This window comes from Geomonas sp. (assembly GCF_056994735.1).
In genome coordinates this window covers 1-54,444 of the sequence record NZ_JBXKJL010000418.1, presented here as the reverse complement: position 1 = coordinate 54,444, position 54,444 = coordinate 1, and the positions used below count along the sequence as shown (strand labels likewise).

The 54,444-nt window shown below is 61.8% G+C and carries 40 protein-coding genes; 7 read left to right on the top strand and 33 right to left on the bottom strand.

The features are described 5' to 3' along the window. Positions 1–459: 459 nt before the first annotated feature. Positions 460–1,869 carry a sigma-54-dependent transcriptional regulator gene (locus AC11W3_RS17840; RefSeq protein WP_484091568.1) on the bottom strand — a complete coding sequence of 470 codons (1,410 nt, stop codon included), beginning with the start codon at positions 1,867–1,869 and terminating at the stop codon, positions 460–462. Between the two features lie 237 nt (positions 1,870–2,106). After that, positions 2,107–3,888 carry a transporter substrate-binding domain-containing protein gene (locus AC11W3_RS17835; protein WP_484091567.1) on the bottom strand — a complete coding sequence of 594 codons (1,782 nt, stop codon included), beginning with the start codon at positions 3,886–3,888 and terminating at the stop codon, positions 2,107–2,109. Between the two features lie 615 nt (positions 3,889–4,503). Here AC11W3_RS17835 and AC11W3_RS17830 point away from each other — a divergent pair. Continuing rightward, positions 4,504–4,998 (top strand): hypothetical protein, encoded by a 495-nt coding sequence (locus AC11W3_RS17830; RefSeq protein WP_484091566.1) that lies wholly within the window; start codon positions 4,504–4,506, stop codon positions 4,996–4,998. A gap of 75 nt (positions 4,999–5,073) precedes the next feature. Here the strand turns inward: AC11W3_RS17830 and AC11W3_RS17825 are convergent, their stop codons facing one another. From AC11W3_RS17825 to AC11W3_RS17815, 3 genes are all read right to left on the bottom strand, one after another. Next, positions 5,074–6,687 (bottom strand): methyl-accepting chemotaxis protein, encoded by a 1,614-nt coding sequence (locus AC11W3_RS17825; protein WP_484091565.1) that lies wholly within the window; start codon positions 6,685–6,687, stop codon positions 5,074–5,076. A gap of 122 nt (positions 6,688–6,809) precedes the next feature. After that, positions 6,810–9,770 (bottom strand): ATP-binding protein, encoded by a 2,961-nt coding sequence (locus AC11W3_RS17820; protein WP_484093478.1) that lies wholly within the window; start codon positions 9,768–9,770, stop codon positions 6,810–6,812. 316 nt (positions 9,771–10,086) lie between these two features. Next, positions 10,087–11,451: a sigma-54-dependent transcriptional regulator gene (locus AC11W3_RS17815; protein WP_484091563.1), complete on the bottom strand. Its 1,365-nt coding sequence runs from the start codon at positions 11,449–11,451 to the stop codon at positions 10,087–10,089. 315 nt (positions 11,452–11,766) lie between these two features. Here AC11W3_RS17815 and AC11W3_RS17810 point away from each other — a divergent pair, with 315 nt between their 5' ends. Continuing rightward, complete coding sequence (locus AC11W3_RS17810; protein WP_484091562.1) at positions 11,767–13,491, top strand: methyl-accepting chemotaxis protein; 1,725 nt, start codon at positions 11,767–11,769, stop codon at positions 13,489–13,491. Between the two features lie 8 nt (positions 13,492–13,499). Here the strand turns inward: AC11W3_RS17810 and AC11W3_RS17805 are convergent, their stop codons facing one another. Both AC11W3_RS17805 and AC11W3_RS17800 read right to left on the bottom strand, forming a co-directional pair. After that, positions 13,500–14,261: a PP2C family protein-serine/threonine phosphatase gene (locus tag AC11W3_RS17805; RefSeq protein ID WP_484091561.1), complete on the bottom strand. Its 762-nt coding sequence runs from the start codon at positions 14,259–14,261 to the stop codon at positions 13,500–13,502. A 26-nt stretch (positions 14,262–14,287) separates the two neighbouring features. Then, positions 14,288–15,130 (bottom strand): Clp1/GlmU family protein, encoded by an 843-nt coding sequence (locus AC11W3_RS17800; protein WP_484091560.1) that lies wholly within the window; start codon positions 15,128–15,130, stop codon positions 14,288–14,290. 419 nt (positions 15,131–15,549) lie between these two features. Here AC11W3_RS17800 and AC11W3_RS17795 point away from each other — a divergent pair, with 419 nt between their 5' ends. Both AC11W3_RS17795 and AC11W3_RS17790 read left to right on the top strand, forming a co-directional pair. Beyond that, on the top strand, positions 15,550–16,389 hold the full coding sequence (locus AC11W3_RS17795; protein ID WP_484091559.1) for an aldo/keto reductase: 840 nt from the start codon (positions 15,550–15,552) through the stop codon (positions 16,387–16,389). Positions 16,390–16,401: 12 nt separating this feature from the next. Continuing rightward, a complete protein-coding gene (locus AC11W3_RS17790; protein WP_484091558.1) occupies positions 16,402–18,099 on the top strand; it encodes an adenosylcobalamin-dependent ribonucleoside-diphosphate reductase in 1,698 nt (565 codons plus the stop codon). A gap of 130 nt (positions 18,100–18,229) precedes the next feature. On the opposite strand, the gene AC11W3_RS17785 is transcribed toward AC11W3_RS17790, so the two are convergent. Both AC11W3_RS17785 and AC11W3_RS17780 read right to left on the bottom strand, forming a co-directional pair. Continuing rightward, positions 18,230–19,504, bottom strand: a complete 1,275-nt coding sequence (locus tag AC11W3_RS17785) for an NfeD family protein (protein ID WP_484093477.1) — start codon at positions 19,502–19,504, stop codon at positions 18,230–18,232. Positions 19,505–19,527: 23 nt separating this feature from the next. Next, positions 19,528–20,268, bottom strand: coding sequence for a hypothetical protein (locus AC11W3_RS17780; RefSeq protein WP_484091556.1), 741 nt, complete (start codon positions 20,266–20,268; stop codon positions 19,528–19,530). A 229-nt stretch (positions 20,269–20,497) separates the two neighbouring features. Here AC11W3_RS17780 and AC11W3_RS17775 point away from each other — a divergent pair, with 229 nt between their 5' ends. Both AC11W3_RS17775 and AC11W3_RS17770 read left to right on the top strand, forming a co-directional pair. Beyond that, positions 20,498–21,010, top strand: a complete 513-nt coding sequence (locus AC11W3_RS17775) for a hypothetical protein (protein WP_484091555.1) — start codon at positions 20,498–20,500, stop codon at positions 21,008–21,010. Between the two features lie 124 nt (positions 21,011–21,134). Continuing rightward, a complete protein-coding gene (locus AC11W3_RS17770; protein ID WP_484093476.1) occupies positions 21,135–21,677 on the top strand; it encodes a hypothetical protein in 543 nt (180 codons plus the stop codon). Positions 21,678–21,785: 108 nt separating this feature from the next. Here the strand turns inward: AC11W3_RS17770 and AC11W3_RS17765 are convergent, their stop codons facing one another. The 21 genes from AC11W3_RS17765 to scpC form a co-directional block, all read right to left on the bottom strand. After that, entirely contained in the window at positions 21,786–23,771 is a 1,986-nt protein-coding gene (locus AC11W3_RS17765; RefSeq protein ID WP_484093475.1) for a (Fe-S)-binding protein, read from the bottom strand. A 262-nt stretch (positions 23,772–24,033) separates the two neighbouring features. Beyond that, complete coding sequence (locus tag AC11W3_RS17760) at positions 24,034–25,389, bottom strand: electron transfer flavoprotein subunit alpha (protein WP_484091552.1); 1,356 nt, start codon at positions 25,387–25,389, stop codon at positions 24,034–24,036. A 12-nt stretch (positions 25,390–25,401) separates the two neighbouring features. After that, positions 25,402–26,214: an electron transfer flavoprotein subunit beta/FixA family protein gene (locus AC11W3_RS17755; RefSeq protein ID WP_484093474.1), complete on the bottom strand. Its 813-nt coding sequence runs from the start codon at positions 26,212–26,214 to the stop codon at positions 25,402–25,404. A gap of 95 nt (positions 26,215–26,309) precedes the next feature. Further along, positions 26,310–27,131, bottom strand: a complete 822-nt coding sequence (locus AC11W3_RS17750; protein ID WP_484091550.1) for a CoA-transferase subunit beta — start codon at positions 27,129–27,131, stop codon at positions 26,310–26,312. A 1-nt stretch (position 27,132) separates the two neighbouring features. After that, positions 27,133–28,098: a CoA transferase subunit A gene (locus AC11W3_RS17745; RefSeq protein WP_484091549.1), complete on the bottom strand. Its 966-nt coding sequence runs from the start codon at positions 28,096–28,098 to the stop codon at positions 27,133–27,135. Between the two features lie 260 nt (positions 28,099–28,358). Then, positions 28,359–29,516, bottom strand: a complete 1,158-nt coding sequence (locus AC11W3_RS17740) for an acyl-CoA dehydrogenase family protein (protein WP_484091548.1) — start codon at positions 29,514–29,516, stop codon at positions 28,359–28,361. Between the two features lie 312 nt (positions 29,517–29,828). Continuing rightward, on the bottom strand, positions 29,829–30,650 hold the full coding sequence (locus AC11W3_RS17735) for a CoA transferase (protein ID WP_484091547.1): 822 nt from the start codon (positions 30,648–30,650) through the stop codon (positions 29,829–29,831). Positions 30,651–30,663: 13 nt separating this feature from the next. Next, positions 30,664–31,194: a cob(I)yrinic acid a,c-diamide adenosyltransferase gene (cobO, locus tag AC11W3_RS17730; protein WP_484091546.1), complete on the bottom strand. Its 531-nt coding sequence runs from the start codon at positions 31,192–31,194 to the stop codon at positions 30,664–30,666. Further along, entirely contained in the window at positions 31,191–32,108 is a 918-nt protein-coding gene (locus AC11W3_RS17725; protein ID WP_484093473.1) for an electron transfer flavoprotein subunit alpha/FixB family protein, read from the bottom strand. The genes cobO and AC11W3_RS17725 overlap by 4 nt, the downstream gene beginning before the upstream one ends. Before the next feature lie 113 nt (positions 32,109–32,221). Further along, on the bottom strand, positions 32,222–32,998 hold the full coding sequence (locus tag AC11W3_RS17720; protein ID WP_484093472.1) for an electron transfer flavoprotein subunit beta/FixA family protein: 777 nt from the start codon (positions 32,996–32,998) through the stop codon (positions 32,222–32,224). A 175-nt stretch (positions 32,999–33,173) separates the two neighbouring features. After that, on the bottom strand, positions 33,174–35,300 hold the full coding sequence (locus tag AC11W3_RS17715) for a heterodisulfide reductase-related iron-sulfur binding cluster (protein ID WP_484091543.1): 2,127 nt from the start codon (positions 35,298–35,300) through the stop codon (positions 33,174–33,176). Positions 35,301–35,473: 173 nt separating this feature from the next. Beyond that, positions 35,474–36,613 (bottom strand): acyl-CoA dehydrogenase, encoded by a 1,140-nt coding sequence (locus AC11W3_RS17710; RefSeq protein WP_484091542.1) that lies wholly within the window; start codon positions 36,611–36,613, stop codon positions 35,474–35,476. Positions 36,614–36,765: 152 nt separating this feature from the next. Next, positions 36,766–37,545 (bottom strand): enoyl-CoA hydratase/isomerase family protein, encoded by a 780-nt coding sequence (locus AC11W3_RS17705; protein WP_484093471.1) that lies wholly within the window; start codon positions 37,543–37,545, stop codon positions 36,766–36,768. 30 nt (positions 37,546–37,575) lie between these two features. After that, positions 37,576–38,421, bottom strand: a complete 846-nt coding sequence (locus AC11W3_RS17700) for a 3-hydroxybutyryl-CoA dehydrogenase (RefSeq protein WP_484091540.1) — start codon at positions 38,419–38,421, stop codon at positions 37,576–37,578. 179 nt (positions 38,422–38,600) lie between these two features. Beyond that, positions 38,601–39,776, bottom strand: a complete 1,176-nt coding sequence (locus AC11W3_RS17695; RefSeq protein WP_484091539.1) for a thiolase family protein — start codon at positions 39,774–39,776, stop codon at positions 38,601–38,603. A gap of 487 nt (positions 39,777–40,263) precedes the next feature. Further along, on the bottom strand, positions 40,264–43,512 hold the full coding sequence (icmF, locus tag AC11W3_RS17690) for a fused isobutyryl-CoA mutase/GTPase IcmF (protein WP_484091538.1): 3,249 nt from the start codon (positions 43,510–43,512) through the stop codon (positions 40,264–40,266). 123 nt (positions 43,513–43,635) lie between these two features. Next, entirely contained in the window at positions 43,636–44,214 is a 579-nt protein-coding gene (locus AC11W3_RS17685) for a DUF6125 family protein (protein WP_484091537.1), read from the bottom strand. 157 nt (positions 44,215–44,371) lie between these two features. Then, a complete protein-coding gene (locus tag AC11W3_RS17680; protein WP_484091536.1) occupies positions 44,372–46,348 on the bottom strand; it encodes a solute symporter family protein in 1,977 nt (658 codons plus the stop codon). A gap of 36 nt (positions 46,349–46,384) precedes the next feature. After that, positions 46,385–46,690 carry a DUF485 domain-containing protein gene (locus AC11W3_RS17675; RefSeq protein ID WP_484091535.1) on the bottom strand — a complete coding sequence of 102 codons (306 nt, stop codon included), beginning with the start codon at positions 46,688–46,690 and terminating at the stop codon, positions 46,385–46,387. 86 nt (positions 46,691–46,776) lie between these two features. Further along, positions 46,777–47,613 carry an IclR family transcriptional regulator gene (locus AC11W3_RS17670; RefSeq protein WP_484091534.1) on the bottom strand — a complete coding sequence of 279 codons (837 nt, stop codon included), beginning with the start codon at positions 47,611–47,613 and terminating at the stop codon, positions 46,777–46,779. A gap of 25 nt (positions 47,614–47,638) precedes the next feature. Then, positions 47,639–49,198 carry a succinyl-CoA:acetate CoA-transferase ScpC gene (scpC, locus tag AC11W3_RS17665; protein WP_484093470.1) on the bottom strand — a complete coding sequence of 520 codons (1,560 nt, stop codon included), beginning with the start codon at positions 49,196–49,198 and terminating at the stop codon, positions 47,639–47,641. 516 nt (positions 49,199–49,714) lie between these two features. On the opposite strand from scpC, the gene AC11W3_RS17660 reads away from it, so the two are divergent. Beyond that, positions 49,715–50,131, top strand: a complete 417-nt coding sequence (locus tag AC11W3_RS17660; RefSeq protein ID WP_484091689.1) for a helix-turn-helix domain-containing protein — start codon at positions 49,715–49,717, stop codon at positions 50,129–50,131. Between the two features lie 238 nt (positions 50,132–50,369). On the opposite strand, the gene pal is transcribed toward AC11W3_RS17660, so the two are convergent. The 3 genes from pal to AC11W3_RS17645 form a co-directional block, all read right to left on the bottom strand. Next, the gene (gene pal / locus AC11W3_RS17655) at positions 50,370–50,966 is read right to left on the bottom strand and encodes a peptidoglycan-associated lipoprotein Pal (RefSeq protein ID WP_484091532.1); all 597 of its coding nucleotides are present in this window, start codon (positions 50,964–50,966) and stop codon (positions 50,370–50,372) included. A 206-nt stretch (positions 50,967–51,172) separates the two neighbouring features. Continuing rightward, complete coding sequence (locus AC11W3_RS17650) at positions 51,173–51,511, bottom strand: hypothetical protein (protein ID WP_484091531.1); 339 nt, start codon at positions 51,509–51,511, stop codon at positions 51,173–51,175. A gap of 299 nt (positions 51,512–51,810) precedes the next feature. After that, positions 51,811–54,444 (bottom strand): RCC1 domain-containing protein (locus AC11W3_RS17645; RefSeq protein WP_484093469.1); only part of this gene is annotated, 2,634 nt, incomplete at its 5' end.

Sequence of the window (54,444 nt, the reverse complement as noted above, 5' to 3'; positions counted from 1 at the left end):
GGGAATTCTCTCCCCCGGATGGCATCGCCTCCTCCCGGTGTTCAGGGGCGCGACGAAACAGGCTGTTATAGCAATGGCGGTGCCAACTGGTGAAACGGGAGCTTAAATCTTCGATTTCATTAGAAGGAAAGATCAGGCGGAGACGACGAAGGGGTATAACATCTGTCGCTGCGGGGTCTGGGGCTGTCAGGATAATGTTTACACAACGGGGATTATGGAGGGGGTATAACTTTTGTCGTCAAAATAATGAAAGTTATACCCCATTGAGGCCGGGAACGCGCCCCGCTTGAGGAGGTTCTATCTCTCCCCAGTTGGAGATCCATTTATCTCCCCCTCGCTTGAGGAGGTTCTATCCACTTCCCCCCTTGATAAAGGGGGGCGGGGGGGATTGCTTTGGAGGTGAGATGCGGGTGAAGCCATGAAGATGAAAGGTCAAAGGGGGGGAACGAAGCGGCATCTTCACCCCCGGCGCTGGAGGCGCTTGCTCAACGCGGGCTGGGAGATGCCCAGAAGCCTCGATGCTATGGACTGGTTGTTGTCCGCGCGGCGCATGGCTTCGTCCACCAACTGCTCCACGGTTTCGGAAAGGGTCGGGATCTCCTCCCATCCGGCGAAGAGGCTCTCATGGTTCGCTTTGGGATGCACGGTCGCCCGTTCTCCCCTCTGCTCCATGGCCAACTGAAAGGTGTTCATCGACAACATCCGGGAGTTATGCACGCTCATGGCATCAAAGACCATGGCTCTGAGCTCGCGGAGGTTCCCCGGGAAAGTGTAGTTGCTGAGCAGGGTTATCAGTTCCTTCGGGTAGCTCGGGACTTTCTTCTCAAAGATGGCGGCCGTCTCTGCGAGAAAGTGGTCGAGGAGGAGCGGGATATCGTCCTTGCGCTCGCGAAGGGGCGGGATGTGCACGTGGTGGGCGCGCAGACGATAGTAGAGGTCCTTCCGGAAGGCGCCGCTGTCGCGCTTTTCGGAAAGATCCTGATGGGTGGCCACCACGATCCTCGCCTTCAGCTGCTTGGCCATGTCGCTTCCCAACGGGTAGTATTCCCCCTCCTGCAGCAAGCGCAAAAGCTTCACTTGGCAGGACAGGGAGAGGTCACCGATCTCGTCCAGAAAGAGCGTCCCTTCGGCGGCCTGCTCCACCATCCCGCTGCGGTTCTCGTCGGCACCGGTGAAGGCGCCCTTGCGGTGGCCGAACAGGGTGTCGGTGAAGACGCTGTCCTCCAACCCCGCCACGTTCACTGAAACCAGGGGGCCGTTTCCGCGGCTGAGGGTATGCACTGCACGGGCGACCAGTTCCTTGCCGACGCCGCTTTCCCCGGTGATCAGGATGGGCTGGGTGCTCTTGGCCACGGCCTCGATGTACTGGAAGATGGAGCGCATCGTCTTGTTGTTGGTGATTATCGAAGAGAAGGCTTGAGGACACTCGAGCCGGTCATTGAGGAAGCGCTGCCGCATCTCCTTGTTTTCCCGCTGCAGTTCCTGCATGCGGATGGCCCGGCGCACCGAGTCCAGTATCCGCTCCTCCTCGTCGGTCTTGACCAGGTAGTCGAAGGCACCCAGTCTCATGCAGCGGACGGCGGTTTCGATCTGGTTCATCCCGGAAAGCATGATCACGGAGATCTCCGGATGCTCCTCGGCAATGGCGGCCAGAAGTTCTTCACCGGAAATGTGCGGCATGGTGATATCGAGGAGCAGGAGACCGACGTCCTGTTGCGAAAGGAAGTCGAGTACCTTCCTGGGGTCGCTCAACTGCGAGATGTTGCTGATGACGCCGGGGCCTTCCAGCATCATACTCAGGCTGCGCAGCCATGGCGGCTCGTCGTCCACGAGGAGAACTCGAAAAGCAGGGTAGAGAGCTTCGGGCATAACAATTGATCCTTTAGCAGCAATAAATCCCCTCGCCCGGCGGGTGGAGGGGCCTTCGGATTCAGCGTCATCCCCGAGTGCCTCTATCGGGGATCCAGCCCTGGATTCCCGCTTAAACCCGCGGGAATGACGGCCATTGCTCCCTCTCCGCGCCTGCGGGCTGAAGCGCCCTTCGGCGCGCAAGCCCGACCCTGCCGGACGTTAGAGGGAGTCTGTTAAACGTTAGAGGAAGGTTAGTTAAACTGTGACGGCCGGGAGCGACAGGGTGACGGTGGTGCCTTCCCCAACGACCGAGTCGAAGGTCAGGCTCCCCCCGTGCTCCTTCACTATCCGATCGGACACCGACAAGCCCAGACCGGTCCCGCCATCCTCTCGCTTGGTGGTGAAGAAGGGATCGGTCAGCCGCGGCAGATGCTCCGCCGAGATCCCCCTCCCCTCATCGTGCACCATGCAGAGGACCCGCCCATCCTCGCATGAGGTGACGATGGAAACCTTCTGCCCCTTCCCTTCCAGGGACTGGTAGGCGTTGAGGAGGAGATTGACTATCACCTGCTCGATGCGCTGGACGCTCCCCATCACCGGCGGCAGGTCGTCGGCAAAGCTCGCCTGCAGCTCATGGCCGTTCTTGGCCACCGCTTTCTCGACCAGTCGCACGGCGGCCTGGGCCACGACGTTAATTTCCACACTCTCGGTCAGGTCGGAGTTGTCCCGGCGGGCGAAGTCCTTCAGCTCGGAGACGATCCTCTTGATCCTCTTGGCAGCGTCCTGGGTCTCGGCCAGCATCAGCGGGAGCTCGTCGCGCAGCCGGGAATAGCGGTGCCGCCCCAGGGTGAAATCCCCGTTCTCCCGGTACCACTCATCCAGGATCGGCAGCGAAAAGCGGTACGCCTCGTCGAAAAGCGGCAGGTTCAGCAGGATCAGCGCATTGGGATTGTTGATCTCGTGAGCCACCCCCGCCACCAGGATCCCCAGCGAGGCCATCTTGTCCGCCTGGACCAGTTGGTCCTGCTGCAGCCGCAACTCTTCAAGGGCCCTTTGCTTCTCCGCCACCTCCCGCGCCAGTTCGCGCGTGCGCTGAGTGACCTCCTTCTGCAGCATGCGGGACCAGAGAAGGGTTCCGAAAAGGATCAGCAGCAGCGGCACCGCCACCAGCGCCACGTAGCGCGCCACCCGCTCCCAGGACACGGGCTGTGACTCCAGTACGCCCAGCCACTTCCCGTGGATCTCCTGGAACTGGCCCGAGCGCTTCAGGACCGCCAGCCCCTCGTTGAACTTCCCGAGGAGCTCGACGTTCCCCTTCCTCACGGCGTAGCCATACTGCTGGATGATGAAGGGCTTGGCCACCGGGACGATCCGCTTGAGCCCCAGTTCCTTCTCGAGGTACTTCCCGGCCAGCTTCGAAACAAGGGCGCAGTCGTGCTTGCCGCTGTTCAAAAGTCGCAGCGCTTCGGCCAGGGTATCGGTCAGGATCACCTTGGCCTTCGGGTCGTAGCTGCGCATGAAGTCTTCCATGATGCTGTTACGCATCACGATGACCTCCTTGCCGTGCAGATCCTCGACCGACCTGATCCGCCTGTCGTCCCTCCGGGTCCAGATCGACTGGTAAAGCATGGCGTGCGGCGTGGAGAAATCGACCTCGCGGGTGCGCTCGTTGGAGTAAGCCATGCCCTGGACGATGTCGACCTCCCCGCCGTCGAGGGCCCGGCGCATGCCGTCCCACGAGCCCAGGCGGATCTCCACGTTGAGACCCATCACCTCGGCGATTGCGCGGGTGAGCTCCACGTTGAATCCGGCGGGCTTGCCGTCCTTATCCAGGAATTCGTAGGGGGGATAGTTCCAGTCCCCGCCGACCACGATCGTGGCGGGCTGCCCCCTCTCCGCCCCGGCACCGGTCGCGAGGACATTGAGCAGCACCAGCACGGCGAAAAGGACCAGCGGCAGGCGGCGGAGCGAAACTGCACAGGCGGATGCATACCAGGCCGGGCGCAGGGAGTCGGATCGGTTGTTGGTGAGGCGCACAGGCAATACCTTAAGGGGTGGGTGATGACGCAGGGGACAGCAAATAATTCCACATAAGTGGCGAGGAAGTCAACAAAGGTTACGACCCCCCAGGCGGAACGGTGGACTCTCCATCTTTCGTCCCCCTCAGGTGTTGCCGCTGCCACGGGAAGGGCGAAGGCTGGCAATGCTGCCGACGGCGGCATGGAAGGCGCAGAAAATGCGCCCTTCGACAGGCTCAGGGCGAACGGTTGCATAACGAGACGCCGGTGCCAACGGTTGCATTGCGAGACGCCCCTCGACAGGCTCAGGGCGAACGGTTGCATGACGAGACGCCGGTGCCAACGGTTGCAAGGCATCATTATAAAGCTGATGCTTATTTAAGAGCGCCGGCCTCATGGACACGCGGAGCTGCGGCTTTTCACACTACATCACCACGTGCGATCACGAACTTGGGGGGCATCCGATTTAGGGCTCGACGCCGCCGATATCACTCTTGTTTTTTGCCTAAGGTCTGGTAGATTTACGTCCATGAGCACTGAGACCGCCGGGCTCTCGGGGCGATGATTCAAACCGGCTCCTTCAATGAGAGGAGAACCGGCCCGGCTGGCAACAACAACACGGACAGGTGGTCATATGCAGCTCGCCCTTTATCTCGAACATGGCGAAAGATTCGCTCGCGCGGCCAAGAAACTCCCTCCCCACACTCCGGTCGACATCGATTCCACCCTCCTCGATTGCGGCATAGAAATTCTGCCGATAGCGGCCTCCCATTTCCTGGGCCCCGAACACCTTCCCGGCATCGAGTTTCCCTACCCCGAGATCAGGGTGGTCTTCAGGCTCAAGGAGCGTCCCGCGGTGGCGGCCATCTACGGCATCGACGTTTTCGTCACCGACGCCACCCTTAGCCTGGTGAACCACGCGCTCGGGCACAACCACATCGAGATCAACCGCAGGTATGCCCAGATAGAGCGCTACATCTCCACTAAGCAAAACGGCCTGCTGGAGCTGGTGGGGTGCAGCCACAAGGCCCTGATCGACCGCCTCTCGCACGCCTTCGTGGACCTGCGGAGCGCCTACCTGCGTGCCCTGGAGGAAGAGGGGTGTCTCCCGGTGCCGCGACTCATCTGATCGGGACAACGGCACCACCAAAGAAAAAGGCGACCGCTGGGCCGCCTTTTTCTTTTTCTGCTTCCCCCCTGCCGGTCAGGCCAGCTTGAACCTGTGCACCAGGGTCTGCAGCATCTGCGCGTCCGCGGCCAGTTGTGCCGAGGCCGTCGCGGTCTGGCTGGCGCCCTGCGAGGTTTCGTGGACCACTTCGGTCACCTGCTGGACGTTCATGGTGATCTGCCCCGTGGTGGCGGTCTGCTCTTCCGCGGCGGTGGCGATCTGGTTTATCTGCATGGTCACTTCGTTGATCTGATGGAGTATCTCCCTCAATGCTTCCCCCGATTTCTCGGAACTGGCCGCTCCCCTCTCGACCTCGCTGACCCCCTCCTCCATGGCGGAGACAGCCACCTTGGTGTCCTTCTGGATGGCACGGATCATGTCGGAGATCTCCTTGGTGGCCTTGGTGGTCCTCTCCGCCAGCGCCCTGACCTCGTCGGCTACCACGGCGAACCCTCTCCCCTGCTCGCCGGCGCGGGCGGCTTCGATGGCGGCATTGAGCGCCAGGAGGTTCGTCTGGTCGGCGATGTCCTCGATGGTCCCCACGATCTCCCCGATCTGCTCGGAGCGCGCCCCCAGGTTCTCCACGGTCTTGGCCGACTCCTTGACCTGCTCGGCGATCCTGCTCATGCCGGAGATCGTTTCCTGCACCACCGCCTCTCCCCTGGTCGCGGAAGCGCTGCTGTGCCTGGACCTTTCCGCGGCCAGGTTGCAGTTGTGGGCTATGTCACCGCTGGTGGCGGCCATCTGCTCGCTGGCCGTGGCCACCGAGGTGGTCTGGGCTGCCACTTCCTCCGCCCCGGCAGCGATCTGCTCGGCTGTAGACTGGAGCTGCTGGGAGGCGGCGGCGACCTCGCCCGAGGTGGCGGCGACCTTCTTCAGGATCTCGTTCATGCTGGCCACCACCTTGCGGGACGACTCCGCCAGCAGCCCGATCTCGTCGTTGCCGGAGAGGTCGATCTTCACGGTGAGGTCCCCTTCCGCCAGACGCGAGTTCATCTTGACCAGCTCGGAAACGGGACGGGTGATGCTTCTGGTGACAAGGTAGCCGAAAATACCACCCAGCAGCATCGCTATGGCCGAAAGAACGATGCTCAGGTTGCGGGTCGAATCGGTCGCCTGCTTCACGTCCTTCCCCGCCTGCAGCAGGTGGTTGGACTGAAGGTCGATCATGTCCTTCACAGCCTTGATGTAGACCATCTGCGCGTCGCGGTATTTTCCGTTGATGAGGGCGATGGCTTCCTTCTTTTGGCCCGAGAGGATGTCGTCGATGACCTCCTTCTGCAGCGCCTTGTACCCCGGCCTGCAGGCGCTGATCGCCTTGAGGGCGGCCTTGGCATCATCGCTTTCCACGGTTTTTTCCAGGACTTCGAAGTTATGCACCGTTGTCTTGCTCAGTTCGGGGATACGGTCCAGCTCCTTTTTCATCTCGACCGGGTCCTCACTGATGATCGCGTTGCGTATGCAGCGCGCGATCACGTTTATGTTGTCGTTCACCTCGGTGAGCATGACCACCTTGGGCCACTTGTCACCGGTTATGACATCGACCTTCTTGTTGATGTAGGAGAGCCTGTTTACCGAGAAGACGCAGACCGCAAGCATGATGATGAGAATGGCGGCAAAGCAGCCTGCCAGACGGATACCTATTTTCATGAAACCTCCTGATTTCCCCTGAACCTTGATTAGCAAGCGGGTCTCCCCGCAGCTTTGGAATGTCCTATCTTCGAGATCGCACCGATCCCGCTCCGAGACGGTGCCGGCGCCAGCCACCCCGGTTACCCGCTTCTGCAGTCACCGACCTTGCCACTCGCGAAACCGGTCCAGAGCTCGATGGCGCGGTAGAGTGCAATCGGGTCGTACGGCTTGGTGATGTGGCCGTTCATCCCCGCCTCCAGGCTCTCCTTCACGTCCTGCTCGGCGGCGTTGGCCGAAACAGCCAGAATGGGGAGAGCGGCCACGCCGCCCCGGGGAAGTTGCCTGATATGGCGGGTAGCGGTCAGCCCGTCCATGACCGGCATCTGGATATCCATCAGCACCAGGTCGAAATCGAGCCGGCTGACCAGATCCACCGCCTCGACGCCGTTGCTGGCCACCGTGACCTCCAGACCCCGGTTTTGCAGCAGCGCCACCGCAACCTGCTGATTGAAGACGTTATCCTCCACCAGCAGGATACGCTGCCCTTCGAAACGGCTCCCGGCCGAAGCCTTGCTGCCGGAGTCTGGCGTCTTTCCTTCCTCGCCGGCGATGAAGGGGACCCTGAAGAAAAAGGTGCTCCCCACGCCGGCAGTGCTGTCACACCAGATCCGCCCCCCCATCAGGGAGGTGAGCCTCCTGCTGATGGCGAGCCCCAGTCCCGTTCCGCCATAGGTGCGGGTATTGGACCCGTCGACCTGGGTGAAAGGCTGGAAGAGCTGGGCCTGGTCCTGGGCGCTGATCCCGATTCCGGTATCCCTCACCGAGAATTCCAGTTCCACCTCGCGCCCCCTGCGGCTGGCCACCGCCACCTGCAGGGAGATCGATCCCTCCATGGTGAACTTGAGGGCATTTCCGAGGAGGTTGTTGAGTACCTGAGTCAGGCGCAGCCGGTCGCCCAGCAGCCATTCCGGCATTTCCGGCGCCACCTCCACGGCCAGCTCGATCCCCTTCTGCCGGGCCCTCATGCGGAAGACCGTCACCACCTCCTCGACCAGCTGCCGGGTGGCGAAGTTCACCTTCTCGATCTCGAGTCTGCCCGCCTCGATCTTGGAGAAGTCCAGGATGTCGTCGATGATCCCCAAAAGCGACTCGGCCGAGATGGTCAGGGTCTGCAGGTACTCGTTTTGCCGGGAGGTCAGCTCGGTCTCCCCCAGCAGATGGCCCGCCACGATGATGGCGTTCATCGGGGTGCGAATCTCGTGGCTCATGTTGGCCAGGAATTCGCTCTTGGCCTTGCTGGCCCGCTCCGCCTTCACGGTCAGCTCGTGGGCCCGGTCCATGGCCTCGGTCAGCCGGCGGTTGGCCCCCTCCAGTGCCCGCTTGCCCTGCAGGAGCGCCTCCTCGGAGCGCTTTCTCTCGGTGACGTCCGGCATGATCCCGATGAAGTGGGTGATCTCCCCCTGCTCGTCCAGAAGGGGGGTGATGCTGACGTCCTCGTCGTAGAGTGTCCCGTCCTTGCGGCGGCTGGACATGACCCCGTGCCAGGGGCGCTTTTCGCCCAGGGTCAGCACCAGATCCTCGACGAAGTTCGAGGCCTCTTCGGCAGAGAGCAGAGAGACCGGGTTCCGGCCCAGGGCTTCTTCAGCCGAGTAACCGGTCTGCCGGGTGAAGGCGCGGTTGACCCAGATGATCCTGGAGTCGTGATCGGCGATCAGGATGCTGCTGGCCGCGGCTTCCAGGGCGGCGGACTGCAGTCTCAGGCGCGCCCCGGTCTCCCTGGCTTCCCATGTGTCCCTGAAGGTCATGACCGCCCCGCGCAGCTTCTCGCCGCTCCATACCGGGATGGCGCTGAAGTCGGCGAGGAAACAGGAGCCGTCCTTCCTGGAGAGGCGCTCGTCGTCCGAGTAGTGCGAAGTGCCGGCGGCGAAGGCGGGATAGATGCGGCACTCGCCCTCCTTGCAGTTGAGGCACCGGGGATGGGTGCGGTGCAGCACCTCCCGGGCGTCCCGGCCCAGGAGTTCCCCGGCGGATTGGTAGTCGAGCAGAGCCATGGCGCCCCGGTTCACGAAGCTGATCGTTCCCGAACTGGTGATCCCCAGCACCCCTTCATCGACCGAATCGAGGATCAGCCTCGCGTAGTCCTCCGCCTCGGCCCGCAGCGACACCTCCCCCTTGAGGCGGCGGGCGACCAGGTAGAGGGCGACGCCGGAGCCGGCCACGGTGAAGGAAAGGGCCAGCAGCAGGTTCCTTACCGCCTTCCTCAGCGGGCGGTATGCCTCCTCGACGGGGAAGTTTGCCGCCAGGATCCAGGGTGCTCCCTGCAGGGCCTTGAAGGAAGTGACCGCTTTCACCCCGCCGGAGGTCACGGTCTCGCCGCTTCCCTCGAAGCCGGAGAGGGCGCGGTCGTACAGGAGGTTCACGCCGGGAGCCGGATCGGCCTTGAGAATCCTGCGCTGATCCGGATGGACGATCATGGTCCGGTCCGGGCCGAAGAGGTACAGGTACCCTCCGCTCCCGATCCTGGCCTGGGCGATGTTGCTGAGGAAGTTGTCGTGGAGGAGGTTGAGCGCCCCGCCCAGCACCCCCACCAGCCGTCCCCCCTTCACCACGGGGGCGGCGAACATCACCACCGCGTCACCGTTGACGCTGCAGATGTAGGGCTCCGACACGACGGCGCGCCGCTTGCCGATTACCTCCTTGAGGTAGCTCCGGCCGGAGAAATCGTCACCGAGCGGCGTCCCCCTGCGATGGCTATGGGCTGCCAGCAGCTTCCCCTCGGCGTCGAAAAGGAAGATGCCGTGGTCAAAGGAGCTGACCTTGCCATGCCGCTCCACGAACTCGCGGGCTTCCCCCAGGTTCCCGAAGTGATCGACCCCCAGTTCCATGGCCAGGCTGGAGATCAGGCGCAGGTGGTCCCTGATCTTGTCGTCAACGTCATGGGCCAGCGTGTTGACCAGGGCCAGTTGCTGCTTCTCCACATTCTCCATGATCGCGGTGCGGAAGCTGTTGACGATGATCCAGGACAAGGCGCCCTGCATAAGGATCAGCGCGAGGCCGATCCCCATGGTCATCCTGAGGCTGTGGTTTAGCTTTAGTGACATCTGCAGGTATCCTTACCTTCTACCTCTTCGATCAGGCCAGCCTGAACCGCCCCACCATTATTCCGACTAATCAGGGGCTAGGGGCTGGGGACTAGGGACTAGTAAAGACAAAGCCCTAGCCCCTGACTTACTAGCCCCTAGCCCCTAGCCCCAGCCACTGTCCCGCTGCGGTACAGCGTGAACTGCGCCTACCCTGTATTCAGCAGGAGGGGTGCCAAAACTCCCCCCCATATATTTCCGGTGAGTTAGCAGCGGACCAGGCGGAGGAATTGTCCCACTGAGGGACAGGTGGGACAGTTGGGGACAGATCGGTGGGTCAGGCGCGGTAGAAAGCCTTGCGGTTAATCTTCAACAGCTGAGAGGCCTTCGACTTGTTGCCGCCGCAGCGCTCCAGGGTGATGGAGAGTATCCGCTCCGTAAGCGCATCGAGCGAGAGCTGGTCCGCCGGGAGGGCGAGCGTGTAGCTCACGGTGCCGGCTGCTGCCTCGCTCACCCCCTGGTCGGGGTTGACGGCTCCGATTCCGAGGTGCGAGGGGCGGATAAGTTCCCCGTCGGTCAGGATCGCCGCCCGCTCGAGGCAGTTGCGCAGTTCCCGGACGTTTCCGGGCCAGCGGTAGGAAAGCATAGACTCCATGGCCTTTTGCGAGATCCCCGGCAGCGGCTTTCCCAGGTGCTGACGCAGCTGCTCGAGGATGTGCTCGCACAGGATGGGGATGTCGTCCTGACGCTGGCAGAGCGGTGGTATGGTCAGCGGGAAGACGTTGATGCGGTGGTAGAGGTCCTCGCGGAACCTCCCTGCCGCCACCAGCTCGGCCAGGTTTCTGTTGGTGGCCACGATGACCCGGCACTGGAGCTCGACCGGGGTATTGCTGCCGATCTTCTCGAAGACCCGCTCCTGCAGGACCCGCAGCAGCTTGGCCTGGAGCGGCAGGGGCATGTCGCCGATCTCGTCCAGGAGGATGGTCCCTCCGCGGGCCGCACTGAACTTTCCTTCCCGGTCCCGGTCTGCCCCGGTGAAGGCCCCGCGGACGTGGCCGAAGAGCTCGCTTTCCAGAAGGTGCTCCGGGATGGCGGCGCAGTTGACGGCCACGAAGCCGGCCGGAAGCCCCTTGGCCGCGAAGTGGATGGCCCGGGCCAGAACTTCCTTACCCGAACCGCTCTCGCCGTAAATGGCCACCGTGGTCTGGCGGGCCGTGGCCACCTTGGAGGCCAGCTCCAGCATCGCCTTCATGGCGCCATTGGCCGTCACGATGCTCTGGAAGGTGAAGCGCTCCCGCAAAAGCCCCTTGATCTGCTCGTTTTCCTGTACCACCCGCCGGTACTCGAGGGCCCGCTGGACGGTGATCCGCAGGTCGTCGGGGTTGTAGGGCTTCACCAGGTAGTCGTAGGCCCCAAGCCGCATGGCCTCGACGGCCCCCTCGACGCTGCCGTGGGCGGTGACCATAATGATCGGTGTCCCGGGGTGCCTTTTCTGCACCTCCGCCAGGAGCTGGAGTCCGTCCATGCCGGGCATGAACAGGTCCGAGATGATGAGATCCACGTGCCGCTCCTGGGCGATGGCCAGGGCTTCGGCTCCGTTTGAGGCAGTGATGGCGTGAAAGCCGCCCAGAGAAAGGTGCGTCTCAAGCATGAAGCGAGAGACGGCTTCGTCATCGACGGCGACTATGGTCGGACCTATCATGAGGTCGCTGCTCCTTCTGGCTTAATGGTCGCGTAGCATGTCCTCTCCTTATCGACTGGCAGCCCGTCAAGTTGAGGCACTTTCCGCGGCAGAAATGTACATTCAAGCACAGCGTTGGCTGGGACTTATAAACATCGTTTAACAATAGTCACGGTCAGGTTGGAAGGGGGGGCGGAAGGGGGCGGAGACTGGGCCGGAAAAGGCCGAAAATGGCAATAATGATGGTAATTTAAGTTGTGCGGCGTGACATTTTTGCGTAATATCCCTCTTTCGAATGAGCAAGGTGCATAGAAACATCACTGAGAGAACGGAATCATGGCAATAAACCTGCGTGTTAGTTTCAACTTCGTCCGTCTCGCCCTGGTGGGCGGCCTGGTGCTCTCCCTCGCCGGGATCTACTCCGTCTTCCGCCTCCTCTCGGTGACCCCCGCCGAAGCGGCGTCGCGTTCCTACGCCTATGCCGCCCTGATGATCCTGCTGGTGCAAGGGATCCTGATAGCGGCGGTGCTGGGGATGCTGGCGGCCAGAAAGCTGGCCCAACGGGTGAAGGTGCTGGGAGCCGCCCTCAACGAGGTAGCCGAGGGGGACCTCACCTCCCGGCTGCAGGCGACCTTCCAGGACGAATTCGCCAGCCTCAATGACGATTTCAACGAGATGATGGACAAGCTCTCCGGCGTGGTCACCAAGGTCAGCCACTCGATCGCGGAGCTGCAGAAGATAGGGCTGGACATAGACGAGGTTGCCAAAAACGGCATGATGGCGGCCGAGATGCAATCGGAGGGGGTCGCTTCCGCCTCCGATGCGGTCCAGCAGATCAACACGGCGGTGCTCCAGATAGCGCGCTGGGTGGAGGGGCTCTCCGCCTCGGCCACCGACAACGCCTCCTCGATCCTGGAGATGTCGGCCAGCATCGAAGAGGTCAACCAGCACGTGGAGGCCCTCTCCGCCGCGGTCGACGAGGTCAGCGCCTCCATCATCGAGATGACCGCCGCGGAGAAGCAGATCGGCGAGAGCGCCAACAGCCTCATGAACGAATCGACCACCGCCTCCTCGCTGGTGGCCGACCTCGACGTATCCATCAAGCAGGTCGGCGAGAACGCCCTCAAGACCGCGGCCATCTCCCAGACGGTGCGCAACGACGCCGAAGAGGGACGCCAGGCGGTCGAGGCGACCATCACCGGCATCAGCGAGATCCGCCGCTCCTCGAGTTTCACCCTCGAGGCCATAGAGAACCTGGCGGTCAGGGCCGTCGACATCGGCAAGATCCTGCGGGTCATCGACGAGGTGGCCGAGCAGACCAAGCTGCTGGCGCTCAACGCCTCCATCATCGCCGCCCAGGCCGGCGAGCACGGCAAGGGGTTTGCCGTGGTGGCTGAGGAAATCAAGGAGCTGGCGCGCCGCACCAGCAGTTCGACCCAGGAAATCGCGGAGATCACCGAGGGGGTGCAGGAAGAGACCAAGCGGGTGGTGGCGGCGATGAGATCTTCGGAGCAGCGGATCGAGGAAGGGGAAAAGCTTTCGCAGCGCTCGGGCGAGGCCCTGCACAAGATCGTGGGGGGGGTGCAGCAGGCGACCCGCCAGGTGAACGAGATCGCGGATTTCACCGAGGCCCAGTCGCGGCTGAGCCAGAACATGAGCATGGCCATGCAGCGGGTGGCCGACATGGTGCGGCAGATAGCGAGGGCTACCAGGGAGCAGGGGCGCGGCAGCGAGCAGATCATCTCCGCCGTGCAGCGGATGAAGGACCTGACCGGACAGGTTCACATCTCGACCCGGGCCCAGAGCGAGTCGAGCAACCATATCGTGCGGGCCACCGAGGCCATCACCGCCACTATCGTAGACGTCAAGCAGGCCTGCGAGGACGAGGCCCGGAGCAGCAAGCTCATCGTGCAGGCCATGGACAACATCGGCGCCTCCTCGAGAAGCAACGTCGAGGCCACCAAGGTCATCAACGGCGCCGTGACCGGCCTCACCCGCCAGGTCGCCGCCCTGCGCAAGGAGATGGCCGGGTTCAAGTACCAGCAGGACGCGGAAAAGTAGCAGTGGATCTATCCTGACGGCGATGGCACGGGGAGGCTTTCCGCGGCAATGACCGGAACGGCCTCCACGATGACCACGGAGACGTTGTCAGCCCCTCCCCTCTCATTGGCCGCCGCCACCAGCGCTTCCGTTATCGCCTCAGGTTCCCTCCCCTTCTCCTCTATCACCGCCTTTATCTCCGCATCCTCCATGGCGCCGGTCAGGCCGTCGCTGCAGATCAAGAGGAGATCCCCCGGCTTCAGCTCCAGGGTATGAAGCTCCGGCACCAGTTGCTCGGATACCCCCACCGCCTGGGTCAGCATGTGCCGATAGGCCGAGGGGATTTCCTCAACCGGAATGTCTCCCACCTCCACCAGCATGGCCGCGTAGTTATCATCTTTTGTCACCTGCCGCAAGATCCCCTGCCGGAATTTATAGATCCTGCTGTCCCCGATATGGCAGGTCACCGCCTCCGCGCCTCGCAGCAGCACCATCTCCAGGGTGGTCCCCATGCCCTGGAGCGCCGGCTCGGCCAGCGCGCGCTTGGCCACCGCGGAGTGAGCCGCCGCCAGGGCCTCGGCCAAAAGCCGCCTGGGATCGGTATACTGCGACAGTTGCTGCAGAAGCACCTGGTGGGCGGCGCAGACGGCAAGTTCGCTCGCTACCTCCCCCGCCGGCCCTCCCCCCATGCCGTCAGCCAGCATGAAGATGCCCCTATCCTGATCGGCCAGCACGTAGTCCTCGTTGTTCTCCCGCACCAGCCCCTGATCGGTTTTCCACGCTGAACGCATATCAAGCCCCCTGCTGTTTACCGGCATCAAGAAAACGTGAAGTCTCCAAGGACCACCCGGTCTATCCCCCGTATCGATGAAAGCGGGGTCAGGACAACCAGGGAATCCGCCTCGGCTTCGGTGATGACACCGAGGGCGCGGGTTTCATTCTGATGATTGAGGCCTACCACCGTCCCCACCTCCGGTTCGGTGAACAGGGGGTGAACCGGGGCGCCGTGGTGGATGAAGACCAGCCGCCTCGTGGGGAGGAGCTTTTCGGTCGCGCCGTGGAAATAGGCTGCCAGCCGGGCGTGGCGGTAACGAAATCGCACCTGCGCCGTACGGCGTTTCACCAGCGGCGAGGGACGCAGACGGACGACCCTTTCCTCGGGGAGCGAGCCCAGGATCGGCTCCAGTTCGTCTGCGGAGGTTACGGCGACCACCAGTCGAGGGGCAACGGCACCGAGTTTGGCAAGTTTCAGGGATCTCCCGAAGGGCCCTTCGACCAGGCCCGTGGTATCCACCAGAGTCACCACGGCATCCTGCCGGGTGCGCAGCACGAAGCGCCCGGTCTCCGCCGCGAGCAGCGACATGATCCTGACCGGAGAGACGGCGCCGAGAAAGGAGAGTTCCTCCCAGCGGAGATCCTGGTGAGCCGGGCGAGCGAGGAAGGTGCGCCGGCTTACCGTGCCGGGGAGGCCCAGGAAGGACTGCCCGACATCGGCGTCGACCAGTGCCACCGGCACCCCGGCTGCCGCGACTTCACCGAGGACGTACCTAACCAGGGTCGACTTCCCGGAGTCACTCCTGCCGAGGAACATGACCGTCCCGTTCAGGGCCAAGACCCGCTGCAGCAGTTCCTCCCATCCCTCGCCCGGGACGATAGTCATCTCTCGCGCTCCGTCCATAGCTGCCGGGCTACCGACCTGTCCCTTCACTTCTTCCGAGACCGCCCTCTCACCGCCGGCTCATCCAAAGGGAAATCCCCCTAAATCCCAGCGGTATGCGGTTAGATGGGAGGGCGAGGGGGAGCTTGAAATGTGGAGAAATGGGCAGGTGCAAGTAGCTTAACCGGACACCGCTGCCTGAGTATCACACTGCCGTCCGTGCGGGGGAATAGGTCCCGGGGCACGGAATTGATTAGGATGTATAATAGGTGAATTCAACACGCCATTTCGTGCATTGTCAATAAAGCGGCGACAGTTGTGGCTGTGACGGCTGCACCGGCACCATAGATACGAGTAGCGGCTCCCCGGGAGGTTGATCCTCCTGATCGGCCTGATCGGTGTGCCGTCCTCCAGGAGGTCAAATGGAGATCCCGAAAAGAAAGCTGGGCAAGACCGGAGTCGAAGTCACCATCCTCGGCCTCGGCGGAGAAGGGATCCTCCGCACCCAGGGCTATGACCACGAGGCCTACTCTCTCATCAACCGCGCGCTCGATCTCGGCATAACCTACTGCGAATCCGCGCGGGCCTACGACGGCAGTGAATCGTATTATGGCAAGGCCCTGAAGGAGCGGCGGAAGGAAATCTTCCTGACCAGCAAATCGCACGCGCGAGACAAGAGAGGGGCTCTGGCCCACCTCCACAGCACCCTCCGCAACATGGATACCGACCATCTCGATCTGTGGCAGGTGCACGACGTCAGGACCGGCGACGACATAGCACAGATCTTCGGCCCCGGCGGCGCCATCGAGGCCTTTACCGAGGCGCGGGAGAAGGGGCTGGCCCGCTTCATCGGCGTTACCGGCCACCACGATCCCGAGATCATCGCCGCCTGCATCAAGCGCTTCCCCTTCGACACCGTGCTGATGCCGGTCAACCCCGCGGAACCATCCCACCGCAGCTTCATCGAAACGGTGATCCCCCAGGCCAGGGAGAGGCAGATGGGAATCGTCGGCATGAAGGTCTACCTGCGCGGTCTGGCCGGACGCCTCCCCGGCCACACCACGATGGAACCCTATCTTCGCTTCGCCCTTTCCCAGCCCGTCAGCACTATCGTCATCGGTTGTGACGATCTGGAACAGGTGGAGCGGAACGTGAAGTTTGCCGCGTCATTCTCGCCCATGACCGAAGAAGAACAGCAGAGACTGATCGCCCGGGTCGCCCCGTACGCCAGACAGTTGATGTACTACAAGCCGCAGCGCTAGCTAGGGGGAGCCATGGAACTTTCCGCCAACGCACTGAAAGTACTGCAGGCCCGCTACCTGTTGAAAGACGAGAACGGGGAGGTTATGGAGACCCCCGAGGAGATGTTCCATCGTATCGCCAGCACCGTCGCCGGCGCCGAGGACCTCTACCAGGGGGAGGCAACCAGATGGGAAGAAAGGTTCCACACCCTGCTTACCTCGCTCAAATTCCTGCCCAACTCCCCTACTCTCATGAATGCCGGAAAGCCCAGTGGGCAACTCGCGGCCTGCTTCGTGTTGCCGGTGGAAGATTCGATGATAGGGATCTTCGACACCCTGAAAAGCGCGGCGCTGATCCTGCAAAGCGGCGGCGGAACCGGCTTCTCCTTTTCCAGGCTCCGTCCCAAGGCCGATGTGGTCCGCTCCACAGGCGGCCTGGCCAGCGGCCCGGTGTCCTTCATGAAGATCTACAACACCGCCACCGACGTGATAAAGCAGGGAGGGGCCAGGCGCGGCGCCAACATGGGAATCCTGCGGGTCGACCACCCGGACATCCTCGAGTTCATCCAGGTCAAGCGGGACCTGCACGAACTGGCCAACTTCAACATCTCCGTGGCCATCACCGATGAGTTCATGGAGGCGCTCAGGCTGGACCGGAAGTACCAGATCGTCAACCCCCGCTCCGGCAAGGTCATCAGCACCCTGCCTGCAAAGGAGGTCTTCGACGAGATCGCGGCCAGCGCCTGGCAGACAGGCGATCCGGGGCTCGTTTTCATCGACAGGATCAACCGGGCCAACCCCACCCCCCAGCTCGGCACCTTCGAAAGCACCAATCCCTGCGGGGAGCAGCCGCTTTTGCCCTACGAGGCTTGCGTGCTGGGGTCGATGAACCTGGCAAAGTACGTAAAGAACGGCGACATCGACTTCGCCGCCCTGAGGGAAGACATCGGCACGGCAGTGCGCTTTCTGGATGACACCATCGATGTCAATTGTTATCCGTTACCCGCGGTGGAGCAGATGCACAAGGGGAACCGGAAAATCGGGCTGGGGGTGATGGGCTGGGCGGACATGCTTATCCTGGTGGGGCTTCAATACGATCACCCCGCCGCTTTCGAGCTGGCGCGGAAGGTGATGAAGTTCGTCCGTGACAGCGCCCGCGACGCCTCGGCGGAGCTTGCCTCCGAACGTGGGGTATTCCCCAACTTCGTCGGTTCGATCTACGACGCCCCCGACATGCCGCGGGTGAGAAACGCCACCACCACGACCATCGCCCCGACCGGAACGCTGGCGACCATAGCCAACTGTTCCAGCGGGATAGAGCCTATCTTCGCCATCGCCTACAAGAGGCTGGTCCTGGAGAGCGAGCTCACCGAGCTCAACAGCATCTTTGTCGATGTCGCCGTGGACCGGGGCTTCTATTCAGATCAGCTGATGAAGGAGGTAATAAAGCGGGGAAATCTGCGCGGGGTCCCGGGGGTGCCAGAGGATGTAAGGAAGCTCTTCCGGACGGCGCTGGAGATCTCGGCCACAGATCACATCGAGATGCAGGCGGCCTTCCAGGAGTTCACCGACAATGCCGTTTCGAAGACAGTCAACCTCCCCGCCACGGCAACGCGGGAGGATGTGGCCAATGCCCTCCTCTTCGCCTACGACCGGGGGGTGAAAGGTATCACCATCTTCAGGTACGGCGGCAAGAAGGGGACCTTCGTCAAGTTCAGTGATAGTGACTAGGGGCTAGGGGCTAGGGGTGGTTTCTCAATTTCATGGTTTTGTTGTTTTCATCCTGTTCATCCTGTCCATCCCTGTTAAGTGGTTTCGAAGCATTTGATTCTCCCTCCGTGTCCTCTGTGCGTGATGCTTTTTAGACCTTCCTGACCGTCAGCCGCAGCCCTTCCATGGCGGTGACCTCGATTTTTTCCCCTTTCCTCACAGGCTCCGCGCTTACCGCGTTCCAGTATTCCCCCCGGACCAGCACCTTCCCCTCCGGGTCGACGTCGCTATCGGCCACCCCGTGCTCACCGATCATTCCCTCCTTCCCGGTTATCGGCCTCTGCCGGTGCGCCTCGACCACCTTGGCGATCACCACCAGGAAGAAGGCGGCGGTCACGGTCGTGGTCGCGACAATCACACCCCACGACAGCCGCAGGTAGGGCTCCTGCGACGGGAAGAGGAGGAGCGATCCCATCACCAGGGCCACCCCGCCCCCTATCGCCAGGATCCCGTGGGAGACGATCTTGACCTCGGCGATAAAGAGGATGATCGCCAGCAGGATCAACAGCACTCCCGCGTAGTTGACCGGCAGGGTCTGGAAGGCAAAGAAGGCCAGGATCAGCGAGATCCCTCCGATGACGCCGGGGAGGATCGCGCCCGGGTGGGCAAGCTCGAAGAAGATCCCCAGAAATCCCATGAGCATCAGCACGTAGGCTACGTCCGGGTTGCTGACCGCGTTCAGTATCCGCTCTCTGGTCCCCATCTGGTGGGTCACAACGGTGGCCCCTGCAGTGTGCAGCACCACCTCCTTCCCTCCCCTCACCAACCGGCGTCCCTCCACTTTGCTCAGGAGCTCCTGCCGGTCCGCTGCCATCAGGTCGATCACCCTTTCCTGGAGCGCTCTCTCCGCGGGGAGCGAAAGGCTCTCCCGCACCATTCTTTTTGCCACCTCGGGGTTGCGCCCGCGCCTGGTGGCGATCCCTTCCACATAGGCCTCGGCGTCGTTAAGCATCTTGGCGCCCATGACCTCATCGGGCTTTTCACCCATGGTGACCGGATGAGCCGCCCCGATGTTGGTGCCGGGCGCCATGGCGCAGATGTCCGCCGCCAGCGCGATCACGGCTCCGGCCGACGCGGCACGGGCTCCGGGAGGGGTGACGTAGACGACAACAGGCACCGGGCTTGAGAAGATCGACTGAACGCTCTCCCTCATGGCGGTGTCGAGTCCTCCCGGGGTATCCATCTCCAACAGGATGAGGCGATCGCCACGCCGTCCCGCCTCCTCGACGTTCCTCTGCAGGTACGCCGCGGTAACAGGATTGATGGGGCCATGAATGGAAATAAGGGCAATCTGCGGCGCCGCGGCAACGAGCCGCAGGGGGACCAGCAGGATGATCAGCACGATGAGGATGAGGAATCTGGTCATGGCGCCTCCAGGCTGCGATCCCGCTACCACATGAAATAGAAGGGAGCGGCAGGAGATCGCGCCATGACCGCGCCGTTCAGGTAGACGGAAGCGATGAGCATCAGGTCGATCCTGTTGTAGTAGCCGGACGGCATCATGTTGAAGGCATAGTACGGGATATAGACCGGCGCGGCGGAGAGATCGAAATCGTCGGTGGTGAGTTGGAAGACGCTGGTCCCGGTGGCGACCACGCCGCTTGCGGCACGGTAAATGGTCTCGACCGGACTGGCCCAGACCGGAGTGCCGTTGGGGAAGGAGAAGTTTATTACCAACTGGGCGTTCAGTCCCTTTGCATCCCTGATACGTCCCGGCACAAGTATGGAGATGCCCAGCCCACCTGCCCCCATCACCCCCTGCGAGATAACCGGGGTGCCGACTTCCACCCTGGCCTGACGTCTTTCTCCGGACGGTGGGGAGGGTTTTTCACCTTCCGCCGGAGGCGCCACCGGCTGTGGCACCGTCCGAGGCTGGGTGCCCGACCACTGATCGGGGGTGCTCTGCCTCACTCCCGACAGGACAGCCATCACCAGCAAAAACGCGACGATGGTCAGGACCACGAAGATGATGACTCTGGTTTTTTCCTTGGCTTCGCGAAAGTAGATGTAGGCAAGAAAGCCTAACACAAGGAGGACAAGGGCAGCAAAAGCGGGCGGACTTTTGGCCGATGCTTCAATGATCTCTGGAACCTTTTCGAAGAATGAAGCCGAGTCCGTTGCCATTGTCAAAGGATAGCATGGAGCCTCCTCAAATCAATCAGTTGCTGCCAGCGGATCAGGTAGTGTCTTCGTCGCAAGAAGTAGCCATTCGCTTACTCGCCAGCACTCCCTGTGACTGTACTTCTCCCCCCTGATTCTGAACCATCACCTTGCTCAGTAAATATGAAGGAAATTTGAGTATGACAGTGACCGCGGAGGTGCTATCCTGCCGGATAATCAGCGAAAAAGGAGAAAGAAGATGCCATCGATAAACGGAAAGAAAGACGCTGCACCTTCGCTGGAGACCATGTTCATCCTGGACCAGTGCGCTGCCATAGAGACCAGATGCGGAGACATCTACCGGCACTTCGCCAGTCTCTTTCCCGACCGCCCCGAACTCTCGACGCTGTGGAAGAAGACGGCGCACGAGGAAGACCACCATGCGATGCAGTTCCAGATGCTGGGCAGGCTCAGGGGCGACGGGATCACCGGGGTCAACGCGGACATGTCCAGCGTCACCGGCGCATTGAACAACCTGGAGGCTCTTTTTGGTCAGATAAAGGGTGGGAAGGTCTCGGCGATCGACTCTCTCAAGGTCGGAATCAGGCTGGAAAAGTACCTCAGCCAGTACCACGCCAATAGCATAGCCGTCTGCGACGACCCCGAAATGAAGCGTCTGCTGGACTCGATGATGACGTGCGACCTGGAGCACGTGGCAAGACTGGAGAAGGCACTGGAGAATCTGCAGAATGAGAACGTTGGAGTAAAATAGAGCCTGGCGCTTTGAGCGCGACTGAGAGTGAGGAGCGTGCTGTCAATCCTCACATCTGCTTGACAAACCGTGAATTTTGCAATAAAAGGACCACCTGTTATGGTCAGGTTGAGGAGGGATTGTGATGAAAATCTTCTTGATAATGGCAGTGACGCTCCTTGTCTCAGTGCCAGCATGGGCGACACCCTTCTGGCTGGTCAACGGCGGCTATAACGGGTCGACGGACAAGAGCAGCATCGGCGTCGAGGTGGGCGGCACAAGGATCATAAAGGACATGTTCCCCCTCTCCGCGGAGATCTCCATGAACTTCGACTTCGAGGACGTCCCCTCCGACACCCGCTTCAACGTCAACAGGCACGACGAGCCCTACACCACGCGGACAGCGAAGGTCGGCCCCGAGATAGGATTCCTTTTCAAGTCGGGGTTCAACCTGGACGACTGGGTGAAGAACCTGACCCTGCAGGTAGGCGCAGGCTACTCCCTTCAATCCGTGCTGAGGGTCAGTACCGGGGAGGTTACCGGAAGGCATTGGCAGGAGGGAGACCGGGAGACGGACGTCTACCCGGTCGGTTACGGCGGGCTTTTGTACCGGCTGCAGAATATCTGTTTCACCGCCGGCTACAACAACCGCAGGGGGGTGGTCGGCGGCGTGGGTAGCACCTGGTAACGCTCAGCATAAGATCCCTTGCGTCCCCCCCTTGTCAAAGGGGGGCCAGGGGGGATTTGCAGTTCGCCACTCTGCCAGAAACTTCCGCCGATCGTCAGCCCACAAAAATCAGCCGCGCAATCCTTCCGCCACCACCTCAGCCAGATCCTTCACCCTGATGGCCGACTGCAGGTCCTTCAGGCCATCCTCCATCATCGTCATGCAGTAGGGGCAGCTGACACAGACGGTATCCGGCTTTTTCTCCAGCGCCTCCTTTACCCGGTTCAGGTTGATCCGCTCGCCGTGCTGCTCCTCCTGCCACATTCTGCCGCCGCCCGCGCCGCAGCAGAACGATTCCCTGCCGTGGCGGGTGAATTCCGCCGGAGCCTTGCCGGTGGTCAATTCCAGCGCCTGTCGCGGAGGGGCATAGATCTCGTTATGCCGACCAAGGTAACAGGAATCGTGGAAGATCAGCTCTCCCAGATCCGAAACCTGTTTCTTCAGCTTCAACTGACCGCCGGCCAAAAGCTGCGGGATGAGCTCGGAGTGGTGGATCACCTCAATCTCCAGGCCGTACTGACGGTAGTCGTTCTTCAAGGTGGAGAAGCAATGAGGACATTGCGTCACTATCTTCTTCACCCCCTTTTCAGCAAGAAGACGGACGTTGTCCCGCGCCATCTGGTCGAATACATACTCGTTCCCCAACCGGCGCAGGCTGTCGCCGCAGCACTTCTCGTCCTTCCCCAGCGTCCCCCACGACACCCCTGCCGCATCGAGGATGGAAGCCAGGGCCAGGGTCACGTGTTTTTGGCGGGAATCGAATGCCCCGGCGCAGCCGACAAAGAAAAGGTATTCGGTCTTCCCCTCCTCGAAGGGCCTCACCTCCAAGGTCGACTGCCACTTGGTCCTCTCCGTCGGTGCTATCCCCCAGGGATTGCTCCTCCCCTCGATGTTTTCGAAGAAGGTGACCAACTCCTCCGGGAAAGACGCTTTCATCTGCACCAGGTGGCGGCGCATCTTGATGACCTTGGTCGCATGCTCGATCAGGACCGGGCAGACGCTCATGCAGGCTCCGCAGGTGGTGCAGGCCCAGATGCTCTCCTCGGTCGAGCTCGCCTCCCCTTCGATACCGATCAGCGGTTGCCGCGGCTCTTTGGTCTGGCTACCCCCCGGCGCGTTGGCGAGCAGGTTGCTCTTTATCGAGTGGATGACCTGCCGTGGATTAAGGGATTTACCGGTCACCGCAGCCGGACAGACGGCCTGGCAGCGGCCGCATTCGGTGCACGAGAAGCTGTCGAAGAGGTCCTTCCAGCTGAACTGCTCGACCCGTTCAACCCCGTAGCTCCTCCCTTTGGCAAACTGTTCCCGGGGCTGCACGCTTGGCGGGTCGAGAGTTGCGAAGAAACAGTTGGGGATGGCGGTGAGGATATGCATGTGCTTGCTTTGGGGGAGATAAGCCATGAAGGCGAGAAGCGCCAGGGCGTGCAGCCACCAGGACCAGTTTGCGAACGTCTCGAGATTGCCGGAGAGCGGCGCAGCGATCAGCGTTGCCAGCAGTGACGAGACCGGCATGGCAGCCGCGGCCTCCTCCCGCCCCATGGCGATCTCAGCCGCGTGCAGGCCGAAGTAAGCCAGCATCAGCACCGCGATGAACGACAGGATCAGAAAGGCCTCGGGGCTGCGTGCCTTGACGTACCGGCTGCTCAGGGACGGAGGCGGGAAAAAGAGCCGGCGTGCAAAGGCGTAGAGCACGGACAGCAAGGTAAGGAGTGAAACCAGGTCGAAAAGAAAGAGCAGCCCGTGGTGGAGTGGTCTTGGGAGCAGGGCGAGGCTCAATTCCGGCAACAGGCCCCTGATCACGAATTCGCCATTGGCAATGAGGAGGATAATGAAGGACCAGAAGATGACCACATGGTTGAAGCCGGAAGGCTTGGAGAGAACCCTCTTCTGACCCAGGGCGAAGGAGAACATCCTGCGCAGCCGCAGATCCAGTTGATCCACCCGGTCTTCAGGCTGTCCAACTGTAACGAGACTGAATTTCCGGAAGCAGCTGACACAGAAAACGATGCCGGACAGAGTAAGGAGAATGCCAAATAGGGTCGAATTAGGAGACATGGATCAAATACCTCAATCAGTTGTGTTCCTTCGAAACTGCTCCCTCTCCCCATGGGCTGGGGTGAGGGCAAGTGCCACGGCAGATACGGGCTTCCCTCACCCCGCCTGCGGGCTGAAGCGCCCTTCGGCGCGCAAGCCCGACCCTCTCCCGGAGGGCGAGGGGGAGCTTGAAATGTGGATAAATGGGCAGGTGCAAATAGCTAACCGGACAACGCTGGGGTCGGGGGGGATTTGGAGCTGCTGCGGACCCAGCCGAGAGGGACTAACCATTGACGCACCTCTCCTCGTCCACCGCCTGCGCCCTCTGCTTCATCGACCTCAACCGCTGGGTTATCGCCGGGACCACCTGGAACAGATCCCCCACGATCCCGAAATGCGCCACCTCGAAGATCGGTGCATCCTTATCACGGTTGATGGCGATGATCAGGTCGGAGTCCTGCATGCCGACCAGGTGCTGGATGGCACCGCTGATCCCGCAGGCGATGTAGATCTTGGGCCGCACCGTCTTCCCCGTCTGCCCAACCTGCCGCTCGTGGGGCATCCATCCGGCATCGACGGCGCTCCTCGATGCGCCGACCACGCCGCCCAATTCCTCGGCCAGTTCATGGAGGATGGCAAAGTTCTCCTTCCCCATCATCCCGCGTCCTCCTGAGACGATGAACTCGGCCCCGGCGACGTCGACATGGTCCGTGTTCCTGTCATAGATGATTTCCAGCACCTTGGTCAGCACGTCCTCTTCCCTGACCCTCGCTTTGACCCGGGTGATAACACCGCTTTTGCCCTCCATGCGCTCGGGCATGGGCATCACGTGCGGGCGAACCGTCGACATCTGGGGCCGGAATTTGTCGCACATAATGGTGGCCATGATGTTGCCGCCGAAGGCAGGACGGGTCTGCATCAGATTGCGGCTGTCGTCAATGCCGAGACCGGTGCAATCGGCGGTCAATCCGGTGCCGACCACGGTGGCGACGGCTCCGGCGAGGTCACGTCCCAGCCCTGTCGCCCCCATGAGGATGATCTCCGGCTTGTACGCCTCTATGAGCTGGCAAACCGCCTTAAGATAGGCCTCGGTCCGATAGTGCCGGAAGACCGCTTCATCGATGAGATAGGCATGATCGGCGCCGTAGCAAAAGGCATGGTGACAAAGACCCTCGACCTTCTCGCCAATTACCACCGCCGAGAGTTCGACCCCGAGCGTGTCCGCGAGTTCACGCCCCTTCCCCATCAGCTCCCATGAGACCTTGGCCGCCTCGCCTTCCGTCTGCTCCACGAAGACCCAAACGCCGCGATAGGCAGCCAGCTTCCCGGCCAGGGCCCGGGCTTCCGGATCGAGTTCTTCCTGGGGCGACTCGCTTCCCGAGCTTTGCGCCAGTTCGTCCAGGATCTTCAGTTCCTCCGGGGTGAAGAACATCTCCAGTGCGGCGGCAGGACATGCCTTCACGCACTTGAGGCAGCCGATGCATTTATCCGCGAGGACCACCGGTTCACCGGCAGTGTTCATCTCAACCGCGTTGACCGGACAGGAACTTTCGCAGCGGCCACCGCAGGCGATGCACCTCCCTTCGATCAGCCGGGCCTTCCCTCTCGGCTTCTTGATGCCTTTACTGACTTCGCTCATCCATTGCTCCTGTTAGAGTGCCAGCAGATCCTTGCTCAACAGCCTGTCCACCAGCAGATTGGCAGTTCCCACCGGATCGCCGACGCCATCGCCCACTATCTCTCCCCTGTCACGTTCAGGGGAGAATATCCGGCTCACCCAGGTCGGCGACCCTTTCAGCCCTATCGACTGTTCGTCGAGCTGCAGCACCTTGTTGTTCCAGAGGACGACCGGCGCCTCGACCGACGCCATCCGCATCGGGACCGTCGGGTACCGCGGCCGGTTCAGCTCTCTCACCACGGTCAGCATCACCGGTAGCGGCGCCTCCACCACCTCGTGACGGCCTTCGAGCTTCCGCCTCACCGTGATCCTTCGCTCCACCGGGTCTATCGATTCGATCCTGTCAACCAGCGTCAGTTGCGTGTAGCCCAGCCGGGTAGCTATACCGGGGCCGACCTGGGCGGTGTCACCGTCGATGGTCTGTTTTCCGCAAAAGACGATGCCGACCTCCTCGATCTCGTTCAATTGGCTGATCGCCTCCGAGAGGACCTTGCTGGTGGCGAGAGTGTCGGCGCCGCCGAAGGCGCGGTCGGAAAGAAGAATCGCCTCGTCAACTCCCAGCGCCAGGGCCTTCTTCAGCGTCGCTTCGGCGTTGGGGGGCCCCATCGAAATGGCAGCGACCTTGAAGCCGAAGCGATCCTTCAGCTGCAGCGCTTCTTCCAGGGCATGGGTGTCGTAGGGATTGACGATAAAGGGGATGCCGTCCCGGATCAGCGTGTTGGTCACGGGATCGATCTGCACCTGGGTGGTATCGGGGACCTGCTTGATGCAGGCAACAACTAACATAGCCTCTCCAAGATCTAACTTTTACGTAAACGTACTTCGATGGTTAAAAAAGATCCCCCTCCCCTGCGGGAGGGGGGAGCGCTATTGAACAGAAACTAGCTCTTCTTCACCTTCGGAATGAAGATCTGCTCCGGATCGAGCACCTCGTGGATGAAGTGGAGCTCTTCCCTGGTCGGCGGCAGAGTCTCCCCGCTCACCCGCGAGATGTCGAGATCGAACTGGCACATCTCCCTTATCTTCTCAGGCGAGTTCCCAGCATGGCAGGTGTCGAGGTAGATCCGCCCGGTCTCGTCATCGAAGCGGAATACGCCCGCCGTACTGATCACGGCCGATGGCCCCCCGCGGTAGGCGGCACCGTAAAGTTCCTTCCGGTGGATGGTCTCGCCTCCGGGCCATTTCCTGACTTTCCAGCCGGGGCTGGTGATGTAGCTGACCTTTTCGGTGAAGCGGCGCTTCTCGTGGACCATGATGAAGACGGTGCGCTTGGCGAAGGAGTTGATGTCGGGATTCCCGCCGCTGCCGGTCAGGCGAAGCTCAGGGTTGAGATAGTCGCCGATGCAGGTGGTGTTGACGTTGCCGTATTCATCCACCTCGGCGCCGCCCAGGAACCCGAGGTCGACGTAGCCGCGCTGGGCGATGCTGAAGGCGTCATGGAGACCGGAGGAGCGTGAGGCCCCCATCTCGCAGCGGGCATCGCCGACCGAAGTCGGGATCTCCGGCGGGCGGCCGTCGAGTGTTCCGGCTTCGAAGATCAGCTTGAGGTTCGGAGCATGGGTCTTCTGGGCCAGCATGATGGCCACCATCGGCAAGCCGGTGCCGGCGAAGACGATTTCATTATCCTGGACCTCCCGGGAGGCAGCGCAGCACAGGAGGTCGGCCAGGCCGTATTCTTCAGGATTAGCAAAGTCCTTCTTCATGTCACTGCCCCCTTTTCACGCCGGTGCTGTATTTCAACGCGGTATTGGCCTTCAGGTTCAGCATCCGCGGCCAGCCAAGTTTCTCCAGGTAGCTCATGTGGTCGTGCCCGAAGATCCACTCCTTGGCGAAGTCGTCGAAGCCTTCCTGGGTCCTGGTCCTGCCGTAGAAGTCCTTGAGGAAGGCTCCGTCCACGTCGTAGCGGCCGAACATGCCGGTGGGATGCGCGCCGAAGGGGCACTCGAGGATGTGGTCGACTTCAAAGCTGGTGATGGTATTGAGATCGCTTTCCCGGCGCAGGTACTCTTCCGGGACGATCTCCTCCGCGATGACGATGGTGATGTCGGCCGCCCGGGCCACTTCCGGATCGGAATAGAACTGGCCGTTGACCCGCACCGTTCCCTCCTCGCCGACCTGCTGGACGCACAGTACAGCCACGTCGACCTTGGCCGCCGGCACCAACACCTGTGAGCCCGCTCCGAAGAAGGGGTCCTCGGTGAACTGGTACTTGTGCTTTGGTATTCTCTTCCCGTCCCTAAGGCCTGCCTTGCCCAGCATGTCATAGTCGGGGTTGTGAATGTCAGTCCCAAGCGAGGTTTGCGTTACCGCGTAAGGGGCGCCCGATGCCGCGGCGGAGAAGCGGAAGAGCATCTCGGCGTGGCTGTAATCCTCGACCAGGATCTCCTTGTTGCCCACCTTGCGGGATAGGTTCGCGCCGTACTTACCGTAGAGTTCGTGGCCGACCCAGCAGGACTCCCAGATATCGACGCAGCCGGCGCCGACCAGGAACTCCGTCTGGGGGCCGCCGTTGACCTCGATGAGGTGAAGGCCCTTCTTCCTTTGCCGGATCAATTCGAAGATCAGTGCGAAGGGGCGGCGCCAGATGGTGAAGCCGGAAAAGGTCAAGCTGGAGCCGTCCTTAATGATCTCCGCCGCCTGCTGCAACGAAATGCGTTTGCCGCTACTCATGCGTCCCTCCTCTTTTCATGACAATGCCTTATCCGGTTTGGAAATCTTCCTCATTCGGCCGATCCCCCACAGGGCCAGCTTCCCTCACCCCAACCCCTCTCCCGGAGGGCGAGGGGAGATCACCACGCGTCCCCCCCTTGACAAAGGGGGGACAGGGGGGATTTGCCTTTCATGTTCGCCCGGTAACCAGGCCTGCCTTCGTGGCACCTTCCCCCCCTCCCGCAAGTCGAGCGGGGATCCGAGGTTCCCGAGGCGGGCCGCTAGCTGAAGTTCCTCAAGATCTCCCGTGAGATGATCACCCGCTGGATCTCATTGGTCCCCTCGTAGATCGAGGTGATCCTCACATCCCGGGCATAGCGCTCAACCGGGAAATCCCTGGTATATCCGTACCCGCCCAGCATCTGCACCGCGTTGTAGCAAGCCTTGTTGGCAGCTTCGGTGGCGAACATCTTGGCCATCGATGCCTCCTTGGCGAACGATTTGCCGCTCTCCTTGCGGAAGGCCGCGTTCATGAGCAACAGGCGGGCCGCCTCCAGCTCGGTGTAAGAGTCGGCCACCTTCCACTGGATCCCCTGGAAGTTGCAGATCTTCTGTCCGAACTGTGACCTTTCGGTACTGTACTTGGTGGCGAAGTCCATGGCGGCAAGTCCCACGCCCAATCCAAGCGACCCGATGCCGATCCGCCCGCCGGCCAGTTCCCCGACCGCAATGCGGAACCCGTCGTTGAGTTTTCCCATCAACGCCTTCTCGGGCACCCGGCAGTTGTCGAAGATCAGCTCGTTGGTGGCCGAGGCGTGCTGTCCCGTCTTCTCCTCCTGTTTCCCGATCACGAGCCCCGGCGAGCCCTGCTCGACCAGAAAGCAGCTGATCCCCTTGCCCTTCGCTGCGTCCTTGTCGGTCACCGCCCAAACCACGAAAACTCCGGCATACGGCGCGCTGGTGATGAATATCTTGGAGCCGTTCAGCACCCACTCGTCACCGTCGAGGACCGCAGTGGTGGTCATGCCGGCAGGATCGGACCCGGCACCGGTCTCGGTAAGGGCGAAGCTCCCGGCGGCATATTCGCCGGAGCAGATCTTCGGGATGTAGGCTTTCTTCTGCTCCTCCGATCCGATCGCCTGGATCACCTCGCAGACCATGTTGTTGACCGAGACGGTGACGGCGGTCGAGGCGCAGGCGCGGGCGATCTCGGTCATGGCGACGCTGAAGGCGACCACACCGGCTTCCGATCCGCCGTACGAACCCTTCACATTGAGCCCCATGAACCCGAGCTCCGCCAGCTTGCGCAGGTTGGCAAGAAAGGCCGGCCGGTCGTCCTCCCGGTCAAGCTTCGCCGCTAGCGGCTCCAACTCCGAGCGCGCGAAATCCCGTGCCGTATCCTGGATCAGTTTCTGTTCTTCGGTGAGTTCGAGAAACATCGATTCCTCCTGTGCCGGTGTATCGATTACGTTTAAAAAATCATCCCGCGCAGCCTTAGTCCAACACCTCCCGCTACCTCCAAGGGCAGGGGTGAGGGCCGTTGCCACGAAGCGACAAAGGCAAATCCCCCCTGTCCCCCCTTTGACAAGGGGGGGACGCGTAGGCTCTTTCCCCCTCGCCCTCCGGGAGAGCCGGGCTTGCGCGCCCGCAGGCGGGGTGAGAGAGGTCGGCGTCTCGCGGCATCATCGCCCGGTTAAACCGCCCTCACCCTAACCCTCCCCCGAAGGGGGAGGGGACTTGTAGGGAGGGGATTAGCTTACCGCCACTACCGGCACATCTAGCTGCTGTCCCCACGCCTGCCATTCCGCTGCGCTTTTAGCGGCGAAAACGTTTCCATACTCTTCGAGGCTGCTGACACCGAGGGCGTCTTCGGTCCTTTTCTTGAAGTGCGGCTCAAGAGCGGCAACGGCGACCCAGCCGTCACTGGCGCGATAGATGTTGTACTCGGGGATTCCTCCACCTAACAGCGCCCCTGACGCCGTGGAACCGTAACGGAGCGGTTCTGCCATGGCGGCGGCTGCCTCGGAGAGGGCGACCTCGGCATAGCCGCTTCCCTTCCCCCGCTCCCTACCCAACAGCAGCGCCAGCGCCGCCCCTGCCGTCTGCTCGGCTCCGGCCATATCGGCCAGCAAGGTGCGCGGCATGTGCGGGGGATTGATCAGCCCCAGCGACGCCTGGTAGGTCAGGTCGTGCCCCGCCTCATTCTCCCGGGGATGGGGGTAGCCGACTATGGCCACCTGGCAGAGCCGCGGATACTTCTGATGCAGCACCTCCCACCCAAGCCCCAGCCGATCGAGAGCCGCCGGACGGGTAGCGGTGACCAGGAGATCAGTCCTGGCCAGCAGCGCATCGAGCCTCGCCCGGTCTTCCGCAGCCTTGAGATCGAGGCGGAGCACGGTGTGCCCCTCAGCCATGTCCCGATACCACTGGGCGTTGTAGATCTCCATCGGGTCACCCGTGGGAGGCTCAACCTTGACGACGTACGCACCGAGTTCGTTGAGGCGCCTGGCCGCTGCCGGCCCCGGAAGATTGACCGCCAGATTCAGAACCTGCATCCCCTCCAGAACTTTCATCTCTCCTCCTCAATCACTTCTCGATCCCCACCCTGCCCTGCACGCCCGCCCGGTAGTAATGCTTCACCTCCACCATTTCCGTCACCAGGTCCGCAGCCTCGATAACCTTGGGGTCGGCGCTTCTGCCGGTCAGCACCAGTTCCACCCGATCAGGTCTCGCCGCAATCAGCGACAGGATGTCCTCGACCTCTATCAGCCCGAACCAGGCAGCGCCGTTGATCTCGTCCAGGATCACCAGGTCGTACTCTCCTCCCGTCAGGGAGCGCCGCGCCAGTTCCAGCGTATCATGTGCGATCCGGATGTCTTCCGGGTCCAGGTTGTCGCGGACGATCCAGCCGTCGCGGCCGGTCTGGTGGATGGTCAGCAGCGGCGCCAGCTTTTCAGCCGCCAGGTGCTCGCCGTACTGCCCGCCCCCCTTGATGAACTGGACGATGCAGACCTTGAGCCCCCTGCCGACCGCCCTGAGCGCCAAGCCGAGCGAGGCCGTGGTCTTCCCTTTGCCGTTGCCGGTGTAGATCTGGACCTGTCCCTGCTCCAACCTCACCTTGCGCACCTTGCCGTGAAGGCCGGGACGAACTGCATCACGTCGGCGACGACCAGGACGTCAGCGATCTCGCCGATGGGAGCGTCCTTGTCCTTGTTGATGGCCACCACGAAGTCCGCTTTCTTCATACCGGCGAGATGCTGGATGGCGCCGCTGATGCCGCAGGCGACGTAGAGCTTCGGGCTCACCGTCTGCCCGGTCGTTCCCACCTGGTGGCTGTGATCGACCCAGCCGGCATCGACCACGGGACGGCTGGCGCCGAGTTCTCCGCCGAGCGCCGTAGCCAGCGCGGCAATGACCGGGACGTTATCCTTCTTGCCTACGCCGCGGCCGGCGCTGACGATGATGTCGGCCCGGGTCAGATCGACCCCCTTGGCCTCAGCAGCCTCGTAGGCTACGAACTCGAAGGCCGGCGAGGTCTCGCCCACTTCCATCCTTTCCAGCTGCGGCGACCCCTGCGGCTCACCGTCGAAGTTGAAGGCGCCGGCCTGGATGGTGACGACGCACCTGCCGCTCTTCGGAGCCACCGTCCTGCGCAGCTTCGCGTTGCAGCAGTTGACCTCGAACTTCCCGTCGTTCAGAGCCACGACTTCCGAGACCTGCCCCACCCTCAGGGCTGCGGCTACCCTCGGCGCGAGGTCCCACCCGTAGGATGAGTGGACGAAGACGACGCAGTCGGGGTTCTCCTTCTCGATGGCCTGGAGCACCAGTTTCTTGTGCAGGTCGGGGTTGAATTCCCCGTACTTCGCTGCGTCCGCGAAATAGACCTTCCCGTCGAACTTCGGGAGGTCGGCTTCGCTGCCCACCACCAGCATCGCGCTCTCCGCGCCGAGTTGGGCGGCGAAGGCCTGCAGTTCATAACTCGACTCCAGCAACTTTCCTTGCCGGTATTCACATATAAGTAAGGCCTTCATGACTTCCTCCTTGGGTAACTCTGTAGCTACCTTTCAACCTACCCCCTTTAGCAAAGGGGGTAGGGGGGATTTGATTTTGATCGCGGAGTGGCATCTTGGAGGTTGCACCGGCGCTATCTCAAGACCGTGGTTTTCTCCTTCAGTATCCCCATCAACCGGTCGAGCTGCACCCCGACGTCCCCTTCGAGAACGATCCCGCCCCCTTTCTTGGCAGGGTGGTAGATCTTGTCGGTGCCGGCCAGTTCCGGCTCCAGCAGCAACTCGGTGACCGGCAGGGGGAGGAGTTCCTTCTTCTTGGCCTTCATGATGTTGGGCAGGGTCGGGTAGCGCGGGGTGTTGAGCCCAAGCTGGCAGGTAACGACGGCAGGAAGCTTCAATTTCGCCACCCCCTTGGTCCCCCCTTCCAGTTCCCTCTTCACGGTTATGGTGCCGCTGTCGTAGGCGAAGCCGACGAGGGTGGTGGCGCAGGACATGCCGAGGAGCTCGGCGACGATGACGCCGACCTGGGCTGAGCCGCGATCCTGCGACTGCATCCCCGTGAAGACCAGATCGTAGTTCTGGCCCCTCGCGTAGGTCGCGATGATGGAGGCGATCTGCCAGGGGTCCTTCTGGTAGTACTTGTTGTCCTGGACGTGCACGCCGCGGTCGCCGCCCATGGCCAGCGCCTTCTTGATGGCCTCCACTGTCCGGTCCGGACCGATGGAGAGGATGGTGATTTCCGGCTCCCCCCCCAGTTGTTCCTTGAGCTGGACGGCCTGTTCCACCGCGTATTCGTCGTATTCGTTCATCCGGAAGGCCAGATCGGCTTCGTCATACCAGGTCCCATCGCTGTTGGGCTTGAACCTGGATTCCATATCCGGCACCTGTTTTATGCAGACCAGAATTTTCATATGATCCTCCTAAATTTCGTGTGCTTCATACCCGCTTTGTAGGAGCGCCGTTCCGGCGCGCAAGGCCTTTAACCATCTTCCGTAGGAGCGCCATCCCTGGCGCGAACCGTCTTTTACCATTTCCAACAGAGCGAACCGCGTTTAACCATCTCCCGTAGGGCGCCGAGGGGAGTTCCTACACCGTTGACAATCCCTCAGCAGCCGCAATGCGTTCCTCATCCCCGACGGCATCATCCGCTCTTCCAGATTGAGCGAGACCAGCCGGAGCGATGACGGCTACGGCATCCTCGTCAGCAGGGTCGCCTGCCAGGAAGATCGGCTTGCTGAGCCGCTCGGCGACGATCTCGGCCAGGTCCCGGACCTGGAGTTTTCCCTCGCAATCGCCGGTCTTGATTCCGTCCTCGAACATGGTCAGGCAGAAGGGGCAGTTCGATACCAGCAGCGGCGCCCCGGTTTCCTCGGCCATCTTCACCCGCTTCACGTTGATGCGGCTCCCCAGCTTCTCCTCGGCCAGGATCCTGCCGCCGCCCGCGCCGCAGCAGAAACTCTCCAGCCCCGCCTTGGTCATCTCGTTGATCCGGCCGCCTGCCACGTGCAGGACGTTGCGCGGCTGTTCGAAGATGTCCTTGTAGCGGCCGAGGTAGCAGGAGTCGTGGTAGGTGTAGTCGAACTGGTGCGCCTCGATGGAGAGGCTGCCATTCTTCATGAGGTCGTCGATGAAGACCGTGTAGTGTTCGACCTCCACGTCGAGGCCCAGATCCCTGTAGTCGCGGCCGAGGGTGTTCAGGCAGTGCGGACAGGTGGTGACGATCTTCCGCACCCCGTAGCCCTTGATCAGCTCGATGTTCTCCTGCGCGGTCATCTGGTAGAGGTACTCGTTGCCGAGCTTTCTCAGCGGCTCACCGCAGCATTTCTCTTCCTTGCCGAGGATGCCGACCCGGACCCCCGCGGCGTTGCAGATCTTTACGAAGCTCCGGGCAACCTCCTGGTTGCGTTTGTCGAAGGAGGCGTAGCAGCCGACGAAGTAGAGGATGTCGGCCTCTTCGCCATCGGAAAGGTGCCGGACATCGAGTCCTTCCGCCCAGTTGCCGCGTCCGGCGTACGCCAGGCCGAAGGGATTACCGTTGACCTCGATGTTGTTGACGGCAACCATCACTTCCTCGCCGGGGAATTCCCCCTGCATGAGCACCAGGTTGCGCCGCATCTCGATGATCTTGTTGACATGCTCGACCTGGGCCGGGCAGATCTCCTGGCAGGCGCGGCAGGTGGTGCAGGACCAGATGGCGTCCTGGCTGACGGTCTCGATCAGGTTCGACTGGGGGTTCCCGAAGGCCGCCTCCCCGATCTGCTGGACCACCTTCATGGGCGAGAGGGGCTTTTCCGTGTTGGCTGCCGGGCAGCGGTCCTGGCACCTCTTGCAGCTGGTGCAGGCATCGGCATCGAAGATATCCTTCCAGGTGAGGTCGGCAACCTTGTCGGCGCCGAAGTGCTCAAGCCCTTCCTCTTCGAGGTTGATGGTCGTCATCGACCCTTTCTCCCGCAGGTCGCCGAGAAGATAGTTGGCCGGCGTGGTCAGGAGATGGCGGAACTTGCTCCACGGGATGGAGACGATGAAGCCGGTGACCAGGAAGAAGTGGAGCCACCACCAGAGCTTGTGCAGCTCCCGCAGGGACTGGCCATCGAGCCCCGCGAACTGCTTGGCGACCATGAGGCCGAACGGGGAGAAGCGGGCCAGTTCCGGGTTCTGGCGAAGCTCGGTCGCGGCCATGCGGACGCCCTCGGCGAAGAAGCCGGTGACGATGATGGCGGCCAGCAGACCGTGCATCAGGTAGTCGTCGCGGGTGATCTTCAGCCCCTCCGGGCGAACCATGAAGCGGCGGATGGAGAGGCCGAAGAGGGTGACGAGCGCCACGGCACCGGCGAGATCGAGGACCAGCGAGTAGAACTTGTAGAAGCCTCCGGTGAGGATGGCGACGCCGAAGAGGGGCTGGGAGAAGTCGGCCTGGGCCATGACCAGCAGGGTGCCGATGAAGAGGACGATGAAGCCCCAGAAAAAGAGCGCGTGGGGAACACCCGGGCCGCTGACGCGCAGCACCTTGATCTGGCCGAAGAGGTTCCTGGCCATGAGGGAGATCCGCTCACCCAGGTTATCCAGGCGATCGATCGCCTTGCCCTGCCGGTAGAGCTCGACCCGCTTGTAGCACCCGTAGCCGCAGGCGGCCAGGGCCAGAAGCGTGATCAGGTACATCGGGATGACCACCCCGTGCCCCACGTTCCAATAGATTTCTCTGGTAGCTTCCATAACACGCTCCGCTTAGCTTCTTAGCTCTCGTTCTAACCCCTCATCCCCTTGCGTTCCCCCCTTAAACTCTCCCCCCTTGAAAAAGGGGGGCCGGGGGGGATTTAGCGCCGCATTTCAGGCTCCCTCTCCCCCCGGGAGAGGGAGCAGTCTCGAAAGGGGGACTTAATGCCTTACTACGACAGCAGGATCTTCGAGATGACCACCCTCTGGACCTCGTTGGTACCTTCGTAGATCTCGGTGATCTTGGCGTCGCGGAACATCCGCTCCACCTCGTAATCGACCGTGAAGCCGTAGCCGCCGTGGATCTGGATGGCCTCCTTGGTGACGAAAGTGGCGGCCTCGGAGGCGAGCATCTTGCACATCGCCGACTCCACCGTGTAATTCTTTTTCTGGTCCTTCAGGCAGGCGGCTTTGTAGGTCATGAGCTTGCTGGTCTCGATCCGGGCGTACATGTCGGCCAGCTTGAACTGGATCGACTGCAGATCGCAGATCGGTTGGCCGAACTGCTTGCGCTCCTTCGAGTACGCCAGCGCCCGCTCGAAGGCCCCCTCGGCAATCCCCAGAGCCTGGGAGGCGATGCCGATGCGGCCGCCGTTCAAGGTGTCCATGGCGATCTTGAAGCCCTGCCCTTCCTGTCCCAGGAGGTTCTCCGCCGGGATGCGGACGTTGTCGAGGGCGAAGGCGGTGGTGTAACTGCCGCGGATCCCCAGCTTGTTCTCGTTCTTGAGGATCTCGACCCCGGGGGACTGCAGGTCGACGATGAAGGCGGAGACGCCCCTGTGCTTGAGGCTCTTGTCGGAGGTAGCGAAGACGACGCCGGTCCCCTTGTAGCCGCCGTTGGTGATGAAGATCTTGGAGCCGTTGATCACGTAGTCGTCGCCGTCGCGGCGGTAGGTGGTGGCGATGGCGCCGGCGTCGCTGCCGGCATCGGGTTCGGTGAGGAGGAAGCAGCCGATGATCTCGCCGGTGTTGAGCGCCGGGAGCCACTTTTTCTTCTGTGCCTCGGTGCCGAAGGTGTAGATCGGGCCGCAGGCGAGCGAAGTGTGGGCCGAGATCAGGACGCCGCTTGAGCCGCAGGCCTTCGAGACCTCCTCGACCACGATGGCATAGGAAAGCATGTCGAGGCCGGCGCCGTCATATTCCTCCGGCAGATAGCTGCCGAGGAAACCCATCTCCCCCATCTTCCTCACCAGGTCGTCGGGGATCATGTGCTCCTCGTCGATCTTCATGGCGATCGGCTTGATTTCCTTCTCCACGAAGTCCCGTACCGAATCCCTCAACACCTTGTGGTCCTGGCTCAATTCGAAATTCATCTCATCCTCCTATTGGTGTGCCCTAAAAAGGTTCGAAGAAATCCCCCTCCCCTCGAGGGAGGGGGTCAGGGGGTGGGGGCAGGCGCCACCATGGTCGCCCGTGGCAGCTTCTCCCACCCCTCGCCCCTCCCGTCATGGGAGGGGATACGAAGCTACTTCCCCTGGAACTGCGCCTTGCGCTTCTCGACGAAGGCGCCCATCCCCTCTTTCTGGTCCTCGGTGGCGAAGAGGACGCCGAAGAGGGAGCTCTCGTAGCGGAAGCCATCCTCCTTGGTCATGTTGAGACCGTTGACGATGGCGTTCTTCGCGTAGCCGACGCCGAGACTGCCGTTCCTGGCGATCTCCTTGGCCAGCTCCAGCGCCTTTCCGGCCAGCTCCGCCTGCGGGAAGACCTCGTTCACCAGTCCCCAGGCCAGGGCCTTCTGCGCCGGAATCATCCTGCCGCTCAGCACCATCTCCTTGGCCCGGTTCGGCCCGATCAGCCTCGCCAGGTTCTGGGTGCCGCCGAAGCCGGGGATGATCCCCAGGGTGACCTCGGGAAAGCCGACCTTGGCGTTATCGGAGGCGTAGATGAGGTCACAGGCGAGGGCCAGTTCCAGCCCCCCGCCGAGGGCGTAACCGTTGACCGAGGCGATTACCGGCTTGGTCATCTTCTCGATGAGGAGCATGACCCGCTGCCCCTTGAGCGCGAACTGGTGCCCTTCGAAGGAACTCATGTTCGCCATTTCCTTGATATCCGCCCCGGCCACAAAGGCCTTCTCACCGGATCCCGTGATGATGACCACCTGGGCACTGTCGTCACGCTCCAGTTCGAAGAGGGTGCACTCCAGATCGCTGAGGACCTGGCTGTTAAGCGCGTTGAGGCTTGCGGGGCGGTTGACCGTGACGAGGGCGACACCGTCGGTTATCTCGCAAAGGATGTTCTTTTCCATGTCTTCTCCCGTGAATAAGCCGAACAGACCTTAGTAGGTGTAGAATCCCCTTCCCGACTTTTTCCCCAGGTACCCGGCGTTGACCATGTTCACCAGCAGCGGACAGGGGCGGTACTTCGGGTCCTTGAATCCGTCATGGAGGACGTTGCAGATGGCCAGGACCGTGTCGAGCCCGATGAAATCGGCGAGGACCAGCGGGCCCATCGGCTGGTTCGTCCCAAGCTTCATCCCCTTGTCGATGTCCTCTGCCGAGGCGATACCCTCATAAAGGGCGAATGCAGCCTCGTTGATCATCGGGATCAGGACACGGTTCACGATGAAGCCGGGGTAGTCGTTCGAGACCGCCATCTGCTTGCCGAGCTTCGCGACCAGCGCGCTGATGGCCTGGAAGGTCTCGTCGCTGGTGCCCAGACCGCGGATGACTTCGACGAGCTCCATGATAGGTACGGGGTTCATGAAGTGCATGCCGATCACCTTGTCCGGTCGCTTGGTCACCGCGCCGATGCGTGTGATGGAGATGGAAGAGGTATTGGAAGCGAGGATGGCATCCTCTCCCAGGATCTCGTCGAGCTTGCGGAAGAGGTCGAACTTCAGCGCCTCGTTCTCGCTGGCGGCCTCCACCACGAGGTCGCAGGTGGAGAAGTCCCTGATGTCCTTGGTGATGGTGATGCGCCCCATGATCCCCTGGATGCTGGTACTGAAGATGACCCCTTTGTTCGCCTGCCTCTCCAGGTTCTTCTCGATCGACTTCAGCGCCTTTTCCAGCTGGGCTTCCGAGATGTCGTACATGAGAACCTGGTATGCGTGCTGGGCGAAGACGTGAGCGATCCCGCTCCCCATCTGCCCTGCTCCTAAGACACCGACAACCTTGAACATGTCACCCCTCCTGTATCTGATGTTCGTTAGATCTCTTATCAAAGCCCCTCTCCCCGCGGGAGAGGGTGGCCGAAGGCCGGGTGAGGGAAGTTGCCGCATAGTACTCGTGCTGCTCCGTGGCCGGCGCCCTCACCCTGGCCCTCTCCCGGAGGGAGAGGGGACTACAGGCTTCCAAGGGACTACACCCTCTCGAAGATGACGGCGACCGCTTCACCGCCGCCGATGCAGAGGGTGGCCAGGCCATAGCGGCCCTGACGCTTGTGCAGTTCCCGGATGACGGTGGCCGCCAACCTGCCGCCGCTGGCCCCGATGGGATGGCCGATGGCGCAGGCGCCGCCGTTGACGTTTACTTTCGCCGGGTCGAGGGCCAGCTCCTTGATGGCGATCATGGTCACCGCAGCGAAGGCCTCGTTGATCTCGAAGAGATCGATGTCACCGACCTTGAGACCGGCCCTCGCGCAGGCGCGCTGAATCGCTCCCACCGGCGCTTCCGTGTACTGGTCAGGATGCAGGCTGCAGGTGGCATAGGCGACGATCCTGGCCTTGGGCGAGAGGTTCAATCGCTTCACCGCACCGGCTCCGGCGAGGAGGGAGAAGGCGGCCCCGTCATTGATGGAGGAGGCGTTGGCGGCGGTGATGGTGCCATCCTTCCTGAAAACCGGCCGCAGTCCGGTGAGCTTGGCGAAGTCGACCTTGAACGGCTCCTCGTCGTCGGAGATCACGATCTCACCGCCCCGCCCTTTCTTGGTCACCGCGGCGATCTCGTCCTTGAAGACGCCGCCTTTCACGGCTTCCTGGGCGAGGCGGTAGGAGCGGATGGCGAATTCATCCTGCGCTTCGCGGGTCAGCCCGTGCCTGGCGACGGCCTCCTCGGCGATGTCACCCATATGCCTGCCGGAGTACGGGTCCTGCAGACCGTCGTAAATCAACAGGTCGGTGATTTCGCCGTGCCCCATCCGGTATCCGTAGCGGGCCTTCTTCAGGACGAAGGGAGACAGCGACATGTTCTCCATCCCCCCTGCCACTGCGACTGCCGAATCTTCCAGCATGATGGAACCTGCGGCCAACATCAGCGACTTGAGGCCGCTGCCGCAAACCTTGTTGATGGTCATGGCGTGAGCGGCATCAGGTATCCCTGCGAAGCGCATCGCCTGACGTGCCGGAGCCTGCCCTACGCCTGCAGGGAGGACCTGCCCCGCAATGACTTCGTCAACCTGGGCGGGATCGAGCCCAGTGCGATCGAGAAGCGCCTTTATCACAGCACCACCCAGAGAGGGTGCTTCGACATCCGACAGGTTTCCCCCGAAGGAGCCGAATGGCGTTCTCAGCGATTCAACAACAAATACCTCTTTCATTGCCACCTCCAGCCGTGAAATTTGAGTGTGAATATACAGCTCGTTTACGTACGTGTCAATCGTTTTTAGAACAGATTTTTACATCACCGTATAAAAATATGACCCATGCCACCTAAAACCTTGCATACTGCGGGTTTATAGCCCGAGAAAGTTGTTTATGCTTGTTCAAAGCTCCCGCCTTCAATATCTACGCTTTACGTAAAGGGAAGGCTGCAAACAAAAAGAAGGGCAATCCGTGGATTGCCCCGCTGGTCGTAACAGGATGAAGACGATTATCCTTTTGTAGGAGCGCCCTCCGGGCGCGAACCTCGCACCCGGAAGGGCGTTCCTACGGATGCTGTCATCAATCGGGAGGAGGAATGGCGGGAACCGCCTCCTACGGCAGCTACATTCCGCCCTGTGCGGTTGTTCGCGCCCGGGAGGGCGCTCCTACGGATGCTGTCACCCGTCGAGAGGAGGAGTGGCCGCTACCCTCCCCCTGCGGCAGCTACATATTCCGGCGATACTCCCCGCCGACCTCGTAGAGTGCCCGCGTGATCTGCCCCAGCGACGCGCACTTCACCGTCTCCATCAGCTCCGCGAAGATGTTGCCGCCGCTCACTGCCGCCTCCTGCAGGCGTTTCAGCGCCGCCGGCGCCTTGTCCTTGTTCCGCTCATGGAACGCCCTCAGATTCCTGATCTGCTGCTCCTTCTCCTCGTCCGAGGCCCGGGCCAGTTCGCCGGGGATCTGGTACCCCTCCTCGTTGGCGCGGGGGTTAAGGAAGGTATTGACCCCGATGATGGGCAGCTCGCCTGAGTGTTTCCTGTCCTCGTAGAGCATCGACTCATCCTGGATCTTGCTGCGCTGATACTGGGTCTCCATCGCCCCCAGCACTCCCCCGCGCTGGTCGATCCTCTCGAACTCCGCCAGCACGGCCTCTTCCACCAGGTCGGTCAGCTCGTCCATGATGAAGGCACCCTGCAGGGGGTTCTCGTTCTTGGCCAGACCCAGCTCCTTGGTGATGATCATCTGCACCGCCATGGCCCGGCGCACCGATTCCTCGGACGGCGTCGTGACCGCCTCGTCGTAGGCATTAGTGTGCAGGGAGTTGCAGTTGTCATAGAGCGCCATCAGGGCCTGCAGGGTGGTGCGGATGTCGTTGAAGTCCATCTCCTGGGCATGGAGGGAACGCCCGCTGGTCTGGATGTGGTACTTGAGCTTCTGGCTGCGGTCGTTGGCGCCGTACTTCTCGCGCATCACCACCGCCCAGATCCGCCGCGCCACGCGCCCGATCACGGTGTATTCGGGATCCAAGCCGTTGGAGAAGAAGTAGGACAGGTTGGGGGCGAAGTCGTCGATGTGCATGCCGCGCGAGAGGTAGTACTCGACGTAGGTGAACCCATTGGAGAGGGTGAAGGCGAGCTGGGAGATCGGATTGGCCCCCGCCTCGGCGATGTGGTAGCCGCTGATCGAAACGGAATAGTAGTTCCGCACCTGCTGCTCGATGAAGTACTGCTGGATATCTCCCATCATCCTGAGCGCGAACTCCGTGGAGAAGATGCAGGTATTCTGCCCCTGGTCTTCTTTGAGGATGTCCGCCTGCACCGTCCCGCGGACCGTCTGCAGGGTGCAGGCCCCGACCTTGCGGTATTCCTCCTCCGAGGGCTCGCGGCCATGCGTGTTGCGGAAAAGCTCAAGCTGCTGCGCGATCGCGGTATTGAAGAAGAACGCCAGCATGATCGGCGCAGGGCCGTTGATGGTGATGGAGACGCTGGTGGAGGGGGCGCAGAGATCGAAGCCGGCATAAAGCTTCTGCATGTCCTCGACCGTGCAGACCGAGACGCCGCTCTCTCCCACCTTGCCGTAGATGTCCGGCGGATAGTCCGGGTCCTCCCCGTACAGCGTCACGGAGTCGAAGGCGGTCGACAGGCGCTTGGCACCGTCGTCCTGGCAGAGGTAGTGGAAGCGCTTGTTCGTCCGCTCCGGGGTCCCCTCGCCCGCGAACTGCCGCTTCGGATCCTCCTCAACCCGCTTGAAGGGGAAGACGCCCGCGGTGTAGGGGAAGAAGCCGGGGACATTCTCCTTCATGCACCACTTGACGATCTCGCCCCAGTCCTCGTAGTCGGGGAGAGAGACCTTGGGGATTTTCGTCCCTGAGAGGGAGGTGGTGTAGAGTTCGGTGCGGATCTCCTTGTCGCGCACCTTGGTGACCTGGGCCTCCTGACGGTAGCTGGCCTTGAGCGCCGGCCAGCCCTCCATGATCCGCCGTGGCTCGTCCTGGAGCCTTCCGGAGAACGATCCGATCAGCTGGTCAAGTTCGGCGGAAGCGGCCTCGCCTTTCACGTGGGACTTCGCCCCTTGGAGCTGGAACAGGGTCCGCGCTATCTTCGCCTGCTCCTCGACCGTCTTCCGGTAATTGCGGGCCGTCAGCACTATCTCGCCCAGGTAGTGAACCCGGTCGGGCGGGATGATGTACTGTTTCAGGCTTTGCTTCTCGGTGATCTTCAGTTGCGACTGCCATCCGAGCTTTTTCTTGTCATTGAAGCGATCGAGCACCGCCCGGTAAAGGACGTTGGTGCCGGGATCGTTGAACTGCGAGGCGATGGTGCCGTAGACCGGAACCTCCTCGTCGGGCACCTCGAACATGTTCCGGTTTCGGCGGTACTGTTTGCGCACGTTGCGCAGCGCATCCTCGGAACCTTTACGCTCGAACTTGTTGAGCGCGACCAGGTCGGCGAAGTCCAGCATGTCGATCTTCTCGAGCTGGGTGGGTGCTCCGAATTCGCAGGTCATGACGTAGAGCGAAACGTCGCAGATACCGACCACCCCGGCATCCCCCTGCCCTATCCCGGAGGTCTCGACGATGACCATCTCGAAGCCTGCGGCACGCACCACGTCGATTGCGTCCTGGATGGCCGCGGAAAGTTCTGAGCGGGAATCCCGGGTGGCAAGGGAGCGCATGTAGATCCGGTCGCTGTTGATGGAGTTCATCCTGATGCGGTCGCCGAGGAGCGCGCCGCCGGTCCGCTGCCGGGACGGATCCACCGCCAGAATGGCCACGCTCTTGTCGGGGAAGTCCCTGATGAAGCGGCGGACGAGTTCGTCGGTGAGGGAGCTCTTCCCCGCCCCGCCGGTGCCGGTGATGCCGAGCACCGGGACCTCTTTCCCCATGCCCCGGATGCGCTCCCGTACGGCGCCGTAGCCCTCGCTGTGCTCATGAACTGCCTGCTCGGCGAGGCTGATGAGGGTGTTGACGGCGCGGATGTCCCTTTCCTTGAGCCGGTCGATCTCGGAGTCGATGTCGCGCTCGGGGGAGAAATCGCAGAGCTCCAGCATGTGGTTGATCATCCCCTGGAGCCCCATGCGCCGGCCGTCCTCGGGCGAGAAGATCTTGCTCACCCCGTAGGACTCGATCTCGCGGATCTCGTCAGGGACGATGACGCCGCCCCCCCCGCCGAAGACCTTGATGTGCTCGGCGTCTCGCTCCTTCAGGAGGTCGCGGATGTACTTGAAGAAGGGCACATGCCCACCCTGGTAGCAGCTTACCGCGATCCCCTGGGCGTCCTCCTGGATGGCAGCGGTGACGATGGCCTCCACCGAGCGGTTGTGACCCAGGTGGATCACCTCGGCCCCCGAGGCCTGGAGCATCCGCCTGATGATATTGGTGGCAGCGTCATGACCGTCGAAGAGACTGGTAGCCGTAACAAAACGAATCTTGTGTGTGGATCGGTAAGGTGCCGCAGCGGCTATGTGCATGGTCGTTCTCCTTCGTCAAGTTGGGAGATTAAGTCCCCCTTTGCAAAAGGGGGATTTAGGGGGATTTTTGCGGTTGGCAACATGGTTCCCCCCCGCACCCCCACAAAGGGGGGAGGTTCTGTCTTAGCTGTCCGCGAGGGTGAACTCCCAGGCGCACCAGAATTCTTCCGGGTGCTCGTCGGGCGGACACGCGATGCAGCGGGTCTGCAGGCGGGGATCGATGGTCCTGGCGAATTCGCCGTACTCGACGATCCCCACCGATTTGCACGGGTGGTCCGGGAGCCCCTTGCGCTTGCGGGCCGACTGGACGCGGCAATCGAGCATCCGGAAGACGGCGCGATGCTCGCTGACCTCGATGGACTCCTGAAGATTCAGGCGGGCGTAGAAGCGGTGCTGCAGGCATTCCACCAGGGCGGGGATCCCGCCGCCGGGCTTCATCCCCAGCCGCTCCATGATCCTCTTGGCCTCGATCACCGTGAAGAGCCGCCAGGCGTCGGTATCGATCTCAACCGCCACATCCATGCCGTATTTCTTCTCAAGGGACTGGAACCAGACACCGTCATGGGCCAGCCAGTTCTTGGCGTCGTCGACGATGATCCGGACCAGTTCCTCCTTGCTGAGCGAGTAGAGGAGCTTGATGCCTCCATCCCCCGCCTGCTCGGCAACGCAGGGTTCTGCCTGTAAGGTTGCAGCATTTGTCATGGATCCACCTCCTTTAGGTGATGTCGGTTACCCCATCTTTTCATATCCACCATCCCCATGAGGGAGGGGATCAGGGGGTGGGGGCGGATGCCACCATCTCAGAAGTGGCCGCTTCACCCACCCCCCAGCCCCCTCCCGTCGAGGAGGGGGAGCTTCTTTAGTGGTCGGAGGCCTTGGCGATGCCGATGCCTGTGTTCTGGCGGACATCGATCTCGTCGAACATCTCCTCGGCACGGCGCTCCCTGAAGAGGAGGCATCCGAAGAAGGCGGCCAGGAAACCGATCGGGACGGAAACGATGCCCGGGTTCTTGAGCGGGAAGATGGGGGCGTCAAGGCCGACCATGGAGGTCCCGTTCTTGTTCTTCTCGTACTCGGCCCTCGATTTCTCCAGGCTCTTCAGATCCTTCTCAGGCAGCGCCACACCGCTGGCCTGCTTCTTCTCCAGGACGTCGACCACCTTCTTGGCATCGGCTGCCACCTTCTTGGGATAGGTCATCACGGGGGAGACCATCACCAGGGCCAGCGCTGTTACGGTACCGACAACCAGACCGGAAATGATGCCGGAGGTGTTGAACTTGCGCCAGAAGAGCGAGAGGACGATCACCGGGAAGTTACCGGAGGCCGCCACGGCGAAGGCCAGGGCCACCAGCGCCACCACGTTTTCCTTCTCGGCCATGAGCCCCATGACGATGGCGGAGGTGCCGACGAAGAGCGAGGTGATGCGGGCTACCTTGACCTGCAGGTGCTGATCGGCCTTGCCGTCCTTGATGATGTTCACGTAGACGTCGTGGGCGATGGCTGCCGAGGCCGCCAGCACCAGCCCGGAAACGACGGCGAGGATGGTGGCGAAGGCCACGGCGCAGATGAAGGCCAGGAAGATGTCGCCGCCGAGGCTCCCCGCGCCGCCGCCCATGTGCTGTGCCAGCAGCAGGGTCGCCATGTTGCCACCCTTGTCGACAGCAAGGATGCTCTGCGGGGTGAGGTAAAGGGCGGCGCCGAAACCGATCACGGAAATCATGAAGAAGAAGCTGGAGTTGAGGAAGAGGGCGATGATGATCGACTTGCGGGCGTCTTTAGCGCTGGGAACGGTGAAGAAGCGCATCAGGATGTGGGGAAGACCTGCGGCGCCGAGCGCCCAGGCAAGCCCCAGCGAGATCTGATCGAGCGGACTTTTCAGGAAGAGACCTGGCTCAAGGAACCTCTGCCCATAATTGACGCCGGGCTTGGCAATGACGTCTTTGAGGACGTTGGTGCGTACGTGATCCTGGATCGCGGGGCTGTTGACGATGTCGGTGAAGAAGTGGATGGGATTGAAGCCCGCCTTGGCCGCGACGAGGATGCAGAGCACGGTGGTCGCCCCCATGAGAAGCGAGGCCTTTATGATCTGCACCCAGGTGGTAGCCTTCATCCCCCCGAAGACCACGTAGGCGACCATGAGGGCGCCGACGCCGATGACCGATACCTTGTAAGGGATGCCCAGCAGCATCTGCATGAGCTTCCCGGCGCCAACCATCTGGGCGATGAGGTAGAAGATGGAGACGGTCACGGTCGAGATGGCGGCTACCCCGCGGACGATCTTTGGCGAACTCCTGAAGGAGAGGATGTCGCCGAGGGTGTATTTCCCGGCATTGCGGCAGGGCTCGGCGATGACCAGCAGGATGGCGATGAACGAGAACATCGGTCCTACCGCGTACATGAAGCCGTCGATGCCGTACAGGGAAATCAACCCGGACATCCCCAGGAACGACGCTGCCGACATGTAGTCTCCGGCAATGGCCCAGCCGTTCTGGAGGCCGGTGATGCCGCCGCCGGCGGTATAGAAGTCGGAGGCAGTCGTGGTCTTCTTCGCTGCCCAGACCACGACCCCCATGGTGACGGCGATGATCAGGGCGAACATGCCGATGGTGATCCCGCGGTTAGGGGTGACCTTGGCGGGAGCGGCATCGGCCTTGGCGGGCGCCTTTACCGAAGCGGCCGCAGGGGTTGCAGCCGCTGCGGTCGCCGGAGCGGAAGCCGCGGGCGCCGATGCTGCCGGGGCGGACGGAGCTGCAGCAGGACCTGCTGCCGAGACTATGGCGGTGCCGAATAACGACAACGAAAGGGCGACGGTTAAAGCGGCTATTTTATTTTTCATTATTTCCCCCTCCTCTTTATGTGATGACGCGTCTGTCTATTTCAGAACATCAAGCAACTGCTTGGTGAGCCGGTCAAAGTCCTTGTTGGCAACATGGGCGTAGTAGCTCGCCACCCCGATCGCCATGACGAATTGCGAGAGGATGAAGATGTAGCCGAAGTTGATGGGACCCAGGACCTTGACGTTGAACGCCTCCGGAAAGTAGCCGGAGATGACCGGGAGGAGGAGGTAGTAGATGGTCGAGATGATCCACCAGCTGAACAGGAAACTGCGTTTTTTGCGTTTGAGTTCGATGAAGCTGCTGTTGTTGGCAATCACTTCCCATTGGGTTTTTTCCGCCATGGCCGTCACTCCTTTTGTTGAGGGTTGTCAAATCATCCCGCCCCTGGCAGCGGGTCCTATTCATTGCATGCAAGGTCGAATGCCCCTTACGGGCGGGCGTAGCCGAACTTCATCGAAAGGGTCTCGGCGCTCAGGCGCAGGGAGGGGATGATCTCCCCCTCGAGCCTCTCGCCGAAGAGGCGGATCGACGGCCCCAGCATCATCAGGGCCCCCACCACCTTCCCGCCGTAATCCCTCACCGCCACCGCGACGGTGATCACTCCCTCACCCATGCCGCTGCAGTCGATAGCCACGCCTTTCTCGCGGATCTGCTCCAACTCCACCCGCAGCGCCGCCATGTCGGGGTAGCGGCCGCGGCTGCCGCGCCACCTCTTGCCGATCTTCTCCAGCAGGTCCCAGGAATCGATGGCCCGCATGACCTTCCCTGCCGCATTGCTGAAGAAGGGAAAGCGCTTTCCCACCACCGGCTCCACCTTTTCCTGCTGAAGGCAGTCCACCATGTCGAGAAAGAAGACTTCGTCGCCGTTGAGGATCGCCATGTAGATGGCTTCGTTGTGCTGGCGGGCCAGCTGTTCCAGGACCGGTCGGGCGTCCTTCAGAATGGTCACGTAAAGCTCGTCGTCATGAGGGAGGATTGATTTCATGATCGCTCCTGCATACTTGAGGTCCCTGGCGTTGTCGATGAGCCTCTCGGCGAGCCTTCTCGCGCGGCCGCGGTCATACTTGCCGCTTTGCACCGCATACTCCACCAGCCCCTTGCTCTCGAGGCTGTCCAGCAGACGCATCACCTTGTACCTGCTGATTCCTGCTTTGCGGGCCAGAGCCGACAGGGAGCAGCGCTTCCCACCGGCCGCCACGATTTCCATAAGTTCCAGGGCCTTCTGCAGTCCATCAAAAGAAAGGTCCGTTTTTCCCTTTTCCATCGTCATCCCCTCGATCGGTCCGGAACTAATCCCAGCTCTTGATCTTCATGGTCCCGTTCTCAGCCAGGTTCTGCTGCATCTTGAAGACCTTGAATAGCATGTGCGGCTCGTGTCCCACGTTGAGCTCGAAGCATTCCCTCTTCGCCCGCTCGTAATACTCCGTCATGATCGGCTTGTAGTCGGGGTGGACGCACTTCGTGATGATGGTCCTGGCCCGTTCCACCGGGGAAAGCCCGCGCAGGTCGGCGAGTCCCTGCTCGGTGACCAGCACGTCCAGGTCGTGCTCGGTGTGGTCCACGTGCGGGGCCATGGGGACCACGCAGGTGATGCCGGTCGGGTCGCTCTTGGAGGGACGGGTGGAAGGGGTGTGCATGATGGAGAGGTAGGCGTTTCTGAGGAAGTCGCCCGAGCCTCCGATGCCGTTGATCATCCTGGTCCCGCCGACCAGCGTCGAGTTGGCGTGGCCGTAGATGTCGAACTCCACCGGGGTGTTCATGGCGATCACGCCCAGGCGGCGGATCGGCTCCGGGTTGTTGCTGATCTGCATGGGACGAAGCACGACCTTGCTGGTGTAGAAGTCCCAGTTGTCGTAGAGGCGCTTGAAGCCCCCTTCCGAGAGGGAAAGCGAGGTGGAGGAGGCGAAGTTGAGCTTCCCGGAATCGAAGAAGTCGAGCATGGTGTCCTGGATCACCTCGGTCCAGACGTTGATGTTGGAGAAGGGACCCTTGACCATGCCGCCGACCACGGCGTTGGCGATGTTGCCGACACCTGACTGGAGCGGCAGGAGGTTCTTGGGCAGCCGCCCGGCCTTGACCTCGAACTGGAAGAAATCGAGGATGTTGGCCGCGATCTGCTCGGAAACCTCGTCGGGCTGGGAGAGGGCGCGCCCCTTGTCCGGCATGCGGGACTCGACGATGGCAACGATCTTGTCGGGGTCGCAGGGAACATGGAGGGAGCCGATACGGTCATCGACCCGGCTGATCAGGTAGGGCTTCTTGTACGGAGGGCGCTCGGTCATCACGATGTCGTGGATCCCCTCGAAGGACGGGATGGCCGTGTTGATCTCGATGATCAGCTTGTCCGAGTGCTGGATGACCTCGGTGGCGCAGCCGATGGAGCCGGCCAGAATGATGCTCCCGTCCTCGGTGATGCCGCTGGCCTCGATCAGGCCGAGGTCGAAGCCGCCGCCCCGCTCCTTGGTGTAGAAGCCGTAGGCCAGGTCCTGGGCGTAGAGGGAGAGGTGCTTGTCGCCCATCCGGACGGTGCCGTTGTTGACCTGCTTTTGCACCACCTTCCCCGTCTGGTACGGCCAGCGCTTGTCGGTCATCAGTAGCGAGGCCCAGCGGTCTTCGATCTCTGCGCCGATCGATGCCCCGATGAAGAGGTTGAAGCGCATCTTCCCCTGCAGGTTGTTCTTCTCGACGTAATCGGCCAGCGCCGCAGGCACCACCTTCGGGTAACCGACCGGCGTGAAGCCGGACCAGCCGAGGTCCATGCCGTTCTTGAAGAAAGGAATGGTCTCCTCGGCGCTCATGATCCTGGAATGCAGGCTGGTCTTTCTGATCCTCTTTTGCAGTTCGCTCATGTAAACCTCCGTTTGTTATGATCAAGACACCCGTGGGTGGCAGCCTCTGGTAAGGGCCAAAAGTCACGGTTTATATGCAATTATCTCCGGACCAGCAAATGTAAAACATTGGTGTATGGCTGTGAATGAAGGCGTCGAACCGTGAAGGGTAAAGGCTTGATTTGAGCTGCAAGAGAGGAGTCATAAGCATTGGATCGACCATGGCAACCTTGTTGCGATTTGACGTGCACGGGATCCTGGACTTTCCGGCCACCGCCACCGCCACCCGCAACATCTCAATAAGACGTTGTTTTCATACATTTATCACAGAGAGCGAAAGCTACGCTGAAAAAATACTCGCAGTTTACGTCCATGTCAAGCGTTAATAAAACAATATTCTACGTAATCATAATTTTTCATCCTGCCACCCCCTTGCCCCTCCCTGTTCTGGGGCTGGCAACAGTAATGAGTTGACAAACGCCGGAGCATAGCCTATGAATGGATGAAGTTTACGTAAAGGTGAAATCCATGAATATACTGAACATACTGAAAGATGGCGAGGAAGCGGTTTCGATAGGTGACCTGGCGAAGCAGTACGATCTCACCACGAGGACGCTCCGGTATTGGGAAGAGGTGGGGATAATAGAGTCGGTGCAGCGACTCGATGGCGCCACCAGGGGCTATACCCCCTACTATGTCAGAAGGATCAAGTTCATCCTGAAGCTGAAGGAGTTGGGGCTCACCATCAAGGAGATGCAGGATCTCTACGTCGCCTACGGCGACGCCAAAGAGACCGACAGGATGATCCCGCGCCTGATCGAGATCCTCGACCAGCATATCGACAAGGTGGATGAAAAGATGTCGCAGCTGGCTTCGCTTAGGAAGGAGATCGTCGACTACCGCCAGAAGATGATCAAGCGCTTCACCTTGAACAGCGAGAACGCCGCCGCATAGCCCCGGTTCCCGCACCGCTTCCGCCACAACGCCACCTGCGGCCCATCACAGCCGCAGGTCGGGCCCTTTCGGGCAAAAAAAGAGGGGATCCACATCGTGGGTCCCCTTCCGCATTTCCAGCTTCTAAATTTTCAACAACGGCACCGAACCCTGATGCAGGATCGCCGGTGACTCATCAGCAGCCTCCCCTCCCCCGGGCGAGGCGCGCTCCTGAACGAAACTCAGGCCGTCCCTTCACTTAATTGCTCATCACGAACTCGTCGCGACGGTTCTTGGCCCTGGCAGCTTCGTCATGGCCGGCATCGGCAGGCTTCTCCTTGCCGTAGCTGATGGTCGATAGCCGGTCGGAAGGAATGCCCAGGCTCTGAAGATACTTCGAGGCAGCCTTGGCACGTCTCTCCCCCAGGGCGAGGTTGTAATCGTCGGAGCCGAGCTCGTCGCAGTGCCCCTCGATCTGGATCTTGCTCTGCCCCTTCTTCAGGAGGTCGGCATTTTTTGCCAGGGCCTCGCGTGCCTGGTCCGAAAGGTTCGCCGAATCGAAGTCGAAGAAGATTCTGTCCAGGGCGGTCTTGAGGCTCTCCGCCTTGACCGGCGTCGCCGGCTGAACCTGTTTTTGAGCCTGCGACTCATCGATCTTCGATGTGGAAAGGCCTGCGTCCCTGGCCTCGACCTTCACGGCTGCGGCCGGAGCCTTAACGGTTGAGGCGGACGGGGCTGAAGGCGTGGCCGGAGGGATCATCTGATCCTGCTTGACCACTTGCTGCTTGGCGCAGCCGCCGGCGCACAGGGCTGTCAGGGCACAAGCGATCAGGGACATCTTGAACTTTTGTTTCATACTCTCTCCTTTTGATAGTCGTGCGCGGCAGCAACTGCGACAGGGCGCGTCGCTGCTGCACCGCATCCGCTGAGACCGCGGGCACGACGAAATGTTCGCACCCGCACGAAACGTCGCTCCTCCAAAGCGGAGACGAACTATCGTTCGGGCGCACGACGGGGTAACCAGCCGGGGTTAAGCCGACTGTTGATTTTCTAAGGGAGTGATCAGCAGATGGATGCAGGTGGTCCGCGGGCACCGCTTTGGGGAGGGGTGATGGAACTGAAGCTATACGCTTCAAGGGCGAAAACGGTTTCGAAGGTCGCAGGTGCCAGCAGCCTAGGGGCATATTCGTGGTAGAAGTCGGCGAACTGGATCTTCTTGCCCGTCGCCTCCTGGCTGCTTTTGCTGCTGCATTCAATGACGGCGCGCGGGCGAGGCTTTGGCGTACTGTGGCCGTTCTCGAGGTTGGGAAGCCTGACTCCCAAGGCGATCAGGAAGACGCAGATCGGGATGATTGACCAGGCAAGATTTTTTCTGCTCGAAATGTTGATCTCCTTCGCCATGAAGGGTGATTTACACCAAAAGAGCGGGATGCGCAATGTTTACCTGTAAAAAATTAACCTTTGGCTATTGGTACTGCCAACTAATTCCCTATGATCATTACTCTTACTGATCAGCGTTAATCTTCCGCCATGAGATTGTCATCCCCGAATGCCCTTATCCCCCTGCCCCCTTTGTCAAAAGGGGGGGGACCTGACGACGGGGAGTTCTTTGGCTGAGGTACTGACCACAAAGTAAAGAGGGGAGCCGCTGGTGGCTCCCCTCTTTACTTCCATTCGCCCGGCAGGTGAAATTGCAGGGGTCACCGCAGCCGGATGTTCTCCAGCCTCACCCTTCCCGCCTTTACCGTGAGCTTCCCGAATATTCCAGCGGCCGAGAGGTTGTCCTGGTAGCTGCAGTCATACCCCCCCTTGAGGCTCACCCCGATCTCCTTGTCGAAGATGAGATCGCTGCTGAAGTTGTACTCCTGCAGTTCGAGGACATCGTTGTCGGCAGCCTGGAGGTAGGCGGAGAGGAGGTCGGCGAAGGCCGCCGGCGTCGGGCCCGGAATCCTCACCGGGGCCTCCGAGCATTTCTGCACGCTGATCAGGCGGTGCTTCGTCCTGGTGTCGGAGGCGCTGGCGCCGAAAGCGGTGAGGCTCACCGAATAGGTCCCGGCGTCGTTGTAGACGTGGACCGGGTTCCTGGCAGTGTCGCTGGCACCGTCGCCGAAAATCCACAGCCAGGAGTCGGCCATGCTGGAGAGATCGCTGAAGCTTACGATGAGCGGCGCGTAGCCGGAGGTGACCTGGCTGGAGAAGTCGGCAATGACCGGGAAGCTGTAAATCTGGGTCTTCACCTGTTCGCTACTGGAGCCGTCCGTGGCGGAGGCGAAGTATCTCAGCGTGGTGGTCGACGAAATCGCCAGCGGTCCCATGTAGACGGCGGATTGGGCGGTGGGCGTCGTGCCGTCCAGCGTGTAGTAGATGGTTGCGGACTTGCTGGGAGAGAGCACCACCATCTTGGCCGAGGAGTAGGTACCTCCTGCCGGGGAAGCGGTAGTGGTGGGAGTGCGCGGCGGCCAGGCGTCACCGTAGGCGAACCTGACCTTGACCGGCGTGGCGCGGTCGTAGCTCGAAGCGTCGCCCAGGGCCCCGTAGTCGTTGTAGCCCCAGCTCCAGACCACGCCGTCGCTCGTTTCCGCCAGGGCATAGGCTTGGCCGGCGGCGATGGCGACCACCGATGCCAGCGTTGTGACCTGCACCGGCGAGCTCTGCGCTACCGTGCTGCCGATCCCGAGCTGGCCATGACCATTGCGCCCCCAGGTCCAAAGCGTACCGTCCGCCTTCAGGGCCATGGTGAACTCATCCCCGGCGGCGATGGCGGTTACACCGGTGAGCCCGGGAACGGCCTGCGGCGCCGCGCGCTGAACCGTGGTCCCGTCGCCCAGTTGTCCCTGGTCATTGCGCCCCCAAGTCAGGACTGTTCCGTCCGCCTTCAGGGCGACGGTGTGGTCGGCCCCGGCGGCGATGGCGGTCACACCGGAGACCCCCTCCAGCATCCGGGGGCTGTAGGTGTCGTCCCAGGGGCCGGACTCGAAGCCAAGCTGTCCGGAACTGTTCTGTCCCCAGGTCCAGACGCTGCCGTCTCCCTTGAGTGCCACGGAGTAGTAGTTGCCCGCGGCGACGGAGATGAAGCCGCTGCTGTTGGGCAGGACGGTCGGCAGAATCATGGTGCCGCCGGGGTAGGAACCGTCGCCAACCTGACCGGCGCTGTTATCTCCCCAGGCTACCAGGGAGCCGTCGGCCTTGACGCCCAGGCCGTGCCACATCCCCAGGCTTAGCTCTGCCATTCCCGTAAGCCCCGGCACCTGGGCTGGAGGGTACTGATTCTGGACTCCCGGCACCCCGAATTGCGATTCCCGGCCGTTGCCCCAGGCCCAGATGCTGCCGTCGAGGGCGATACCTGCGCCGGTAGCGCCGTTTCTGGACAAGGCAACTTTGACCAGGGGCGGTGCCGCCGAAATCTCCACGGGGGTACTGAAGTACCAGAAAGAGTCCGAGGCCCCGAGTTCGCCGTAGCTGTTGTCCCCCCAGCCCCACAAGGTGTTGCCGAAGAGCGCCATGCTGGAAAGTGCGCCGGCAGCCAGGGAGGTTTTGGGGGCGATCTTTGTGAAGCGTGCCGTCACTACGGTATCGGCGCTCAGGGTGACCGTGCAGGCGTCGGTACCGCTGCAGGAACCTTCCCAGCCTACGAAGGTGGCGTTGGGATAGGCCTCGGCGGTCACGGTGACCGTGGTGCCTTCGCGGTATTCGGCGCTGCAGTTGCCGTCGCAGAACTGCGGCCGCCACGGAGACTCGCTGTAATCGACGTGCGTGATCGAGCCGATACCGGTGCCGACAGGCTGGTAGATGAGCCGGGGACCGTGTTCGAAAGTGGCTGAAACATCCTGGGCCTGGGCCATCACGATGGTACAGGGTCCGGTACCGCTGCAGGCTCCGCCCCACCCAGTGAAACGCGAGGTGCCGGCGGCAGTGGCGGTCAGGCTGACCTCGGTACCGGCATCATAGAACTGGGGGCAGTCGCCGAAGCAGGCGGTGCCGGGGGTGAAGGTGACCCCCCCCTGCCCCGCGCCGAGGCGGGTGAAGTTGAGCGGGATGGGCTTGTGGTCGAAGGTCGCGGTTACTGACTGGGCCTCGTTGAGCGTGACGGTGCAGGGCCCGGTGCCGCTGCAGGCGCCGCCCCACCCGGTGAAGTTGGAATCGGCCCGCGGTGTGGCGGTCAGGATCACTACCGTCGCCGGTTCGAAGTTGCGGCTGAAGCTGTTGATGAAACTCCCGCCGGGGTCGAGGGTAACGGTCCCGGCACCGCTCCCTTGAGGGTTGTAGCTCAGGGCGACCATCGGGGAGCCGTAGCTGTACTTGATCGTCGCCAGCGACCGCTCGTCACCGGCGCG

Coding starts and splice junctions, on each gene's coding strand:
- AC11W3_RS17840 (WP_484091568.1), bottom strand. CDS start 1,869: ATGCCCGAAGCTCTCTACCCTGCTTTTCGAGTTCTCCTCGTGGACGAC.
- AC11W3_RS17830 (WP_484091566.1), top strand. CDS start 4,504: ATGCAGCTCGCCCTTTATCTCGAACATGGCGAAAGATTCGCTCGCGCG.
- AC11W3_RS17825 (WP_484091565.1), bottom strand. CDS start 6,687: ATGAAAATAGGTATCCGTCTGGCAGGCTGCTTTGCCGCCATTCTCATC.
- AC11W3_RS17820 (WP_484093478.1), bottom strand. CDS start 9,770: ATGTCACTAAAGCTAAACCACAGCCTCAGGATGACCATGGGGATCGGC.
- AC11W3_RS17815 (WP_484091563.1), bottom strand. CDS start 11,451: ATGATAGGTCCGACCATAGTCGCCGTCGATGACGAAGCCGTCTCTCGC.
- AC11W3_RS17810 (WP_484091562.1), top strand. CDS start 11,767: ATGGCAATAAACCTGCGTGTTAGTTTCAACTTCGTCCGTCTCGCCCTG.
- AC11W3_RS17805 (WP_484091561.1), bottom strand. CDS start 14,261: ATGCGTTCAGCGTGGAAAACCGATCAGGGGCTGGTGCGGGAGAACAAC.
- AC11W3_RS17800 (WP_484091560.1), bottom strand. CDS start 15,130: ATGACTATCGTCCCGGGCGAGGGATGGGAGGAACTGCTGCAGCGGGTC.
- AC11W3_RS17795 (WP_484091559.1), top strand. CDS start 15,550: ATGGAGATCCCGAAAAGAAAGCTGGGCAAGACCGGAGTCGAAGTCACC.
- AC11W3_RS17790 (WP_484091558.1), top strand. CDS start 16,402: ATGGAACTTTCCGCCAACGCACTGAAAGTACTGCAGGCCCGCTACCTG.
- AC11W3_RS17785 (WP_484093477.1), bottom strand. CDS start 19,504: ATGACCAGATTCCTCATCCTCATCGTGCTGATCATCCTGCTGGTCCCC.
- AC11W3_RS17775 (WP_484091555.1), top strand. CDS start 20,498: ATGCCATCGATAAACGGAAAGAAAGACGCTGCACCTTCGCTGGAGACC.
- AC11W3_RS17770 (WP_484093476.1), top strand. CDS start 21,135: ATGAAAATCTTCTTGATAATGGCAGTGACGCTCCTTGTCTCAGTGCCA.
- AC11W3_RS17765 (WP_484093475.1), bottom strand. CDS start 23,771: ATGTCTCCTAATTCGACCCTATTTGGCATTCTCCTTACTCTGTCCGGC.
- AC11W3_RS17760 (WP_484091552.1), bottom strand. CDS start 25,389: ATGAGCGAAGTCAGTAAAGGCATCAAGAAGCCGAGAGGGAAGGCCCGG.
- AC11W3_RS17755 (WP_484093474.1), bottom strand. CDS start 26,214: ATGTTAGTTGTTGCCTGCATCAAGCAGGTCCCCGATACCACCCAGGTG.
- AC11W3_RS17750 (WP_484091550.1), bottom strand. CDS start 27,131: ATGAAGAAGGACTTTGCTAATCCTGAAGAATACGGCCTGGCCGACCTC.
- AC11W3_RS17745 (WP_484091549.1), bottom strand. CDS start 28,098: ATGAGTAGCGGCAAACGCATTTCGTTGCAGCAGGCGGCGGAGATCATT.
- AC11W3_RS17740 (WP_484091548.1), bottom strand. CDS start 29,516: ATGTTTCTCGAACTCACCGAAGAACAGAAACTGATCCAGGATACGGCA.
- AC11W3_RS17735 (WP_484091547.1), bottom strand. CDS start 30,650: ATGAAAGTTCTGGAGGGGATGCAGGTTCTGAATCTGGCGGTCAATCTT.
- AC11W3_RS17725 (WP_484093473.1), bottom strand. CDS start 32,108: ATGAAGGCCTTACTTATATGTGAATACCGGCAAGGAAAGTTGCTGGAG.
- AC11W3_RS17720 (WP_484093472.1), bottom strand. CDS start 32,998: ATGAAAATTCTGGTCTGCATAAAACAGGTGCCGGATATGGAATCCAGG.
- AC11W3_RS17715 (WP_484091543.1), bottom strand. CDS start 35,300: ATGGAAGCTACCAGAGAAATCTATTGGAACGTGGGGCACGGGGTGGTC.
- AC11W3_RS17710 (WP_484091542.1), bottom strand. CDS start 36,613: ATGAATTTCGAATTGAGCCAGGACCACAAGGTGTTGAGGGATTCGGTA.
- AC11W3_RS17705 (WP_484093471.1), bottom strand. CDS start 37,545: ATGGAAAAGAACATCCTTTGCGAGATAACCGACGGTGTCGCCCTCGTC.
- AC11W3_RS17700 (WP_484091540.1), bottom strand. CDS start 38,421: ATGTTCAAGGTTGTCGGTGTCTTAGGAGCAGGGCAGATGGGGAGCGGG.
- AC11W3_RS17695 (WP_484091539.1), bottom strand. CDS start 39,776: ATGAAAGAGGTATTTGTTGTTGAATCGCTGAGAACGCCATTCGGCTCC.
- icmF (WP_484091538.1), bottom strand. CDS start 43,512: ATGCACATAGCCGCTGCGGCACCTTACCGATCCACACACAAGATTCGT.
- AC11W3_RS17685 (WP_484091537.1), bottom strand. CDS start 44,214: ATGACAAATGCTGCAACCTTACAGGCAGAACCCTGCGTTGCCGAGCAG.
- AC11W3_RS17680 (WP_484091536.1), bottom strand. CDS start 46,348: ATGAAAAATAAAATAGCCGCTTTAACCGTCGCCCTTTCGTTGTCGTTA.
- AC11W3_RS17675 (WP_484091535.1), bottom strand. CDS start 46,690: ATGGCGGAAAAAACCCAATGGGAAGTGATTGCCAACAACAGCAGCTTC.
- AC11W3_RS17670 (WP_484091534.1), bottom strand. CDS start 47,613: ATGGAAAAGGGAAAAACGGACCTTTCTTTTGATGGACTGCAGAAGGCC.
- scpC (WP_484093470.1), bottom strand. CDS start 49,198: ATGAGCGAACTGCAAAAGAGGATCAGAAAGACCAGCCTGCATTCCAGG.
- pal (WP_484091532.1), bottom strand. CDS start 50,966: ATGAAACAAAAGTTCAAGATGTCCCTGATCGCTTGTGCCCTGACAGCC.
- AC11W3_RS17650 (WP_484091531.1), bottom strand. CDS start 51,511: ATGGCGAAGGAGATCAACATTTCGAGCAGAAAAAATCTTGCCTGGTCA.